Genomic DNA, 57,671 nt, shown 5'->3' on the forward strand with positions numbered 1-57,671 from the left:
ATACCTGCTTGGCGAAGAACATCCGCGGTTAGACGCACCTGTTTCCGCCGCGTATGCCCGAAAATTAAAGCACGCCTATTATGCGTCGGTGAGTTACGTAGACGCGATGATCGGAAAGGTACTCAACGCCCTCCGTGAAGAGGGGTTGGACCAAAACACGATCATTGTCGTTTGGGGCGACCACGGTTGGCAGTTGGGCGACCATGGTATCTGGGGTAAGCACACCTTATTCGACCAGTCGCTGAAGAGCACCTATATCATGAAATTGCCCGGCCACCAGCAACAAGGCCAGGTGGTCGATGAGGTCGTCAGCGCCGTGGATGTGTATCCGACCCTAATGGAGCTCTGCGGATTGGCCATGCCGCCCACCACCCCTGATGGCACATCATATGCCAAGCTACTGCTGGAAAAAGGTAGCGGCAAACCATGGCGGAACACGGCGTATAGCTATTTCAAAAAAGGGATATCGATGAAGACACCCCGTTATCGAATAACGAAGTACGCGCGAGATACGGAATTTGCCATCGAACTTTATGACCATCAAACCGACCCCCATGAGAATGAAAATATCGCACCCCAAAAACCGGATTTGGTGAATAGCCTATTAAAGGAACTGGAGAAAGGTAACACCGGGCTTTACGATAAACCCGAATAGTTAGCGACAACGCCCTGACAAAATCAGAAAGAAGCCAAGCCTTTCTCGGCTGATTGAAAATTATTTTCGCATCGAAGTACCCGAGATAAAAGCGCATAAGGTAGGGGGTGGTAAATATCACCATATCGTTTCAAACGCCCACACGTTCGAAATCTTTAGGCAACACGCCGAATTGCTTGTGGAAGCACTTGGAAAAGTATGACGCAGAATTAAAACCCACCAAATAGGCTATTTCACTGATTCTGTAATCCTTTGCCCGGAGCAGTTCCGCTGCCTTTTTCAACCGTACCAACCTAATGAAATCGTTGGGTGTCAGTTCGGATATCTGCTTCACCTTACGGTAGAAAGTCGCGCGGCTCATATTCAGCGCATCCGCGAGTTTATCCACGTCGAGATCTACTTCATCCAAACGGGCATGGATCGTTTTTATCAGTTCGTTAAGGAAACATTCATCGGCCTTTGAATGGGCCATCGTTTCATAGGCTGTTTCGGGTAGTGTTTGGTAGGCTTCGCGTATCTTTCTCCTTCCCTCAAGGAGGTTTTCCAGCCGCGCACGGAGATAATCAATGGAATAGGGCTTTTCAATATACTCATCTGCACCGGTTTTCAGTCCGGCTATCTTGGATTGGAGGCTCGTCTTGGCGGTCAACAAGATGACGGGGATATGACTGAATTTCAGGTTTTCCTTGACATGCCTGCAAAACGTGATGCCATCCATCACGGGCATCATGATGTCACAGATAATGATATCAACGTGCGCTGCCGCAAGCCGTTCCATGGCTTCCTGGCCATGGTCGGCCAGGATTACATGGTAATCGCCCTGGAGCTGGCTCGCTACGAAGTGCCGGAACTCGACATTGTCTTCTACGAGGAGGATGGTTTTCCTCACATCAAGCTGTAGCAACTCGTCCACTTCGGCGATTTGCTGCTGGGGGCAATCGGTGGCGGCCGTATCCGTATGATCTTCATACCGCTCATGGCATGCCTGGCGGATGGGGAGCTCGAAGTAAAAGCTGGTCTCGGCCGCGGATTGCGCCAAATACAGGTTGCTGTTATGCAATTCGGCCAGCGACTTGGCAAACGCAAGGCCCAATCCCGATCCCTGGGCTTTCTCATCGAGCTTGAAAAATGGGAGGAAAATCTTGTCTGCGTCCTCCGGGGCGATGGGTTTGCCGTCGTTCGCCACGGTCACCCTCACATAGCCGTCAAGGTCGGCCAACGAAACATGGACACGCCGCTTAGCGTGCTTCAGCGCATTGTGCAACAGGTTGCTGACCACCTTATTGAAAATCTCGCTATCCAGATCGACGTAAACGGCCCCGGCCGGCAACGTCGTATCGATTTGGATCTCATGGAGCTTCGCCGCCGAAATGAACCGGCCGACGGTGTCCCTGATAACGAAAACAAGGTCCGTTTGGACGAAATGGACAGATACGCCCTTCGCCTCTGCCTTACGGAAATCAAGCAATTCGTTTACCAGTTTAAGCAACCGGTTGGTGTTGCGTTCCATGATCGATAGGTTTTCCCAGCGGTCATCGGCCGGCTCGGTGTGCTTCATTATTTCTTCCAGTGGCGCCTTGATGAGGCTCAGTGGCGTGCGTATTTCATGGGTAATGTTGGTAAAAAAATCGATTTTCGTATCGTAAAGCTCCTTTTCCTTCCGTCGGGCGATTGCCTGCAAGATTCTTTTGTTGCGTGCACGGGCCCGATCGGCAAAATAGCGTACCATCCAATAGGCCAATAGAGCGAAGAGCAGGAAATAAAGGAAGTAGGCCCATCCGGTGCGGTAAAAGGGCGGAAGTACGCGGATGGTGACGCTATCGCCATCATCGTTCCATACCCCATCGCTGTTGGAGGCTTTCACGCGGAAAACATAGTTGCCCGGAGGGAGGTTCGAGTAGGTAACCCGCGGCTGGTAATCGGTGTATATCCAGGCTTCATCTTTTCCTTCCAACTTATATGCATATTGGTTGCGCTGCGGCGACACGTAACTGAGTGCGGCAAAACTGATGCTGAAAACAGACGCGTTGTGGGGAACTTCAAGCTCTTCCACCCCCACGAGCTCCCTATTATGGAGTTGGATGCCGTTGATGACCACGGGGGGCGGAACTTCGTTCTGCCAAATGGCATATGGAGCGAATGCGACAAAACCTTTGATGCCACCGAAATAGAGCCTACCATCCTTGCTTAGGAAACCGGATTTGTAGTTGAACTGATCGCCAAGCAGGCCGTTTGCATGGGTGTATACGGTTGTGCTATGATCTTTATCGTCTATTCGGAACAGGCCCTTATTCGTACTGCCCCAAATATGGCCCGATAGGTCCGCGACGAGCCGGTAAACTACGTTATTTGGCAGGCCGTTGTCCTCCGAGTAAAAATCGGTAAACGTATCCCGATCGCGATCGTAGCGAAACAATCCGGCACCTTCGGTACCCACCCATAACTGATTGTGCGCGTCGCGCAACAGGCAGGTGACTTTGCTACTGGTGGCGTCGGACGGGATGGGCATGGGGTAATGTCTCCAGGTATCGGTGGTACGATGGTAGGCATAAAGGCCCCCTCCGATGGTAGCAAACCACAACACACCGCGATGGTCTTCCACTATATCGTTTACCTGGCTGGTAATCAACGAATCCTGTACCGGTATGAACGTATCGGTTTGCCCATCGTACCGGCATAATCCCATCATGGTGCCTATCCAAATACCCTCCGCGTAATCTTTGTAGATGGAATAGATATTGTTATTGGGCAGCGAACCGGGATCGGACGAACTTTTATATTGTTTGTAGTGCCCGGTCTCCAGGTCCAAAACAAACAACCCCTCGGTAAACGAACCTACCCACAAACGGCCTTCATCTTGCATGAGCGCATGTATGTTGGTGGCCGGCAGGTAGCTATTGGTAAATTGCTTGGTCCGCGGGTCAAAGCAGTGGAGACCGGCGTCTTCCGTACCGATCCATATATCGCCATCGGCCACTTCACAGAATTCGCTGATGCTTTTGCCCTTGATGGAGTTGCTCCCCGTAACGGGGTAATACTTCTCAAACAGGCTATAGGGTTCGATATAGTAGTTGACGCCGCCGAAAAAGGTGCCTACCCACATGCCGCCCTCACGGTCCTGGTAAACGGAGTGGATCGCGTTGTCGGCAATGGAGAAGCTGTCGCCATTGACGTGGCGCAGGTTTTCATACTGGCGGGTCTGCGGGTGATAAATGTAAAGGCCGCTTTCCGTGCCAATCCACAGGTCTCCGTTGTCTGCGCGCGAAATATGCCGTACGTAGAGTGGTTTGTCGCGGCTGTCGCGTTCGAGCAGCGGCGAAAAAGAACGTGTCCGCAGGTTGAAGACCTGCACGCCGCCCGTGGTTGTCCCTACGAGTAGGTTTTCGGCATCCAGCAAGGAGATATCATTGACATCGTTGTCCTGCTGGGCAACGGAGTTCGGTCGAATAAGGAACTGGTTGATGGTGCCTTGTTCCGGATCCAGGCAGTACATGCCCTGGTGGTATGTTCCCGCCCACACGCGGCCTTCCGTATCGAAAGCGATGCAGCGTATCCATACCGGAGCGGGACTGTTGCCATCGGTCAAATCGAAGTATGCAAGCGCTCCAGATGGGGTAACACGGAATAGCCCCTTATTGAAAACAGCCATCCAGACATTCCCATCCCGGTCAATTTGGATGTCGCGCACCAATCCCGATACGTCGGCACCATCGGCGGTTCCGCCGTCATATCGCCGGAATTGCTCGGTGCGTGGATTGTACAGGTACGCTCCGTCTCCGGTACCTATCCAAAGTATTCCCGCCGGGTCCTGGGCGATGGCCGTGACCGTATTGCTGCCCAAGCTGCAACTGTCGCGGCTATTTTTTTTGAACACCTTGAAAGTTTGGCCATCGTATCTATTCAACCCATCCTGGGTGCCGAACCACATGTAGCCTTGGCGGTCCTGGAATATGGCATATACGGAACTCTGCGATAAACCGTCTTCTACCTGAAGGGTCCTGAAATAATAATTGGCCTGGCTACTCCGGGGTTGCTGCGCCCAGCTTAAGGCACACCCCCACAGGATAACCAGTCCCGCTAACCCCAGCCTGTATACCTGCCATTCGATTTTGGTGTCTTTCATGCGCCATCGCCCTTTCCTGTTATCGATAACCTGGATGTTACCAATCAAATCTAACGATTTATATGCATGTAACCACCCTAGTTCATTGTTTATCCTTCACGCATCGGAAACCTACCGTGGCATTGCGTTCAAAACCCTGCGATACGCGCAAGAGGTACTGTCGATAATGCAGTTCGCGGGGACCGCCCTGTACGTACCACCAACTGGATGTCGGGTTGAAATAGGAACCGCCCTTCATCATGACGTAGGTGTACGATCCGCTTTTATACACATCGTTGGTGAGTTGCCATACCGACCCCACCAGGTCTTCGAGGCCGTACGGGTTGGCGCCACGCCTGTAGCGGCCCACAGGATACGGCTTGCCATCGCCCAGGTTGGCCAGTTTCGGATCGATACCCTTTATCTTATAGACGGTGAGGCTGTTGGTTACCGGTTCCAGTTCGCGCGCAATGTGCTCGGTGTCCTTTGACCAGGGCCATTCGCGCCCATCGGGCGTCTGTGATGCATACTGCCACTCGAGTTCGGTGGGCAGCCGTTTGCCTGCCCAGCGGGCATAGGCCCGGGCATCTTCATAACTCACATAGACCACGGGATACCGTTCCTCGCCCCGGGCGGGCCGCCCGTTGCGCCAGTGCTTCAGGAAGTTGGCCGTATCACTCGGCTGGTAGCCGCTGGCCTCCATAAACCGGAGGAAATCGGCATTGGTAACCGGATATTTATCCATCCAAAAACCGGGGAAGGTGAACGACTGTCCTTCGTTGTGTTTGGGATAAGAAATGAACTCGTCGCCGTTGGTCGCATGGAATACGAAGGCCCCTGCCGGGATTTCCACCATGCCCTCGGTACTGCCGGTTCCGGGCGACGGTGACACCCGGCTGGCAAGCCGCGGCGTGCCGGCCTTGATGGATACCACCCGCTCATCGAGCAGGATACCATCATCGAACAATTGCACCACCAGCTTGCCCTCATGGCGGCCGAAATGTTCGAAGATGTCCAATTCATGGCGATCGACGGTTAACTCCACCGGCTTTTTCTCATAATCGGGTATGCCGGCCCACACCTTGATAGCGTTACCGCGCGAAGCGGCTATGTGCAAGGTATTGGTATGCATGGACACGTCGAGTTCGATGGGCAACTGGGCGATGCACCCCACCTCGCCCTCGTTATTGGTGCCAAGGTCGAACCGGTCAAAAGCGTGCACCTTGGCAACGGCATAGTGGCGTCCATCGCGCTCAACGGGTGTTACCTCCTCATGGTTCCATAGGTCTACAAAATGGGTCGCTGCGGTGGGATCCACCTCGAATAGGGGTTCATGCAGCCCTTCCGGCTTGATACTATATATGGTATAGAGCGTCTTTTCGGCCAGGGACCATCGGTTTACGTACACGCTGTCCACCAGCGTGGGGATGAGCGGCGTATAGTCATTGGATAGGAAATTGTGGGTATTCTGGCGGAGTATCCGGCTGGTGCGGCCCAAGTAACGGTATTGTTCATCCACCCAATCGGGCTGCCCGGGGGCGAAAATGTTCAGCTCGGTGCCGTAGCCGTTGAAGAATGCGGTGGCAAACTCGCGCTTAATGGGCTCTTTGGCCAACTCGGCCACCCGGTAAATGGTAAATTCGGGCTTGATGAATTTATTGAGGTTGAGCATGGGTGGGTAATACAGGGCGTTGTGCACGCGTCCGGAAACGATCCCCTGCATATCTTTCGGCACGGCGAAACCTTCACTATACATGATGACGCCCGGCTTGGCGCGGTCCGCCGCTTCCTGCAACTCTACGCTCGATCCGCCACGGGTATCCAGCACTACGCCATCTGCCCCGGTCTGCACGATGAGGTCGTACAGGCCGTCCATGTGCCCTTCATCGCGGGTACTTTCGTCCCACGGGTTGTAGCACAGGAAAAACGCCGTACCCTGGTTCCGGCAATAGGCGGCGTCGCGCCGGATGCCCGCCATGCCGCCCGGCAGGTCGCGGAACAGGTCGAACTGATTCCGCTGGTCGATGCCCAGTGTGGGCCATGTGGGCCACAGGCCGATCACGTCATCACCGCCATAGAGCCGCTTTCCGCGCTCGATGAAAGCCGGCAGCCCGGATTGCCCGGTCCCGCTGTCATAATAAAATTTGTCCCACGCCATGATGAGGTGCATCACGTAGGTATGCCGTATCCACTTGAGGTCTTCGCGTTCGAAGAGGCTGTTATCGAACGTATCCACATCGTAGAGGTACCGTTCCTGGAAAATCTTCTTGATGCCCTGCTGCCAATCACCGGTGTAGGTATCGGCAAAAAGGTGGTAGTCGATGGAGCCTCCGGGGGCGATGGTCGTTTCGAAGCGGCCGAGCGTGGCTTTTTGGGCGCTGGACCGGTCCCGGCGAACGAGTGCACAGACCGACAGGCCCTCGCCAAGCGGCGTGCCGCTATAGCCGAGCTCCCAGGCGTTGTCGGGCAGGATGCAATTGACCGGCACCCGGTCGGGCAAGAACAGGTGCGAGCGCGACAGGCCGTGCTTTCCCTTGCCTGTAATATATACGGATTTACCCGCGCGGCCCAGGGGAACCACGTTGGCCAGCACCACCGTATCCGGCGAAACGTTGGTAAATCGCAGCACACCCTTAATCCCGGGCGTGAAACCCGGTTGGGGTGCAAAGGTAATGTCCATCACACTGCCGGCCGTTGCGGACGTCAGCTGGCGGCCGTCGACTTCGAGTGCGACCAACGGCAAGGATCCCACGCTGGCCAGCGCAGTACCATCGGCACCGACGAATGCGGATACTTCGTGTTGGTCGGCCGTGAGCGAAAGCTGCTTGAGCGCTTGGGCGCGCAGCGTGGCAGGCACGCACCACGATGTACAAAGGATGAACAGGAAGCCGACGAATTTTCCAAACGTATGGGGAGGTGTTTTAATCATGTTATATCGTGTTTAGTAGGGAATAATAACGGGAAAAGCCGAAATCCGCAATGTGGTAGCCCCATACGGGATGAGGGTGATTTCCTCTTCGGGCATTTCGTTGGTCGAGTCGAGCCCGTAAATGATACCGCTGTGCGGAAGCGGGCCGGCCATGCCGTTGTACAGCTTCCAGGAGGGCATCCGCTTGCCGATGGCCTTGATTTCAATCGGTGCATTTTCGGGGTTCCACGGATAGGAAAAATCAACGTCTTTCCGTTTGACCACGCGGAAAGCGTCGTCCATGTCCTTGCCTGAAAAATCCATGATGCCATAATTCCACGGCGACTCGGGGTACACCTCGAAAAACGTCGTGCCATATCGCTGCGGATCATCGGTGATGGTTTTTTTCTCCCATCGCTCCGCGATCTTGAGTGCATAGACAACCGGGCCGCGTTCTACGGCAATGGCATTTTCGTGCCACCTGCTGGTGGTGACCGACATGGGCAAGGCAAGTTCTACGAGGTCTCCAGACCGCCATGCCCGTTTGATGATGGCAATGCTGCCTGCAGGGGTGTCTCCGTCCCAGCGCTTGCCGTTTATCCGGATTTCCGCATCGGCACACCAGGTAGGGATGCGCAGGTGGAACGGGAAGTCAACATCCTTGTCGCCGTTGGGGAATCGGAAGTTGAACCGCATCGCTTCGTCAAATGGATAGTGCGTCTCTTCTTCCACAACCACCGTGATACCGTTGGCCACGTTGGCGGTAACGGCACTGGGCGAATAGACCAGCGCTGCCAGGCCACCGTCGTCCGTGGCGTACCAAAGGTGCTGTGTGAATTTAGGCCACCCCTGGTGCATGTTTGATGTACAGCAGGGATAGCCGGTAAGCAGCCCGAACACCAGATCTGTCTCGCCGTGGTTGATGTTGAAGTTGTAGGCCCGACGCTGGATCTGCACCTGGTTGGCTTGCTGGAAATACTGCCGGTTCATGAAATCATCGGTAATCTGTGTGGGCAACGCATTGAATGCGACCTTTTCAAGGTGTTCGGCAAATTCCACATCGCCCGTGATTTCAAGCATCTTTTCAAGCGAGAACATCAACTCCACGGCCGAGCACAGTTCGGACCCCTGCGTGGGATTGTTGCCATGCAGGGCCTCATCGCCGCCATACATGCCCTGCGGCTGGCCATTGAATTTGCGGATATCGTTGAATCCTTGCTTCACTGCGTCGACAAACCGCCGATCCGGGTTCTGCTGGTAATAGATGATGGGCTCCTTGATCCCTTGGGCAAGATTGACGCAGTGGATGCTACCGATGGTGGTCAGCATCTCCCGCTGCTCAAATTTGGAGGTAAAGTCCTTCCCCTGGCCGTGGATCAGCTGCGCGAGGTCCAGCAGGAATTTGTCGCCGGTGATGTTGTAAAGCCAGTATACGGCCTGCAGGTTATCGCCCGAGCGGAACTCCGCCCAAAATGTCCAGTGGCCGAGGGGTTTCTCCTTCAGTGTCTTCAGCTGGTAGTCAAAGTAACGGGTCATCAGCCGGACTACCCGCTCGTCGCCGGTGGCCGAATGGTACTGCTGGAGGATTTTCAGCACCACCATCTTGGGCCACCAATCGTGCGCGTTGTTTCGCTGCAATCCCGGCTCCGGCCCGTAATCGGTAGCGGGTCCGAAGTAGCCATTGGGTTGCTGGCTATTGATTGCCCACTCCACCCAGGGTTGCACCTTGGCCTTCAACGTGTCGTCATCCAGTATATAGGCGAGCGGCAACAGGCCGTCTATCCAGTAAGGGCCGCGCTCCCACTGGTCGCCATCTCCGCCAAGCCAGCCGTTGCGTGGGCCCATTACCGTAGGGTACAGCGCGTCCAACTGGCCCGTGGCGCCCCGTTTCTGCCTTACCAGCATCTCGCGCAGCCAACCCCGGGGTTGGACATCGCCCAATGGCAGCTCGATATAAGGCTTCTTGATGAGCGGGGCCCGGTTATTAAGGTAGTTCTGTGCCCTGGTTTCCATGCAGCATACACATGCCATGAAAAAAATGCATATCGGATACATCTGCTGTACAAAAGTCATATGGTCTATCTTGTGTGTCTATCGTCCTTCCTGGGTATCCATCATCATCCGATTGATGATCCCCGCCCAGATATACGTTTTATGGTAGCCGCCCCATGGTTCGTCGGGGCTATAAAATTCCCAGAGGTTGTGGTTATCTTTCAATACCGATACCATGCCTGCGACTACCCGGTCCACGAGCGCACGTGCCTCTTCGTGGTAGCCGTAGTCTTGCAGGCCCAGCATAATCAAGTAATTCCACTGTACCCATACCGGGCCGTTCCAATAGCCTTTATCGTTGTAGTAGCTATCTTGCGCAGATAGTGTGGGAACACCGTATTCGCGCCAAAACTGCGCCGTATCGGTGAGCTTTCCCACCAGCCTCGTTGCCCGTTGTTCGTCTGCCACACCGGCCCACAGTGGCAGGAAGCCGATGATTTCGTCGCGCTTGAGGTCATCCGTCTCCTTGTGGGTGAACGTATGGGTATTTTTATCTACTTGGTAATAGAAACCGTTGGTCTCGTCCCAAAAAGTATCGTTGATCAGCTGCGTGCGCCGCTCGTGGTCGGTCCTCCATACGGCCGCCTCGTCCACCAACCCCAGTGCCCGAGCCATCTGCTCCAGCGATTTGGCTTCCTTCACGAGCATGCAGTTGAGGTCGAGGCTCTCGAAATTGGTCGGGAAGCCCACTTCATCCCATACCGCCACCTGCGCATCGCGCACGGATTCGAGCACCGCATGGCCGCCCCATTCACAGAGTCCGTCGTCATCGCTATCCCGGTTATCGACGATGAAGCGGAACAGTTTTTTTGATGAGCCGTACATTTCGCGCAGGAAAGTGGTATCCCGCGTAATCCGATACACCTCCCAGTTGAGCCACGCGTACCAGGGTGCCGACGTGGTAAGCTGGCCGTTATGTTCGATGATCTCGTCGAGGTAGCCACCGGTGCGGTAGTTGATATAGCCGTTGGGATACTGCCGCTCGCGGTACACGCGCTGGGAGTTCATGGCCCCTTGCGGGTCGATGTCTGCATACGCCAGCATGGCAATGCTCTCGTGGAATACCTGCCCGCCATGGCCCCATCCCCATGTGGGCTCGCGCGAGAAGACATAGTAGTTGTAGCTGGAGTTACCTTCCGCCGGGTAGAAAACCTGGCGCATCATGCTCGCCGCACTCCAATAGAGCGCGTCCTTATCCGGGTCGCCGAAATCCGGCTTGGGTGTATGGGCAAAAAACGCCTCATTCTGCTGCTGGTAGGGTTCGAGTGGCTGGTCGAGCAGCTCGCTTGCCGCCCCCACCAGCGAATCTACCGGTGCGGCGGTGGGGGCCACGCCACGGACGAACCGCAGATTTTCCGTACCCCCACCGGCCAATTGAATCGTGTGCTCGAACGCTACCACCTTGGCGTGGGGTACACCGCCGGCCAGCGTCTCCCGGGCCGCGCCCCGCGTAAAGTCAAGGAACGTGGCACGCTCCACCGGATGGGATGCCGCGGGCAGGTCACCGATTTCGCTGGTGAACGCCCCGGCAGCGGTTGGTGTTTCCGATGCCAGCCAAATATTACGGATACTATCGGTGTAGGGAACGTCGTGATTCAGGGTCCAAGCATCCGGGTATTCCTGGTGTTCGAACAGGAGGTATCGACCATGCGATTCAACTTGCTGGAAGGTGCGGCTGGCATGGCGCATGTAAGGGAAAACCTCCAGCGCCACGGCCGTATCGGCCTGGTTGGCTATCTGTAGGTCGAGCAAGGCCATCGTGGAGCTGTGCACCACGAACCAGGCTTCTACTTCGATGCCCGCGAACGGTTGGTAGTTGTACCGCACCATATCGGGGTAACTAGCCGTGATGGTCGGTGGCCGATGCATATCGGCTACGCGGTACACGTAACGGTCGCCAAGCCTAAAGCCCAACGCGATGTCGCCGCCGGTATCCGTGGTGAAATCCGCGCCCAGGCTGTCCGCGTCGTACTGGAAGGTATAGCCTTGGTCAAGCACGAAATGAGATCGTTCGGGCGCTGCCGCATAGGTAGTATACAGCGGAAAGCCTTTGCCGGCGTCCAACGATGAAAGGTAAGGGGCATGCTGCCGCTGGCAGGCACCCAATAGCACGGTCCCGAAAACGACCATGGGTATCCATAGCTGTTTATTTCGATTCATTGCGCAGTTGGTCCTCCAGCTTCAAGGCATCGTTATAGTCTACCACGTAGTGCCACCAGCTGTTCAGATGGCCATCCGCTTCATTGATCCCCTCGAAATTCGGGATGTGCCGATACCACCAGCACATGTAGCCCAGGTGGCTGCATTCCCACTCCTGACAGTCGACCTGGCGGGGATTTTCCTCCACCAGGTTCGGATAGTAGGCCCACGAATCGGCAAAGGTAGTGACTGTGGTGGTATTACGCCAATCATAATCGGCCGTGCCATTGGGTGGGAAATGGATATTGCCGATATGGGCGTGGCCTTTCGAAATGCTATCGATCGTGGTAAACAGCTCCCAGTTGTTCTTGTCGTCCGCATGGTTGTCCCACCGGCCGTACACCTTCCGCATCACCGATTCGAACCGGTGGCCGTAGCTTTCCATCGCCAACGACATCTCACGCTCGTAATTCAGCCCCATCACGGTAAGCAAATCCACGCACGGCGTGCCCTCGACGGGGTTGGAATTAAGCCAGAATGCGCCCTTGCCCGCATAGGTAGATTCCCACATGCCGGCATAGGGGAATGTCCACACCCATACCTCGTGGATCTCGCCGCGGTCGCGCATGTCACAGAAACCGTAATGATCTATCAGCGCCGCGTAATCGAAGGTGGTCCCCTTTTCCCGGAAAGTCTCCCAATTGGGGTCGGCGAGGTAGGTAAACACGTCTTCCTTGGTCATCAACGTATCGGCATCCTTGAACCGGGTGAAGAACAGGCCATCGTCTATCACCTTCACTATTTCGTATTGAACGGCACCGCCGCTCACCGAGTTGAGGGTATCCCGGTAGGCTTCCATCAACTGTTGCGGGTCATGCCACGTAAAGGTGTAGCCCGGTGTCTTGAACACCTCGTGCAGCCGCCTGTTCCCCGCCGACGGGACGCGCGGATCCTGGATCACCACCGCCACCTTCACGGTGATGGGGTCGGCAACCGGGAGTGGCTTTTTCGGGCCATCGGGCGGCGCACCCGCATTGGACGCGCCAACGCCCCCCGAGCAAGCCATGGCGACGAGCACGAAACAGCCGAAGAACAGCCCAATGGCTAGGGGCACGAGTTGGCTTTTCAACCGCACATGCCGAAATAACGGTTTCTGATGGATAGGGATCATATTGCAAAGTTATTTTTACGGATTAATCAAACGTTTTATCTAAATGGGTGTAAGGGAATGTGCAGGAAATGACATAGCTTCCGCTTTCCCTGAACAGGATACGTGAGCGCAAGCGGATATACCATTGGGAGGCGCCCCATTCAGGTTCAGGCCAAGGGTTCAGAAACGGGTATTTTTCTTCCTGGTAAACCTCGCGGTGCAGGGTGGCGGTGTCCAGCACGGTGTAGTCCATGGTACCCCCCTTCAGGTAGGAAAGCAGGTCCTGGCGTGTGGGCCACGGGGTAATGGGAAACTCCAGCCAAGCGCCCTCTTCGGTGTTTTGCCGGTTCACGGCATAATCGAGGTAGCTTTCGGTCCCTTCGGAGTAGGTTTGGTATTCTTCGGAATCAAAAATACGCCCCTCGGCATCCTTGTATTGGATCAACACCTTGATGCCCACCGATGGCTCATCATCCACCTTATAGACTTCCAGAAATTCCTTTCCGTTGCCGTCGATGATGTTCTGCCGCCGCTCGAGGTCGTTCTCGGTGATATCATCGTACAGCGTGAAGATACTCTCCCCCCCGTCGTTGACCAACAAAATGGAAGTGGTGACCCAATAAACCTCAAACGGCCTGCTTTTCTCCGAAAGTTTCAGCACGGCGTAATCGGGATAGATGCGTTCGCCAGCTGTGTTTTTTGCACGTACATCGACATGGTACACATCGCCCGGGTTCTGCAGGTTATTCGTAATCTCCAAATATTGCAACATGCCATTGACGGGGTTGATGAATAGCGGAGTCGTCGGTATTTCGGCCAGTTTGGCATTGACCAGCTCCAATGTGGTGTCCAACTTGTTGTTATACGGCTGGATCCACGTGCGGTACGGGTAAGTCACGAAAAACTGGTCCGAGCGCTGACCGTTGGCGTCGCGCACATTCTCGATACTGAACTCCACGGGCATGGTGGAGCCATCCAGCCACGCCACGTCGGTGGAACCTTTACTACCCAGGGGGAGATACAGCGTATCCATCCCTTTCAGGTAGAGGTCGGGGCTTAAAAACCCTTTTTCTGACGGTATTTTGGTGCATGCCGACTGCAAAAGCAGCAGCACAACTGTTATGTGGAATAGTGTCCGTTTCATATACTCTATTTTTTAATTTAGTTGTCAGTACCTGTCCCGCATCAACGGTTCATCTCATTTAGCATATATGGTTTACAATAAGTCATCTGCCCGCGTACCGAAGAAAAACAGGGAATGGTAATAGTAATGTTCGGTGTACGAATAATTGCCCGAATAAATGACGTGTACCGCCCCGTTGGTGGTCAATACATCCGACAGATACATCTGGTACACCTGGTCGCACTCCGGGTTATCATACCCCAACGAAAGGCGGGCGGTGAGCGTATTCTCCCAGAAATCACCGCGCTTGAAATGGGCCTCGATGAGCTGGGGTGTGGTTTGCATGAAGTTGGGGTATTGGTAGCCGGCTCCGGGTGCACTGCCGCCGTCCCATGCGGCGCCGGGGTCGGCGGTCACTTCAACCAGCCTGATCCGTATCGAGTCGCCCTCGCTGAGGGTAGACACCTCAAGCCCCTCTTCGGGGATGGTTTCGCGCCAGATGTTGCCCGGCACGAGGTACATTTTGAGCTGTTGGAGCTCTCCCTCGCCGATGTCGTCGGCCGTCATCAGCGGGCTATCGGGGTTCAACCGCAGCCGCCGGTTGTTCTGGCGCCGTAGATACCGGTTTATGGCATAGACACTGGGGGCAAAAACGGTGACATCACCGTTCACCTCCGCCGACAGCCCGGCCCGCTCAAACAGCCTGGCTGTTTCCTGGGTAAGCTCGTTGGAGGCCAGATACTCCATCGTCGTCATATCGACCCGATTGGTCGGATTGTTCTCCCCGCCGATGATGTAATCGGTCTTTTCGCACGATAGGAAGGCAAGCGGGGCAGCCAATAGCATTAGAATCTTTTTCATCTTCTCTCATAGTTTGATTTTACCACGTGGTTTTTCCGTTCCAGTAAGGGGTTTGCTGTACCATCTTGTTGTTGGTGAGGATAAGGCCGCTTACCGGCCAGTAATAACCCTGTTGCGCATAACGTTCGGCCGTCATGGCAGACGACGGGTCGGCGAAATAATTGTTCCTGACATAGTCGAAGAAAATTTTTCCCTCACCGATGAGTTCGGCCGTGCGTTGCCGCATGATTTCCTGTATATGGTCGCTACCGGTATAGGGCAGCAGGCCGGCGCGCTCCCTGATCTCGTTGATAATGGGCACTGCCAGCGCCGCTTGGCCATTCTTTACGTAAGCCTCGGCCAACAGCAGCTTGACATCGGTGAACCGGAAAACCGGCATGTTGGCATCGGCAAAATAGGCTACATACTCATTCCACTCGCGCGATGGGTCGACCATGAACGAGGCAAACTTGGTCATCCACGTTACCTTGGTACGGTCCGTCGCCACCTGGCTCACGTCTGAAAAAGGCTCGTTGTAGGGCGAATCCCATGCATCGAAGAATAGGTCGGCCCGTTTGTCTTGGGGGTACTCGGGGAAGACGAATTGCTTCTTGGATGCCGGCACGAAGTTGATGTTGCTGGCGCGGTCTTTATTCACATCGCCATCCAAGGGCACCAGCTTCGTGGTCAATGCCTGGATACCGCCGTAGTCCGCCCGGTACGTCTCGCCCTGCTCGTAGGATATGTTGAGCTCAAACACGGCCTCGCTGGATTGCCCTTGGAAAATGGCCTTCACGGCCGTTTCACTGGCGTAGGGTGCTAGCGCATACCGGCCGTTCTGCACCACATCCGTAAGCTGCTGCAAGGCTGCCGAGCGGTACGCCTCATTGGGCTGGCCGTCGCGCTCCATGAGGAACGCCATCCACAGGTTGGCATACCCGCCCAACGCGAGTGCACTCCCTTTGTTTGCGCGGACGCCCCATGCCGCGGCACCGGGGGTGCCATAGTCAAGCCGGCCGATGGCTTCGGTGACATCGTTCAGTACCGATTCGACCACCTCGATATCGGTAGACCGCCCTTGATAGATAGGCACGCTCTCGCCATCGATCACCTGGTTGGAATTTTCAATGGCATCGAGCACCAGCGGCGCGTTGCCCCAAATGGTGGCTATGTGGTAATAGACCAGCGCCCGCAAGAAATATGCCTCGCCCAACAATTTGCTTTTGGCCCCCGAGGCGAACACATTGTCGGCCATTTTGGGGATGTAGCTGATGCATTGGTTCAGCTGGGCGATGACCTTATAGTAGCCTCCCCAATTGGCGAAAGACTCCAAGGCACCCCACGACTTTTGGGTACCGCTCACGTTGGTGAAATCGGGGATGTGGTAGAATGCATTGCTTGATCCACCGTTCCACCCCCGGTTGAAATAGCCCGTTGTCACATCGCCGCGTTCGTAAAGCTGTGCATTGACCATGAGGCCACGGTACAACGCATAAGCGCCCAGCACCGCTTTTTCCGCATCCTGCTCACTCGACCAGTACACGTCGTTGTAGACTAGGTTGACTTGCTCGGGCGACAAAAAATCTTTGCCGCATGATGCCGCCAGCAGGCTACACGCCATGATGCCCGCCATCAGTTTCTTTATCGTTTTTTCCATGTTGTTGCAACTTAAATATTGATGTTCAGACCGATGACCATATTCCGGGAAATGGGGTAACCCTGCCCGTTGTAGTAGCCCATTTTGGTAACGACGCGCGGGTCGGGCACCAACGATTGCTTCCACATGTAAACGTTGCGCATGGTCCCGTACACGTTGACACCGCGCACCCGTAGCCGCTGGATAAACTTCTGCGGGAGGTTGTACGACAGGGTGACGTTGTCGATGCTCCAGTAGTCGCCCCGTTCAATGAACATGGACGATTCCCTGAACGAACGGGCACTCCCGCCATCGCTGTATGTAATGTACCGCATGGGGTAATAGGCATCGTCTCCCGGCTTTTCCCAGAATTGGACATCGTCTGTGAGGTCATACAATGCCCGGGTAAAGAAGAGCGTCTGGTCATCGTAACTCCAGAGCATCTGCTGGAGGTTGGTATTGAAGATATAGTGGCCAAAGGCAAAGGACGACTGCACGCGCAACGAGAAGTTCCGGTACCTGAAATTGGTCTGGAAACCACCCATGATCTTCGGTTCGGGCGATTTCCCCTGGATGATCTTGCGGTCGTTGCCGTAATTGTGTCCATCGATCTGATAGTCGCCGTTTACATCGGTAAACAACGGCATGCCCGGGAAAATCTTCCCCTGCTGGTTGAGTGCCAAACCGGCGTCGGCACCGTAGTACTTCATCGGTTCGCCCGTCATGGGGTTCACCGGCAAATCATTGACATCCTGCAAGGGGCCCAGGTACTCATAGGTGTAGTACTGGAATGCCGGCTGCCCCACCACGAAGGCATAGTTCGCTCCGAAATAGTCGCGCCCGCCATTACCCAGCTTCGAAATCACCGTTTGGTTGCGCGCCAGGTTCAAGGTGAAGTCCCATTGCGTAGATGAGGTGCGCGGGAACAGGTACGTCGTAAACGAAGCTTCCCAACCGTTGCTGATCATATCCACCAAATTGGAACGGATGGAGTTGTAGCCGACGAACTGCGGCAATACCGAGGTGTATACCGCGCCGGTGGTACGCCGTGAATAGACATCTGCGATTACGTAGAGCCGGCGGTTGAACAATTCGAGATCGATCCCAAGGTCAGACTCGGTAGACTTGCTCCACGACAGCGATCGGTTGGCGATCTTGTTGAAGTCGGATACCAACGCACCGATGCCACCGTAGGTCTTTACGTCAAACCGGTTGGCGTAGATGTTGTTGATGCCGGCCCCGATATTGGAGGTCGCAATGAATGAATTGTATTGCAACAGCGGATCGGGGTCGATGCTGCCGGACGATCCGTAAGACAACCGCAATTTCCCGAAGTTCAGCACCGATTTGGCCGATTCCAGCCACGGTTCGTCCGAGAATATCCAATAGGTCTTCACGGAAGGGAAAGTAGCCCATTTGTTGTTGGCACCGAACCTCGAAGACCCATCCCTACGCAGTACCCCCTCGATCTTGTAGCGATTCTTGTATCCGTACGAAACGTTGGCAAAATAGGAAAGCAGGTTGCTCTTCACGATGTCGCTCATCCCCGAGAGTTCCTCCACCTTGTAGTTCTGGATTACCTTGACGTAGTCGCTTGGGCCGTCCTGGCCGTACAGGTTGGTGGCGTACTGCCGCTCCATGTTCACCTCCGTGCCCAGCAGCGCCGTAAACTCGTGGTCCGCGAGGGTTTTGTAATAGCTCAACAGGGAAAGGCCGTTGATAACGAAGTTCTGGCTGTTGAACGACTGCCCCTGCGAAAGGCCGTTGTTGGATGCGGTACTTGGCACGAAATAATCCCGACGGCCGAAATTAGCCGATAAACCACCGCGGTTATCCCACGTAAGACCATCCATCAAGTTGATCCGGAGGCTTTCATTTAGGTTGAGCATATAGCCGTTGTTGGATTGGTAGGTGTCGCCCAATTTGCCGGAAAGTAGGTTCAGCTCGTCCGGCGTCCGGTAAAACAGCGATGACGGCAACTGCGTGGGATCGCTGGGGAATGACCGTAGCTTATCGGTTTGACCACCTTGCCTACCCGAGCTAGTCAGCATGATCGACAGGTCGTTGTGCAGAAATTCGTTGATATCGTTGGTAAGGCTCGCGTTCATGGTGATCCGCTTGAAATCAAAACCCACCAGGATGCCTTTTTCATCGTAATACCCCAACCCTACCCGGAATGCGCTTTTCTCGGTACCGCCATCCATGCTCAGGTTGAACTGCTGGTTGAACCCGGTCTGGTAGAACAGGTCCTGGTAATCATAAGCACCGTTAAACGCCGGATTGTACTTATCGGTGAATACGGCGGGATACATGTAGCCTTCTATTTCCAGGCCGTTCCGTACGTCGACGGCGGCTTTGTCGCCAAACAAGGCCTGTAGGGTTTGGTCGTAAAGGCGCATTTTCTCTTGGCGCTCCGCCTCGCCGATGAATACCCGCAACCGGCTGGGCTCGAAATTCCATCCGGAGGCGCTGCTGAAATTAAAGCGCGTGGCGCCTTTGACGCCGCGCTTGGTTTTGATGACGATTACGCCGTTTGCCCCCCTCGAACCGTAAATTGCGGTGGCGGCGGCATCTTTCAGTACCGTAATGGACTCGAAATCATTCGGGTTCATCGTGGCGAAGAAATCGTTTTGCGTAACGTCGAATCCGGCAAGGTCCGAAAGTGACATCGGCACCCCGTCTACGATATACAGCGGGTTGCTCAATCCCATCACGTCGCTGGATTCGGAGAGATTCGTGTTGCCGCGGATCACCAAACCACCGCTGGCGCCTCCGGGCAATCCGGTGCGCAGGACCGACTGCATCCCGGGCACCTGCCCTGCCAGCACTTCCAGCATCGACGCCGCCGGGATGTCCTGCAGGTTGTCCATCTTTACCGTGGCCACCGACCCGGTGAGGTCGCGGCGCGCCACGGTTTGGTAGCCAAGTACCGCCACCTCGTCGAGTACGTTCTCGTCGGTTTCAAGGGCGATGTTGAGCGTGGTCTGCCCGGCCGTGACTTCCCGCGTGGTATAGCCCACCCGGGATACGATGAGCACGGTGCCCACCGGCACCTCGATCGTGAAGTTGCCCGCCGCGTTGGTAGCTGCGGCCCGGTCAAGGCCCCTAGCCTTGATGGATGTCCCCTCCAGGGGTTCCCCCGTTTGCGCATCCGTTACCTTCCCATGCACTTGCGTCGGCTGGTAAAAACCCGTCCGCGTTGCCACCGTAGCGCCTACCGACTGGAGGGTCGCAACGATTACCACCAAGAGGGTGGTTAGCCGGAAGGCAGACAATTTACCACCAACACGGTTAACATACATACGGGTATTCCATGCGCGTTTAGTTGTTTTCATAACGTTCATATAGTTAGTTAGCTAATACGGTTCAATGATCACCGCCCGATAATACCCCACCAGCTGCCCCCAGTCTCTTTCCATAATTTTTGAAGTTTAATGCCAATAATCGTTGATGGCTGGTTCCTAGCCTTCATAATTGTACCACAAAGAACCGATTTAAACAGGCGCCTGGGTACTACAATCGTATCAAAAAAGGAGAATATCGTATCATTAGCGCGGTAATGACCAAAAAAGAGAGGCCCGCCACCGATTGGAGGCACTATTTCTTCAGAATAGACTTGGAATAAACGGACAATAGTTTAATTTTGGGCTACGATTAAAAGGATCAACACCAAGTTATGAATAAACGCGAATTTTTAAAAAACAGCACATTAGGCGCACTGGGAGTCATGCTGGCCCCTTCTTTGTTGAAGTCTTTCCCTAGGAGGAGCCGTTTGCGCACGGCCCACATCGGCGTGGGGAACATGGGAGCCGAAGATTTGAAAGCCATCTCATCGCATGCGAGTGTCGACGTGGTGGCCCTTTGCGACGTGGATGCACTGAATTTATCCGCCGCGCACAAACTCCATCCGGGAGCCCGTGTGTTTTTTGATTACCGCGTCATGCTGGAGGAACTGGGCGACGAGATCGATGCGGTCATCGTATCCACACCGGACCATACCCATGCCCCGGCTTCCATGCTGGCCATGCAGCTCGGCAAACCCGTCTATTGCCAGAAACCGCTCACCCACTACGTCTCTGAATCGCGGGCCATGAAAGCACTGGCCGCCGAGAAAGGGCTGGTTACCCAGATGGGCATCCAGGTGCACTCTTTTTATGACTACAAGCTGGCCACGCTCTTGATCCAGTCGGGCATCATCGGGAAAGTACATACCGTGCACGCGTGGTCGCCGAAGAACCACGGGTACGACGGTCCCCGCCCCGTGGGCGAAGATCCGGTACCGCAGCAACTGCACTGGAACCTGTGGGCGGGTACTTCACCCAAACCGCCCTACAAAGAAGGGGTATACCACCCCGGGGTGTGGCGTAAACTGATGGACTATGGCTGCGGCACCCTGGGCGATATGGGGGTGCACATCTTTGATACGCCCTACAATGCGCTGCAATTGGATGTACCGCGCACCATCACCAACGAGTGCCGGCCCGACAATGGGTTTGGTTTTCCCGAACACAATACGGTAACCTACGAGTTTCCGGGCACGGAATACACCGCCAAATCGTTAAAATGGATCTGGTATGATGGCCCCGGCGCCCCGGCGAAACACAAAGATTTAGTGCTGCCGGGCATGGATACCCGAGCCGACAAGAAAAAATCGGCCGCGGAGGCCGATACCGCAGGGAAAGTCTCCCTGGACCCCAAGATAGCGGGCGAGTATGAACTGCCGGACCAAGGGGCTATGTTCGTGGGCAAAAAAGGCCGCTTGCTGCTGCCCCATTTCATGCAGTTGCCGCGGAAAATCGTCAAGGGCAAGTATGTCGATATTTCCGACGAAATAGCCGAACTGGCGGAGAAGCATGGCCTCGGCGAGCCCATCCGCAACTACGATACCGAAGGACCCAAGCATTACCACCAGTTCGTGGATGCCTGCCTGGGGAAAGGGGAATGTTCGGCACCGTTCGACTACGCCTCGCGGCTGACGGAGACCATCCTTTTGGGTACCATTGCCGGGCGTTTCCCCGGGGAAACGTTGCATTGGGATGCCCAAACAGCTAAATTCAAGGAAGAAAAAGCGAATAGATTCCTGACGGGCGAATACCGGAAGTTCTGAGTGCTTCCGAATAAATAAAACGTGCTGCGATATCGGCGCGAAAACGTATGCGAAGCCTGGGGATCTCGCGAAAAGGCGGTTTCCCCAAGCCTTACGCTCTATCCAGCCCTACGCTGTCAAGCCTGACGTGGGGCATTCTCCACACCGTACAAAGCCACTTCCGGCCATCTCCCGAACAAGAATCGTTAAGAAACTACCAATCAACACCTTATCCGTCAAAATATCACTATCGTGCCAAAATTTCCATTGGCCCGATTTCAGATTGGCACGATACTGCTAACACGCAGCGCCGTTATTCCCCATTTTTGTTATATGCCCCTTTCCCCAAGACGCGGATAACGGGTATCGTTCTTTGACGTATTTACCCTCCTTTTCGACGATCTTGACGGGTTTGTTATATAGCGGAACTTCCTTGTTAATCAACAAAGCTCCGTTGTTGTAAAACAGAGCTTCCTTGTTAATCAACAAAGCCCCGTTGCTGTATAACAGAGCTTCCTTGTTGATCAACAAAGCCCCGTTGCTGTATAACAGAGCTTCCTTGTTGATCAACAAAACCCCGTCGCTGTATAACAGAACTTTCTTGTTGATCAACAAAAACACGTTGCTGTATAACAAAGCTTCCTTGTTCATCAACAAAACTTCGTTGTTGTATAACAAAGCTTCCATGCTGATCAACAAAACCCCGTTGCTCTATAGCAAAGCTTCCTTGTTCATCAACAAAACTCCGTTGCTCTATAGCAAAGCTTCCATGTTCATCAACAAAACCACGTTGCTGTATAGCAAAGCTTCCATGTTCATCAACAAAGATAGCAACGTTCGCGAAAGGGAGTCTTTCCCTCCGGAACCACGTGTTCCGATAACAGCCATAAACCGCTGGGCGCCCAGCAAACCGGACCAGCTGCCCATCTACGGACAGCAACTGCCTAATCCTATCAATCAATTAATTAATAACGTTAACATTTAAACTTTACAAGATGTATTACAAAGCAAAAGTAGATTTCGGAAGAATGAGTGTGGAGCTGCTCGACCAGGTGGCCGAGAATGTGCTCCTTAAGATGACCGGCAATGCACTCTTCCCCAATCCCGTACCGGATTTGACGGTAATGGAAACAAACCTGGCCGCTTACCGTGCTGCCGTGGCCGATGCCGTACGTGGGGGCAAGCATGCCACCACCGTGCGCAACCAGGTACGCGGCCAACTGGAAAACACCCTGCGATCGCTCGCCCTGTCGGTGGAACAGGTGGCCATGGGCGATCCGGCCACGATCCTCGCTGCCGGGTTCGACCACACCAAAGCGCGCGAACCGCGGGGAAGGTGCCCGCAGCCCATCGATTTCGTGGCCAAAAACGGCCCCTTGGGTTCTTGCAGCATCACGCTGAAAATGAAACGCCACCCCTGGGCACGGTCTTACCGCTATGGCTACCGCCTGGCCGGGAGCAACGACGCATGGACGGAAGTCACCGCCCACGCATCAAAGCATACGATTTCCGAGTTACAGCAGTTCGCCGAATACGAGTTCCGGGGTGCCTACATCGACAACGAACCCAATTCGGTCAATTACGGCGACAAAGTAACCGCTACGGTTATCTGACAGCGGGCGTGGTATAGGCGGTCTTCTCGTCGTTGAAAATATACGGTACTTCTAAACTTAAACGGCACTCCGGGAACGGGGTGCCGTCTTTTTTTGTTGCTTTTGCTGCAATGGATAAGCCCATGGAAAAAACAACCAGCCACCATCCGCCGCACCATCGAATTGGCGTATCGGTCCAACACGTATGCGCAAACGCATGCATACGCCATTACCGTAATCTTAGCCCTTTCTCTCGCCCCCCTCCAATCAAAACTACCCGAACAAAATGAACATGAACAAAGTGAATAAAACTTTCGCCTGCTCCGCTCATTATATTTGAGACACGGATACATACACATGAAAAACAACACTTAAACTTCAGCTGATTTTATCGGGGAGCCTATAACGCACCCTATTTTCTAACGATTGCCTATGATTTGATATGTACCATCGCGCTACATCTTCCTCCCTTTCGCCCCTACGTTTTCTCGTGGTCTGCGCCGTGTTGTTACTCGGTGCGGTGAAGGTGGGGTATGGGCAGAGGGTGTATGCGGATAGTTATGGGGCTTCGGAATCTGGAGACGGACTTGTTGTTCTCGGTATCCCTGTACTTTCTCCCGGCCATGTCAAAACTCCAAACAATGTGATTCAACCAAACTCTCTAAATGGAAATTATTCAGAATTAACAGTTGGTGGATTAGCGGGCGATGCTTACGCTAGACTACAATTGAAATTCATCAATGGTACAGGTAATTTACCAGCCGGCACATCTGTATATATACGCATTGACGGAAGCACCAACAACGGGCTTTTAGGGCTCTTATTAGCGAGCGCGGGATTTGTAACTGCGCAACAAAATGCTGAGCCCGGCAATTTATTTGAAATTGGCAACTCCACTTCAATAACAGGTCAATCGGTTGCGATTGGCAATCGCCAAGACGATATCATCGATGGCAGCCTTTATCTTAAAATAACCCCTTCCGAATGTTTCAATGCCGTAACCATTTCAATTAATACCGCAGGGTTAATCGGTTTGCTCTCATCCGCAAAATTACAAGTCTACCACGCCTTTTACGAATGTCCGCCCTCAATCTCTGTTGTAGAAAACCCAACAATATGTACGAGTGAAACCGCAACACTCCAAGTTGAAAACCCAATCTCTGCGTCGGATTGCGATTATTTATGGTATAACAGTGCCACCGGGGGTACGTCAATAGGCAGCGGATCGTCATTTACTACCGATGAGTTAATGTCAACAACAACATTTTACGTAGGGTATTCCGGGGTCGATCCAGAAGAATGCGGCAGAACTCCGGTGGTGGTAACTGTCGTCCCCCAGCCCGGTAAGCCTCACCTCACCATCACCGATGTACATAATTAAAAACACCGAAACATATAAATCAACACAATAAAAACTAAGTAAAATGGATATGAAAACAACAAAAGCAATGTTAAAACTAGGTCTAGTGGGTCTATTTTTAACAACATTCATCACATTAGCACAAGCTCAGACTATCGACAAAGACCCGCAGGCCAAAGTGGTAGTAGGTCCAGAAACTCCGATAAGTGATGCGGGCCGTGTAACGGCCATCACACCGCTATTGACAGGCGGCAATAGCGACTATGAAACCCTACATGCGGTGCTTTTCTATAATCCGGCAACATCCGGCCCAGGATTAACGTTTGTAGCAAGTTTAGTGGAAGATCATGACACTCGTACCGGAGGCGACGCCCTTGAATTTACAATGTACAAATGGTCCTATATGGGAGCAGATGGCGTGACACCGACTACACTTTACGGCCTAGATGCTGGGGGCACCGAGAAAACAGTGGGCGTCGATGATCCTGCGAACAGACACACGGTAACCAGTCTAGCACCCGGATTCCATTATTTCAGAGTAGAGGGCTACATCATTCCTGAAGGTGCAGACGATTCAGAATTATGTACCGTAGAAGACGAAACATTCGTAGTATACGTATTGCCACCACTTGCCGTTACCACTACACACACAGGAGAGAATGGATTACTCCAGTATTGCGAAATTGATGCAACAACCCAGCAAAATGTACAAATGACTGCCACCGTTGCTTATGATGGCTATACTGGTGACCCCGCCATCGCAGACGGTTTCGAACTCAAATACACGTGGTATGCGGTTAAATCAGAAAATGCAACTGATATTTTTGCTGATGATATAGATGACTTCCCCACAATAGACCCTACCAAAGTGGATATCGGTGATGCTGTTGCGCAGCCTGAAGCGATCGTCGTATCAAGCTCAAATGAGTTCACGCCGACCATAGCTGAAATTGGTTCTTATAAATTCTTTGTGGAGGTAGAATATACAGTCAAAGCTCGCGATTATGACGGGGCCGAAACGGATGATGCACGTAAACGTGTCTATGCAATCTACCGCCAGTGGTTTGGGGGAGCAGACCAAGACTTAGCGAGTGTGGTCTTCGTTACTCCGCAACCAGGCAAGCCGCACATCACCGTCGAAGGCGTAACGGATTAAATATCGCACAAAAAGGGAAGCAACCACAACAGGGGCTACATCGTCATTTCGGCGGCAAAGGGAAAATCACTCCAATGCTTCGCTGAAATGACGCCCCTTTCAATTACTTTCCTTAAGGAGAGCTTACCAATGGTTCAGTGGCTTAGGTGTTTGTGGGTCATATCGATGCTGTGCACGGCAGGTTATGTTTCGGCACAGACCGGGCAATCCGTGCATATCGTGCAGGGTAGCTCCGTGACGCTGCGTGCCGATGCCACCCACGCCCTCTCCTACCTGTGGTTCCACGACGATGAGCCCATCAACGGCTTCCACGACCAGCGGCTTGTGGTGTCCGAAGCAGGCACCTACACGGTGATGGCGCTGGGCAATGAATGCAACTCCGACCTCTCCGACCCTGTCGAAGTCATCGTAGACCCCGGCGGCGAACCCGTGGTCGTAGACATGCAGATACACAATGCGCCCGATCGACACCTGGCCATGATCAACGAGCTCATCAGCTACCAGCTGCTAGCCATCAACAAGGGGAGCCACACCGCCACCGGTGTGGTGGTAACCGCGAAGCTGCCAGCAAACGTGCGCTATGAAACCGTGGTGGGTGCGTACGTGGGGCAGGTTACCTACAACGCCGCCACGCACGAACTGATGTGGCTGCCGGGCGACATGGCCCCGGGGCAATCCGAACCGCTCACCATCAGCGTAAGGGCCAGCAACGAGGGCATGGCGATGCAGCTCGCTATCGTCACCAGCACGGAACCGGACAGTAATCCGGACGATAACGAAGCGGCGGCCACCGTAGAGGTCGTGGCCCTGAAAATACCGAACGGCTTTACCCCCAACGGCGACGGCCTGAACGACCTCTTCGAAATCCGCGGATTGGAATTTTATCCCGAAAACCGGCTGCTGATCTTCAACCGCTGGGGTAACGAGGTGTATAGCGTGAAAACGTATAAAAACGATTGGGACGGCGCCGACTTAAACGAGGGTACCTACTACTATATCTTTGAACTGCGCCTGCACAGCGGCCACTGGCAAACGTTTAAAGGTTTCGTGACCATTGTGAGGAACGTGAATAAATAAATACTTATTTTCCCTTCGCCGTAGAGACCTCAATGGCTCCTTTTGAACCTTTATCGCCGTATTTGTCGGTTGCTGAAGGCCCTTTGAGCACGTTGATGGCCTTGATGTCATCGGCCGACAGCTTACGAAGCGCTGCGGCTGTGGATTCCTTGCCGTCGATGACCACAAGTGCTCCATTAAAATCATTATCGGCTGACGGTTCCTCCTTCTTAGGCACATCCTTCTTCCCATAGCCGATTACCCGGATTTCCTGTAAAGCAGTGGTATCCGTTATGGCGGCATCGCGTCGCGCCTTCGCTTTGGTCGTGATAAGGACGACCCCTTTGTCACCCCGGCTTCCGTAAAGGGAAGTGGCCGAGGCGTCTTTCAATACGGTGATACTTTCGATGGTGTTGGGATTAATCGTATTGATGTCAAACCCTTCCTCCAGCGCCTTGCCATCCAATACCATCAACGGGCTTCCCTTGTCGTCCGGGTGTACGCGGACGATCCTGATAATCGACGTATCACGGGTTGATTTGACGGTATCCTGCCTCAACTTGATGGTATCACGACGGGTAGGTTCCTCCTCCCGATCAACCAACCGAACCCCCATTACCTTTCCTTTCAGTTCATCTGGGCGTTGCATCGTATCCGGAGGCAGCGGATTGCCTCGCTGCTCACCTGCATCCGGGATGAGTTCGATCCGCAAGGGATTTTCCAAGCTCTCGGGTATATTGCCGGCATCGCCGATAACCGGCGGATACGCCGCACGGCTCATCGTGAAAAACAGCACAAAAACGGCGATAACAGGTACCGCTAAGAGGTAACGCCCGAGTTGCAACCGGGAAGAACGCTTTTTGTTCATCATCATAATACGTGTTTTTAAGTTTTTGAAATTGAAGCCCTGGGCGATGGCCGGATAGGCTTCTAACTGCCCTCCCACGCCCAACAGGCTGTATTGGTACGTTTGCTTGTCTACCCCGCTCCGCAGCACATTCCGGTCGGTAATGAACTCGAGGTTTTCGCGGACGGCGTGCCGAAGCAGCCACACGCCCGGATTGAACCAGCACAACACGCTGCCCAGCTCCGCCAGCAGCACATCCACCGTGTGCAACCCCGACACATGCACCTGTTCATGCCTGAAGATTTCCTTCAGTTCACCGTCGGCATGGCGTTCCACGTTCACATAGATATTGCGCCAGAACGAGAACGGCCGGATGGGCGCAAACACCTGCCGGTAGCTGAACCAATGCCACGTGGCCGCGCGCGACTGCCGGTGGATGCGGCGCAAGCTCAGTAGACGGATGAGCAGCCGGATGGCAAACCACACTGCCCCCAACCCTACCAGGGCGACGAGCAACGGCCACCCGTTGAAGGCCGTAGCCGGTACCTGCTCCCAATCGGGAAGGATGTACACCACCTCGCCGGGTAGTTCGCGCACGGGCGTTTCGACCAGCCACGACAGGTCGGCCAGCGGGTAGGTGAACGAAAAGAGCAATGCGAACAGCAGGTAGAACCGGTTGAGCGTGTAAAACGTGAGCCTGCGAAGCAATAAACGGTACCCCAGGTAAAACAGGACGATGGCCAGGTTGGCTTTCAGTAAATAAAGGATGCTTTCGGGCATGGCTATTGATTTCGTTCGTTCCTAATCATATCGAGGATCTCGTCCAGTTCAGCGGCACTGATTTTTTCTTCCCTCGCGAAGAAACTTACCAATTCCTTGTAGGAATTGCGGAAGTAGTTGTTGACAAACCCGTTCATGAAGGCTTTCTTGTAATCTTCCTCCACAATCAGTGGCTCATACCGATACGCATTGGCATACCGCACCGTTTTGACGTAACCCTTGGTCTTCAATTTGGCCAAGGTGGATGCCAAGGTGGTATAGGGCACTTTCTCACCGTCCATGCTGTCCAACAGCTCCTTGACGAACCCGCCCCCGTTGCGCCACACCAACTGCATCGCTTCTTCTTCTTGTATCGTTAACTTCTCCATACTTATTACGACTTTGGCGTAAAGTTACGAATAATTCGTAATAAACAAAATATTGTTCATTCTGCTCCCGTATACTCTTATCTGCGATTGCGGTTTGCAGATTAGGATAAGTTTGGTTAAATTTGTTTGACAAACGAAAACATGATGACTCAATTGACGATTGACAATAAGAAATATGTGATTATTCCAGAGGCTAGTTATCAGGAATTACAACGGCAAGCTGCTTTAAAGTGGAAGCCGGAAAAAACCTTTTCAATAGAAGAAGCGCGTGCTTACAGCAAAAAGCTCATCCGTCAATGGGCGTCAGACAAATAAACATTCGTGAATCTGCCGCTAAAAGCATCGCTGAAATTTCTTGGTATTTGGAATCAGAGGGGCTTCTGGCGACAGCGGAAAAATTCACCGATGAAGCTTATGATTTTATTTTAAAATTGGGCGACCAAAGGAAGGGATATAGAACATGCCGTGATCCTGAACGGTCAAAATTGGGATACAAATGTATTCCTTATAAGAAAAAGTACACAATCGTCTTTATCGAACTCGACAACGAGATCATCATATGCGAGTTCATTCTTTCTAAATTAATCTATTGGTAATCCAACCGCCGCGTTTAGCGTAGTATGTTTGTACCGATGCAGGACTACAGCGCACAGCTCAGTAAATACATGCCCGCTTCGGCCGCGCCGGTCATCTCCCGGTGGATCAATGATAGCGGATGCCTGTTCCGGATAAGCCGGGGCCGAACGTCGAAGTTGGGCGACTACCGGCCGCCGCATGACGGGAAAGGACACCGCATCTCGGTAAACCACAACCTCAACCCCTACGCATTCCTCATTACCACCGTACACGAATTTGCGCACCTGAAAACATGGAACACCTACAAGGGCAAGGTGAAACCGCACGGGCGGGAGTGGAAATCCGATTTCCGCGAGCTTATGCGCCCGTTCATCCAATCGGGCTTATTCCCGCACGATATCCAGCAGGCGATCGTCCGTTACCTGGATAATCCAGCGGCTTCCAGCTGTACGGACCTGCAGCTGTTCCGTGTACTGAAACGGTACGATACACCCGGCGAACCGACGCAAACGGTGGAACAATTGCCCGACAATACGCTATTTACACTCAAGAACGGCCGCATATTCCAGAAAAAGGAAAAAATAAGGAAACGGTACCGGTGCATTGAAGTGAAGACCCAACGGGTGTACCTTTTCAGCCCGGTAGCCGAAGTGATGGCGATTAAATAATTATTCCGTACTTTAGCAACGCTTAATTAGACAGCAAACAGCAAACAGCAAATAGCAAATAGCAAATAGCAAACAGCAACTAAAGACTAACGACTAAAAACTAAAAAACATGTATACCGGATTCAAACACCTTCACTCAACGTTGGCTTATGTGTTGCTGGCGGGATTACTGATTTCCATTGTCTATGTGCTTTTTGCGTACCTGCAAAACAAAGCGTATAACCGCAAAATGGCCTTATTGGGGTTGATATGCGCACACCTGCAACTCGTGGTGGGCCTGGCCATCTACTTCGTGTCGCCACTGGGCATCAAAGGCGCTTCCGGCGAAGCGATGAAAATCAGTACGGCCCGCCTCTACTTCCTCGAGCACCCGCTGATGATGCTTATTGCCATCGTACTGATCACCGTTGGTTATTCGAAGGCGAAGAAGCTCACCGTTGCCAAAAAACAGAACGGCACGGTACTGGCATTTTACCTCATCGCGCTGATACTCATCCTCTCGCGCATCCCCTGGCACGTGTGGCCCGCGGGGTTGGCGGGATAATTAGGTTTTTTTGTGGATTAATGGTATCTTTATCGTGTGTTTGCGAAAACACCGATGTAACCGTTATTTGCCGTTTGCGTAATTCATGCAGCGATCTCGCTGATTAATAGAGCTATCCGACTATATAAAGCAATCATCATGAAACCGAGATGTAATTAACATTGACCCCCACGGGACAATAATTAGTTACATCAAGTTCTCATCAGCAATTGAAAATTAACAGATAGATGAAAACCGTTAAACACATTCTCCACAACAAACCGGCTGGCGTGCATTCCGTTAGCCCGGATGCTTCCGTATTGGAAGCGCTGAAACTCATGATGGAAAAAAACATCAGCGCCCTGCTGGTCGTCGACGGTGGTCAGTTGAAAGGGATTTTCACGGAACGGGATTATGCCCGCAAGATCATTCTGCAGGGAAAGTCATCGAAGGATACGGCGATATGGGAGGTGATGACCCGGGATCCGCACACCATCACACCGGATGAAGCGGTTGACCAATGCATGCAGCTGATGACAAACAACCACTTCAGGCACCTGCCTGTACTGAATGAAGGCACGGTGGTCGGCATCATCTCCATCGGCGATCTGGTCAAATCGATCATCGAGGACCAACAACAGACCATCTCCCAATTGCAGAACTACATTACGAGTTAAAGGGGAAATTTATTCAGCGGAAGCTGTCGCTATTTCATGATCCGGAAGACCACCCGGAACGCAATGAGCCAAGCGATGGCCAGCAAAATCCATGATATTGCGGAAAGCAGCGTAGAGTCCTGGACGAACCGCAAAAACGTACCAACCAAACCAATCGCCACGGCGATGGCCAGCGTGACGTAGTAGTGGGTTTCGTTTGCGTTGTTTATGGTTTTCCGTGCCGGCCGTTTTTCTACTGTCGTTGACATAATAACTAACAATTTGCTGCCAAACTTAGATAAAGTTGGCTTAATTTGCAACTAAATTATTTGAAATAAAAAGTATGGAAGGTACATCTGGAATTATCGCCAAAATCCTCATCGCCCTGGTGGCGATGGAGCATTTGTATATTTTGTGGCTGGAAATGTTTGCTTGGGAAACCGCGGGTAAAAGAACTTTCAAATCCCTCCCCGGCCACCTGTTTAAGGAAACGAAAGGACTGGCTGCCAACCAAGGACTTTACAACGGTTTCCTTGCAGCCGGGCTTACCTGGTCCCTGCTTATAAACGATGTGCTGTGGCAACGCAACATCTCGTTGTTTTTCCTCGGTTGTGTCCTGGTCGCCGGAATATTCGGTGCCCTCACAGCAGACAAACGCATATTCGTCAAGCAGGGGTTGCCTGCATTAGTGGCCATGATCATGGTCTTATTGAGCTGAAACCCTACCGGCCATCGAATTACCAGCCGGAATCATTACCTTTGACACTCCAAAAAATCACGAAATGGCTTTACAAGATAATATAGACCAATCAATCAAAGCGGCTATGCTGGCCAAAGACAATGCGCGCCTCCGCGGCCTCCGTGCCATCAAGGCGGCCATCTTACTGGCCAAGACCGAAAAAGGGCCTGCCGAAGCACTTACGGAAGCTACCGAGATCAGCGTATTGCAGAAGCTGGCCAAACAGCGGCGGGAGTCGGCCGACATCTACCAACAGCAAAACCGCGATGACCTCTATGCCATCGAGATGGAAGAACTGGCCGTGATTGAGGAATTCCTGCCCAAGCAGCTCAGCCAAGCCGAGGTGGAAGACGTAGTGAAGCAGGTCATCGCCGAAACCGGTGCCGCAAGCCCCAAAGACATGGGCAAAGTAATGGGGCTGGCCAACCAGCGGCTGGCCGGACAGGCTGATGGCAAAACCATATCGGCCATCGCCAAGACGTTGCTAGCCGGAGGTTAGGTGGCGACTGCCGAAGTCCTTATCCCGCTCGTACGTGGAGATGTGGCGGTCTTTCTTACTTTCGAAAATATCATCGATGGTAATCATGATACCGGTTTCCTCGACGGTTCCGAACTCGTCGTTGATGGCCGTTCCGAACGTCATCATGGTTGATGACAGGTTCATGTACGTATTGATCAGCGGTGGGATATTCTCGCCCAAGGCACGCACGCGGCTATTCAGCAGCTTATACCCCTCCTTATAATCCAACCCGTCGAACGCGTGGTTGAACGTGGCCTCATCGCTGAAATAATGCAACGGCTTGATGGGCCACACCAACTGCTCGCGATCGGGAAAGTAGTGGTGCATGAAATAGATCAGCAGGTCGCGGGCTTCCCGGTTATAGTGTGGGTACATGGTGACCTTCCCGAACAGGTATTTCACATCGGGATTGAGTTTCACAACGGCCCCCAGGCCATCCCACAGGTTATCCAGTGAGAACAGGCCTTTGCGGTTATCTTTACCGGGCTGGTAGTTGGGTTGTACGAAAGACCGACCCAATTCGATGGTATACGGTAGGTAGTCGGCAATGAATTTGGGTGAAAAATGGAAATAATGGGCGGTCGACAGATTGATCTCTCCATGGCTGTTTACCCCCACGTCTTTGCACCTGATCAAGCGGTAACCGGCAATGATTTCCTCATCTTCCGGGTTCCATGCGATCAACTGGTCGTAGGCATCGGCACCTGTATCGTTGTCATCGAGATCCAGCGCCAAACCCGTACCTCCCCCGGCTGCCCGGAAGGTAACCTCGCGCAACCGCCCGATTTCACGCACCGTGTGCGGTGCATGGCGGTGGTTTATCAGGTAAATTTCGTTGTTGCCGTTATTGGTATACCGGATAAATGCCTCTTGCGTAAGCTCCTCTTTGATTAAATCGCTGTCAACAGGTGCTATAATCTCTTGCATATAGTTAGTTTTCAGGAGCTAAATTGTATACTGTACGTTTAACCTCATCAGCCCACTCCTTTTCACTTTTAGAGCTGTCAAAATAAGTATAAGATATTGGTTTTCCTACACGGATGGTCACTTTTTTGTTTTTCTGCTTAAACATTTCATCCGCGAGGTAAAACATTTCGATATTGGTTTTCACACCGATCGATTCCCGCAAGCGAGCGAAATTATAAAAAAAGCTGGAATTTTTCCCATCGATATAAACCGGTACGATGTCGCGATGGTATTTTTTTGCTTTGCCGATAAAGCTCTTCTTCCACTCGAGGTCCTCGATTTTCCCGTTCCGCTTGCGCGATACCAATCCGGCCGGGAAAACCAGCAGCGCCTGGTCTTGCGCATAGGCTTCTTCGATATCCCGAATGCCCTGCCGCCCTTGGGCGCCGTGTTTGTTTACCCCTACAAAAAGGGGTTGCAGGTTCTTGATGTTGAGCAAGATATCATTGACCAGAAACTTGATGTCTTGCCGGTATTTGCCCAGCGCATGCATGAAAGCTACGCCATCCAAGCCACCCAGCGGGTGATTGGAAGCGAAAATGACCCCTCCGCTCCGTGGGATGTGCTCTTCGCCGGTCAGTTCCACGATAACGCCCAGCTCACCGATCAGCGCATCCACGAAGGCTAGCCCGTGCAAATGGCCGATGTTGTCCATTACGCGGTTGATGTCATCCTCGTGCACCACCCGCTCGACGTAACGCAGCACGAAGCGCGGCATCCACCGCAGCAACCCCGGGTTCTTCTTCCGGATCACGTCACGAATGACGATGTATTTATCGTTGTTTTCCAAAACAATCTTCTCCCTACACGGCTTTCCGGGAGGCACCGCCGCCCGAAATCGATATAGCAGCCAAAAGTAGCAAAAGTTCCGATATTGTTGGGCGCTCAATAAAAAAACCGATATTAGTCGTTGAAATCGGCAAAAGCCATTATTTTTGGCAAGTGGATGGATTCATATTAAACGATTGGCTTTTTCTATCGTTTAATAAAGTAAAGAGGTGGAACAACGATCATGAATATAGGCCAAGTCATAACCGACCGCAACTATGCGGTAACGCCCACAGACAGCAAACGCTACGTCTTGGACAAGATGGCTGATTTACGGTTAGCGCAGTTGCCCGTGGTGAAAGATGATCTTTTCCTGGGGCTTATCTCGTACGAGTCGCTATCGGGCCGGGGAAATATGGATGGGCGTTTGGAGCAATTGAACGTTGCTTACCAACAGGTGCACCTCTTCGATACCCAGCATATCTATGACGCGGCACTTTTTTTCCAGGTGCACCCCCTCGACCTGCTGCCCGTGCTCGACGAAGAGCACCTGTACCTGGGGGCACTGACCCCGCTCGACGTGGTCGACGCATTGGGGCAAACCATGTCGGTAAACCACCCCGGGGGGATCATCATCCTGGAAATGGGCAACCGCGACAATGCGCTATCGCACATTGCCCATATCGTGGAAGCGGAAAACACGCAGATACTCAGTTCGTATGTACGGATGTTTGCCGACTCATCCCGCTTGGAGGTCACCATCAAAGTCAACAAGGCGGATATCTCTTCCATCGTCGCCGCTTTCCTACGGCATGACTATACGGTTAAATCGACCTATAACGACGAAAATAACCGCGACAATTCGCGCGACCGCTATGAGCAGCTGATGAATTATATCAATATGTAGCACCATGAAGATAGCGGTTTACGGAAGGGAGTTCCATCCGTCGGTGATTCCTTATGTACAGCATTTATTCGATTCGCTGACCGCCAAAGGTGCGGAGCTGTGGATATATGGCGAGTTCCAAGATTTCCTGGGGCAGCAACAGGTGGTTTGCCCACAGCAGCTGAACACCTATGCGGCGAAAGACGGATTGCCGGACGACGTGGGTTTCATGCTCAGCCTCGGGGGCGACGGCACCATGCTGGCGGCGGTTGCCATCGTGGGCGACTCGGGCATTCCGGTGGCGGGCATCAACTTCGGCAGGCTCGGTTTCCTGGCCGACATCAGCAAAGACGACATCGATGCCGCCATGGAAGCGATCCTCCGCGGGGAATACGAAATCCAGAAACGGACGCTGGTATCGGTGGAGTCTACGCAGACCACGCTGTTTGACGGAAGCCACTTTGCCCTCAACGACGTGACGCTCTTCAAATCCGACAGCTCGGCGATGATCACCGTCAACGCGCATGTAAACGGTGAGCTGCTGAATGCCTATTGGGCCGATGGGATCATTGTGGCCACCCCTACCGGATCGACGGCTTATTCATTGAGCTGCGGGGGGCCTATCCTCATGCCCGGCAGTGGCAACTTTGTGATTACGCCGATTTCGCCGCACAACCTCAATGTAAGGCCCGTGGTGATTTCGGATGAAGTGGAGCTGGACCTCGAAATCGAAAGCCGCAGCGGGAAGTTCCTGCTGTCTTGCGATTCGAAAACCACGGCTGTATCGTCGGATATCCGGCTTACCATACGCAAGGCCCACTACCAAGCCAAGTTGATACGGTTGAAAAACTACCGCTACTTCTCTACCCTCCGCAACAAATTGCTGTGGGGATTGGATGCGAGGAATTATTGATTGGGAGATGTGAGATATGAGACATTAGACGACAGACTTACGACTTACGACAAAAAAATACTTACGACTAAAAACTAATGACCCGCATCGCTACTCTGCTGCTTATTTTCCAACTACCGTTGATGGTTGCCGCCCAGGAATGGGAATTTGGCTTGCAGGGCGGTGCATCGGGCTACATGGGCGACATCAACCCCGAAAATCCGTTGGCATTCAACGATTGGGCGGCGGGTGCTTTTGCGAAGTATAACCTCAACCACACATGGGGCATCCGGGGTAATTTCGCGTACGCGAATACCTATGCCCACGATATGTATGCGCGGTCGGAACAACGCCGCGAACGGAACCTGGGTTTCTTCGGGCCTATCATGGATGCTTCGCTTTTGGTCGATTTCAATTTTTTCAAGTGGCTGCCCCAACGGGGGCGGATTGTATATACGCCCTATATCTTTGCAGGCATCGGGGTGGTTTCCTTCGACCCGAGGGTATACCTGTCTTCCCCCAGTGGATCGCCCGAGAAGGTGCACCTCCGCGAAATGCGTACCGAATACAACGTGACAGATAACCCCGATATGTATGCGCAATTTGCCTATTCCATCCCCTTTGGTGCGGGTTTCAAATACAATCTCCGCGGACCGTGGTCGGTCGGCATCGAACTGGGGTATCGCCTTGCACTCACGGATTACCTCGACGACGTGAGTGGGAATTATTCAACGGTTTCACCCACATCGCCCATCCTTCCTTTTTTGCCGCCGGGCCGAACCGTAAGTGAATGGCAGTCCCTTGCCTATGGAAATTCGCCCACCGCAGCACCGGGCACACAGCGCGGCGATGGCCGCCCATACGATTCGTTTATGACCGTAGGCATTACCCTCTCCTATACCATCTTCAGGGGCGGATGTCCGGAGTGGCAGTAAGTCACCCAAAAAATCTTAACTTTGCGCCAAATTAAGGATGGATATTAAGGACACGATTGATAGAGCAAGGCTGCCGGAACATGTGGCCATCATCATGGATGGCAACGGCCGATGGGCCAAGGAACGCGGCCAGCTACGCGTATTTGGCCACAAAAACGGTGTAAAGGCCGTGCGGGATACCGTGGAGGGGGCGGTCGAAATCGGCGTCAAATACCTGACGCTCTATGCGTTCTCTACGGAAAACTGGAACCGCCCGAAACTGGAAGTATCCGCATTGATGGAGCTGCTGGTCAACACGATCAACAAAGAGACGAAAACACTGATGGACAATGGCGTGAAACTCAATGCCATCGGCAACCTAGACCAACTGCCAAAGAAATGCTACACCCGCCTGCAGGAGGCGATGCAGACAACAGCCGGCAACACGAACTGCACCCTCACCCTCGCACTGAGTTACAGTGCCCGCTGGGAGATTACCGAGGCTGCGCGCCGCCTGGCCCGGCAGGTGCAAGCGGGCGAAATCCATCCGGACGACATCGACGAAAGCGTTGTGGCCCAGCAGTTGGCCACACGCGGCATGCCCGACCCGGAGCTCATGATACGTACCAGCGGCGAACAGCGCATCAGCAATTACCTACTCTGGCAACTGGCATATGCGGAGCTGTATTTCACCGATAAGATGTGGCCCGAGTTCCGGCGCAATGACCTTTTCGAGGCACTTGCCACCTACCAAAACCGGGAGCGGCGTTTTGGATTAACGAGTGAACAATTGGCACAGAAATAACGAATGGCTGGTGTCTCATATCTCATATCTAGTGTCTCACATCTGACAAAAAAACTCCTTTTAACAAAAATTAACAACTGTTTACCGTACTTTAGCGGCGATAAATTAGATAGATGAAGCGAATACCCCTTTTTATACTTACTACCCTATTGGCAGCCGGGAGCGCTATAGCCCAGCAACGCGGCATATCCATCGGCAATTCCGATGAATTCAGCTACCTCAACCCACAGAATTACATCATAGGTGGGGTAACGGTAAGCGGCACGGAATACCTAGATAACGATGTACTCATCACCATTTCCAAACTGGTGGTCGGCTCGCGCATCGAGGTGCCCAGCGACGCCACGTCAAACGTGGTGAAGAACCTGATGGACCAGGGCCTGTTTGACGACGTGCAGCTCTACGCGGATGCGATAAAGGGTGACTCCATTTTCTTCAATATCCACGTGGTGGAGCGCCCGCGCCTCACACGGATAGATATAGAAGGGCTCAGCAAGACACAGACGGAGGAAGTACGTAAACAGCTCAACGAAAATACCGGCAAGATCGTCAACCAGAACCTGATGAATACCACCCGGAACACGATTACCCGCTATTTGAGCGAAAAAGGGTACCTATACCCCGAAATCACCATGGCGCCGGTAAAGGACTCGGCACAGGTAAACAACCAGATACTGGTGGTGAATGTGGACCGCAACCGCAAAGTGCGGGCCCATCGCATCCATTTCACCGGCAACGAGGAATTTTCGCAGCACCAGCTCCGCAAGTTCTTCAAGGGCGTAAGGCAGCGCACGTGGTGGCGCATTACCGGACCGGGTAAATTCAAAGCCGAAAAATACAAGGAAGCCAAAGAAAAACTGATCGCCAAGATGCACGAGCATGGCTACCGCGATGCGGAAATACTGCGCGACACCTTCTATAAGCACAACAACCGGAATGTCATCGTGGACATCGACCTCTATGAGGGGCCCAAATATTATTTCGGCAACATTGCCTGGCAGGGCAACGCGAAGTATTCGGATTCCATCCTGAACATCATCCTTGGCATCAAAAAGGGCGAGGTATTCAGCGAGGAAAAACTCAACACCAAGTTGATGGGCCCGACCCGCAACAGCGACGACATCTCTTCGTTGTACCTCAACGATGGCTACCTCACCTTCACCGTGGATCCGGTACAGACCAAGATATACAACGATACCATTGATTTGGACCTGCGCATCTATGAAGGCGCACAATTCACCATCAACGACATCATCCTGAAAGGCAACGACGTGACCAACGACCGGGTGCTGCTGCGCGAAATCCATACGAAGCCGGGGCAGAAATTCTCTAAAGAGCTGTTGATGCGCAGTACGCGGCAGATCGCCCAGTTGGGGAACTTCGACGAACAAAAAACAAACCCGGTACCTACCAACCTTAATCACGCCGACGGGACCGTGGATATTGAATACAATGTAGTGGAAAAACCGGCCGACCAGGTGGAGCTATCCGGTGGTTTCGGTGCCGGCCAGGTAATCGGTACGTTGGGGCTTTCGTTCAACAATTTCTCTACGCGCAACCTGTTCGATAAAACGGCTTGGAAGCCGCTGCCGAGAGGCGACGGACAGAAACTGAGCATCCGCGGGCAAACCAGCGGCAAGCGTTACCAGTCGTACAGCTTCTCTTTCTCGGAGCCTTGGCTGGGTGGGAAAAAACCGATTTACTTTGGCGTAAGTGCCTTCACTTCTTCTTCTTCCTACGGCGGCTTCGATTACTATACCGGGCGCCAGATTGTGGGCGACTCCGAGCTGAACAGGATATGGATGAATGGGGTAACCGTGAGCTTGGGTAAGCGCCTGCAATGGCCCGACAACTATTTCCAGTTGAACTATTCGCTCGGCTTCCAGCAATACAAACTCCAGAACTATCCGGGCTTCCTATTCGAAAACGGCAAATCGTACAACATCAACCTGACGCAGGAAATCAGCCGGAACTCGGTAGACCAGCCGATTTACCCGACCTCCGGTTCGCACTTGAAGTTGACCATACAGGTAACCCCGCCCTACTCTACGTTCAATAACATCAACTACCCTACGGCACCCGATGATGAACGCTATAAATGGACGGAATACCACAAGTGGAAGTTCGATTCGCAGTGGTACACCCGCATCACCGGCAAGCTGGTGCTGAAGGCACAGGCGCAATTCGGTTTCCTGGGTTCGTATACCAGTGCCACGGGGCAATCGGCCTTCGAGCGGTTCAAACTGGGCGGCGACGGGATGATGGGCTTCGACTTCCTCCAAGGGTCTGAAATCATCGCCATGCGCGGCTATGCCAACGGCATGGTGGTTCCCGATGGGTCGGACGTAGGCATCGCCCGTAACTCGGGCAGCCCCATTTACAATAAATACCAATTGGAGCTGCGCCATCCGGTGATGCTGAATGACCAGGCCACCGTATTCGTGCTGGCCTTTGCCGAGGGTGGCAATACATGGAATAACTTCCGCGATTTCAACCCCTTTAAAGTACGCCGGTCGGTGGGCGTGGGTGCCCGTATATTCCTCCCCATCTTCGGGTTGCTGGGAATCGATTACGGCCATGCCTTCGACCCCATACCGGGCGTGCCTTCCAGCACGTGGCGGCAGAACTTCACGTTCAGCATCATGCAGCAAATGGGCGGATTCAACTAAATATATGTGATATATAAAAAAATGGAATTACTTTTGCAGTCGTTATATTCCATCACCAATACGTAGTACGATGAGCATGAAAAAATTAGCAAGTATATTGGTACTGTCTGTAGTTGCCTCTACCGCAGCAATGGCCCAACGGTTTGCTTATGTGGATACCGAGTACATCCTGAAACACATACCGGAGTACCTCGCGGCACAAAAGCAGCTGGATGCCCTCTCGGTGCAATGGCAGGAAGAAGTGGATAACCGCTTTGCCGATATCGAAGGTTTATACAAAAAATACCAGGAAGACCAGGTGCTCCTCAGCGAGGAAATGCGCCGCAAGCGGGAGGATGAGATCGTACTGAAAGAGCGGGAAGCACGGGAATTTCAACGCCAGAAATTCGGCTTTGAAGGCGACCTGTTCCAGGAGCGTGTTAAGCTGGTGCAACCGATACAAGACCGGGTAGCACAGGCCATACAGGCAATCGCCACAGACCAGGGCCTGGACATCGTGCTGGACAAAGGAAGCGAGGTAACGTTCCTCTATGCCAACCCCCGGTTGGATAAAAGCGATGACATCATCACCCGCCTAGGATATAAACCGGATCCTTCCCTTGCGGATAAGTAATCCATTTTGTATCATTGCCCAACTTTTTAAAAAATTAAAGGACAACAAACGTATAATCAAAACAGGGGAAGCAAACAATCCCTAAACAACTAGTAAAAATCAAAATGGATAGCATGAAAAATTTGTTTAAAGGTGCAGTGGTGGTTGCAGTGCTGTTTTTATCAACCGGACTCGTAAGCGCACAACAGAAAATCGGCCATATCAATTCGAATGAGATCATCCAGGAGATGGCCGAATTCAAAGCGGCCCAGACCGAATTTGAGACACTCCAAAAAGCCAAGGAAGGTGAATTGCAACAGATGGGAGCAGCATACCAACAGAAAATAACAGCTGCGCAAGAGCTGCAACGCAACCGCAGCGAGGCCAACAAAGACTCGGTCGACAGCCAGTTGCAAGGCATTACCGTAGAACTGGGCGAACTTGAACGCCGCATCAATGAAGTGCAGCAGATAGCCCAAGAAGAACTACAAAAAAAGAATGAGGAGTTGTTTGCTCCCATCGTACAGAAAGCCAATACGGCGATACAAAGCGTGGCAAAGGAAAAAGGGTATGCGTATGTATTTGACATCGCCAATCCCGGCATCTCTTATTTTGCCGGTGGCGATGACCTGACCGCCGACGTAAAAACAAAACTAGGCATAACGGCAACGCCGTAACTGCCGATTGAACGATAACGACTAAGTAAGCGGGACGTGTCTGCAACACGTCCCGCTTTTTTGTATAATCCATCTAAATAATTTATTATGCTTGCATAGTATTGCGAATTGCTTACCTTCGTAGTAAGCGCCACTGCACGCATGTAAACTTGTTTATGATGATAAGCCAAGTTATTTTCGCAACCGTATTATTAGCTGCCATCGCGTTAGCCACCTCCAATGCGCGGAAAATCATCGGCAACATCCGGATGGGTCGGGCCGAGCGCCGTGGTGGCCAACCTGCACAGCGGTTCAAGACGATGTTGCTGGTAGCATTCGGGCAGAAGAAAATGTTCAAGCGGCCGTTCGCTGCACTGCTGCACTTATTTGTATACCTGGGCTTCTGCATCATCAACATCGAGATGCTCGAAATCGTCATCGATGGACTGTTCGGCACGCACCGTGCGTTTGCGGGCATGGGTATATTTTATGCCTTTCTCATTGCGGCTTTCGAATGGCTCGCCCTCGCAGTGTTGGTGGGCTGCGTGGTTTTCCTCGCCCGCCGCAACATCGCCCGCGTGAAGCGCTTTTCAGGCACGGAGATGACCCCGTGGCCGCGCACCGATGCCAACCTCATCCTCGTTGCAGAAATACTGCTGATGGCGGCCTTTCTCACCATGAATGCGGCCGACCACAAACTGCAACTGCTTGGCGTAGCCCATTACACGGAGGCCGGTGCTTTTCCGGTAAGTGGATGGCTGCTGCCGCTGCTGCCGGATAACACGGCAACGCTCATGGCCATTGAACGGGGCTGCTGGTGGTTCCACATCGTTGGCGTACTGCTCTTCCTCAACTACCTCCCCTACTCCAAACACTTGCATATCCTGCTGGCATTCCCGAACACGTATTTTTCGAACCTATATCCCAAAGGGCGTTTTACGAGTATGGACAGCGTGACCAACGAGGTGAAGGCCATGCTCGATCCGGCTTATACACCGACTGAAACGGCGGTACCCGCACGGTTTGGGGCCAAGGACGTGCAGGACCTGACGTGGAAAAACCTGCTGGAGGCCTATACCTGTACGGAGTGCGGACGCTGTACAGCGGTATGCCCGGCAAACATGACCGGCAAGCTGCTGTCGCCCCGGAAGATCATGATGGATACGCGCGACCGGATGGTGGAGGTGGGTTCAACCATACGTAAGAACAAAGGCTTCCAGGAAGATGGGAAGTCCTTGCTTGACGATTACGTAAGCCGCGAGGAAATCTGGGCTTGCACCACGTGCAACGCGTGTGTAGAGGCGTGCCCTGTCAACATCAACCCGCTGGAGATTATCGTTGAGTTGCGGCGCTATGCCGTGATGGAGGAATCGCAAGCGCCTGCCAACTTGAATGCGATGTTTGGCAACGTGGAAAACAACGGAGCACCCTGGAAATACGCCCAGGCGGACCGGGCCAACTGGGTTGATAATGGTTAATGGTTAATGGTTAATGGTCAATTATGACTAACGACGACTTATGACTAACGACTAACGACTAACGATAAAAGCAAAGAGCAAAAAGCAAAGAGCTATGAAAATACCAACAATGGCCGAGCTGGTGGCCAAGGGGGAGACCGCAGATATTCTCTTCTGGGTGGGCTGCGCGGGTAGCTTTGATGAGCGTGCGCAGCGCATTACAAGGGATATATGCAGGATTTTGCAACATGTGGGCGTCCGGTATGCTATAATGGGTACGGAGGAGAGCTGCACGGGCGATCCGGCAAAACGGGCAGGCAATGAATTTCTCTTCCAGATGCAGGCGATGGCCAATATCCAGGTACTCGATGGTTATGAAGTGAAAAAAATCGTCACCGCCTGCCCGCATTGCTTCAATACCATCAAAAACGAATACCCGGACCTCGGTGGGCATTACGAAGTAATCCACCATACCGAATTGATACAGCAACTGATCGAGGAGGGGAAGCTGATAGCGGCCGGTGGGGAATCCTTCAAGGGACGTCGCATTACGTACCACGACCCCTGCTACCTCGGGCGAGGCAATGATGTATATGAAGCACCCCGGAAAGCATTGGAAAGCCTGGATGCGCAACTGGTGGAGATGAAACGTTGCCGCAGCAACGGCCTCTGCTGCGGAGCCGGGGGGGCACAACTATTTAAAGAGCCCGAAAAGGGCAACAAAGACATCAACGTAGAGCGTGTGGAAGAAGCCCTCGAAACACAACCCGAAATCATCGCCGCGGCCTGTCCGTTCTGCATGACCATGCTACGTGACGGCGTAAAAGCAAAAGATAAAGAGCAGGAAGTGGAAGTACTCGATATTGCCGAAATAACGGCACGGGCGAATGGATTTCGTTGACAATCCCCTTCTCGGAGATTGACCCTTATCAATGCAACAACCAAAACATCACATACACCGTGGCCATGGCAGTCGTACCGATGATCAATGTACCGGTAGTATGCAGCTTGTAACCGATTTTCACCTCCATCTTGGTCATCTGGGTAAACACCCAGAAGAAGCTGTCGTTGACATGCGACACCACTAACGACCCCGCTCCTATTGCTATAACCACCAAGGCCTTATCCAGCTCGCTTATGAAACCCAGTGCATCCATCAATGGCGCTGTTACGGATGCGGCGGTAATCAATGCGACCGTGGAAGAACCTTGGGCACTTTTCAACGCCGCTGCCAGCAGGAAAGGGAGTAAAATACCGAGATTGGACGAGGTGAGCAGGTCGCCCAACGTGTTCACCACCCCCGAATTTTGTAATATGGCACCAAAGATACCCCCCGCACCCGTCACCATGATGATCGTTGCCGAATCGGTGAGCGCTTCGTTGACCCAGCCGTCGGTAGACAGCATCTGCTTGTCTAATTTTTTCGGAAGCAATAGACAAAATGCAAAACCGACCAGCAGTGCGATCACCGGTTCACCGAAGAAGTCCAGAAATTGCCCCAGATATACCTGCCAACCCTCGGCCGTGAGATATGTGGAAAGCGACTTTCCGATAATCAATAAAATAGGAACGATGATGGGTAACGACGAACCAAATAAACTTGGCCGGTAAGCATCGGCAACTTCTTCCGGTTCTTCAATCTCGCCCGGATCGATATAAACCTTTGCAGCCACCTTATGGGCAAAGAGCAGACCTGCGGCTAGGGCCATACCAGCGGCAATCATGCCGAGCCCCATCACGATGCCCAGGTCGGCATTGAGTATGCCCGCAGCCGCAATCGGCCCCGGTGTAGGGGGCACCAATGCATGGGTGCAAGACAACCCCAGGCCCAATGCAACAGCCGTACCTGCCAACGAAAGGCCAGCTTTTTTGGTGAGGCTCTTATTAAGCGACGAAAGCAACACGAATGCACTATCAGAGAAAACCGGAATAGAGATAATGTAACCGATAACACCCATGGCGGTAATTACCCGTTTCTTCCCGACAAATGCCAGCATATTGGCGGCGAGTACCATGGCGCCACCGGATTTCTCTAAGAATGCGCCAATTAAAATACCCAAAATGATGACCAGCCCGATTTTACCGATGGTACCGCCAAAACCGTCCTGTATGGAGCGGATGACATCTACGGAATCCATGCCGCTTACCAACCCCAACACGATACTGACCAGCAAAAGGGACAGAAAGGGATGCAACTTCAATTTGGTGATCAGCAATACGATGGCGGCGATGCTGAGTAGAATGGTGATAATGGCCATAAAATGGTCTCTTAATACGTTATAAAAGGTTTTCCCCGCAAAATACGTAAAAGAAGCCTGGCTTTTTTACAAAACTTGCAAAAAAAGCACGCTACTGGTTTCCGGTGGTGGCAGGCGCGCCTATCGCGACTTCAAACGGCAATACAGAAAGTCGATAACAACCTTCATTGTCACCCGATGACGTTTAAATAATCTAAGAATCACGTTCTTATAAACAACGACGGCACGGTGGGGTAATTGGCTATCGCCTTAGTGAGGCTGGGCCTGAATATTTTCTCGAAAAATGATTTGTGGGGCCGGGCAAATACCAGCAGGTCCAGTCCGTCCGCTTTGATCTCCTGGGTTACGGCGTTGATATCCACTTTCTCTACCGGCATAGCCCGGCACGACACTGCCCAATCCGGAAATGCCGCCTCGACTTTCCGTTGCCACCGGGCAAGTTCTTTCTCGGGTGCGTTTTCGCCTTCTTTATAGAAATGGAGCATCGACAGGTGCGGCCGAAGATTGATTGATTGCTGTAGCGTCATCAACGCGTCCAGCTCATGGTCATCGTAGGCAGTAAAGAATCCTACCCGCTGAAACGAAAAATCGGGCGTATCTATCGGGACCACCAGCACCGGTATGGGCGACTTCTTGATGACTTCATAGGTGGTGCTGCCCAATATACTTTCCGTAATATTGGTAACACCCTTGGTCCCCATGACCACCAATGAATTTTCGTTCCTTTTGAGCTTGTGCGTTACCACATCAATCATGAAACCCTTTACACATTCACCTTCGATAGCTACACCGGGGAATTGGTTGTTGAGCGTCTCCACCAGGTGTTTCATCGCCGCCGCCGATTCGGTCTCCGCCAATTTGATCTGCTTCACACTATTGCCCTCCTCGCCGAAGCCGGCGTATAAGGCGATGTATACATGCAGCAATTGCACTTTTTGATTCGAGGCGCCGGCCAATGCACAGGCATATACGGCAGCTACAAATGCATTTTCCGAAAAGTCGGTGGGGACCAATATGGTTTTCATTCGAAAATAATTTTGTTCTTTACGGCCTCATGGAACCTGCATTTCCACCGCCTTTTTGTGTCAGGCACTGACAGGGCAGGTTTCATCTATTAACGATTTAATGATAAGCGGCTATATGGAGCCCTTAACGATCAAATGTAGTCAAACTTAGCTAAAGTTGTCTTCATATGCAAATAGTGCCGCCCGGCCGCCTTCGCTACCCCCAGGGGCTCTTGAACCCATGCGCTTCCAGCACATCCGCCGGCACACCGTCCCACACACCGGGTCGGTTGCCCACGTAACCGATATCTTTCACCCCGATTTCGCTGGTAAAAAAGCCCGATGCAGTGAGATTACGCATCAAGCTGAAAAATGACACGCCCTGCGCCATCTCCGGCTTTGCTTTTGCGGGATACGCGATCTCATCGACCAATTGCAACCGCTGGGTATTGTCACATTCCACGAAGGCGCTCCCGTACCTCCGCTGGCACTGCACATCCAACCATTTGAGTCCGCCGCGCATCGGCGTTTGGTAGGATGGGATATCTTTCACCATAAACTCGATAAAATCCGGCACACCTGCATCGGTGGCACTGCCCGATGTCCCGTCGGCAGGTATGATGATGTCTGCCAACACGCCGATGGTGGTCAATTCATGGGCCGAGAAAAACTGTTCCCCCGCCATCCGTGTGTTACGCGCATGCTCGATGTCCGTAACGCCGGGTAATTTCTCACCTACGGCGGTGGCTTCTTCTTTCGCTCCCTTCGGACCGCAGGAATCCAGTAGCAGCGCCCCGCCCGCCGCTGCGAGACCGAGTGCCTTTAAGGAATCTCTTCTGTTCATATCCGTCGTTGTTTGTTTATCCGATATTCAGTTTGTTCCGTTGTTCTAAGATGTACTCCGCCGTCCGCATCGACAACGCAAGGATGGTCCATGTGAGGTTTTTATCGCCCTGCTGCACGAATGGCCCGGCATCGACCACGAACACATTCTTACAGTCGTGGGCCTGCCCCCATTTATTGAGCACCGATTTCTTGGCGTCATCGCCCATCCGCGTGGTTCCACCTTCATGGATGATTTTGCCGGGGGCTTCCAATCCATACGACGTTTCCGGTCCGGGCATCGGCGATGTGACAATGGCCCCCATTTCATGGAGTATTTCGCGGAATGTCTCCTGCATGTGCTTAGCTTGTGCCACCTCCTCATGGGCCCACTTGTAGTGGAAGCGGAGCACGGGGATACCGTATTTGTCTACACGTGCGGGGTCTATCTCACAATAGTTATCGTACCGTGCCAGTGCTGTACCCCTGCCGGCCATGCCCACGCTAGCACCATAAAAGCGGCGGTAGTCGTCCTTGAGGGCCGCACCATACCCGCCTTGCTCACGCTGCCCGCCGTCTTTGGTGGGCACCAGGTGATTGACATGGGGCACCCAGTCCGTGAACCCGTAGGACGGCATGTGCAGTCCGCCGCCATATTCGATGTGATATCCCCGGGGGAAATCGAGCTTCCGGTTATCTTCCCACCACGGCGAATAGATATGCACGCTGCCCACACCGTCTTCATTGTACCGCTTCCGATCCAGCAACTGCGGCAGGAAACCGCCTGCGCTGGCGCCCGTGGAATCGTGCAGGTACCGCCCCACCAGTCCGCTGCTGTTGCCTAGTCCACCCGGATGCGCGGCCGATTTCGAGTTCAGCATGAGGCGTGCGCTTTCACAGGCGCTCGCCCCCAGCACCACCAGCTTACCGCGTACTGCATGTTCCTGAAGATCCCGGGTATCTACATAAGATACACCCGTAGCCCGCCCTTCGTCGTCGGTGAGTACTTCGCGCACCATCGCGTTATCGATAACCGTTAGGTTACCCGTTTTCATTGCCGGCATGACCAGGCAGGAAGAGGACGAAAAATCACCGTATACGCGGCACGACCTGCCGCATTGGCCACAGTAGAAACAGGTGCCGCGACCTTCCACGCCCGGTAACGCTTCGGTGAGCACCGAGCCACGACCGGCTATAACCGGTACGCCAGCGCGCTCGGCGCCGCGTCTGATATACAGTTCATTGAGCCGGGGTTTTGGTGGTTTCAAGAAGATGCCATCCGGCTCGTTATGTATGCCTTCTACCGTACCGTATATGCCGATCATCCGGTCGATACGGTCATAATAAGGTTTTATCTCGTCGTACGTGATGGGCCATTCATCGGTGACGCCATCGGTCGGTTTAAAATCATCGGGCCCCATGCGCAAGGAAATACGGCCCCAGTGGTTGGTTCGGCCACCCAGCATCCTCGCCCTAAACCAGTCAAACGAAGTGCCTGCAGCATGTGTATAAGGCTCCCCATCGAGTTGCCAGCCGCCATAGGCAGCATCAAAATCACCGAAAGGACGGACCGTTCCCGCTCCGCGACGGGGCGACTCCCACGGCCACCGCATTTGCAACGCATCTTTTGCTGGATCAAAAAAAGGACCGGCCTCCAGCATCAGCACGTTCAGTCCGGCGTTGGCCAACACATAACCCGTCATGCCCCCTCCCGCACCGGAACCCACTACAATCGCGTCATAGACGGTCGGGTTCGTTTTGATCTGATAAGAAATCATCAATATGTCTATTTATAATTGTTTATGTTTAGTTCGCACATCTGTACCCTGCCTGCACCAACCCATTGGCGCCCAAATATAAAATTTATTGGCAATAATTGCCAAAGAAAAGCTAAAACGATTATCCTAACGGCGGACATAACGCACCACGGACAAACGCGGTGCACCTGGTAATTGATCAGTAATTGGCCTTGAGGAAATCAGCGAGTTTGGCTACGGCAATGGCCCGGTGGCTGATGGCATTTTTCTCGGCGGAGGTCATCTCGGCGAATGTCTTCTGATGGCCGGTTGGCGTAAACAAGGGATCGTAACCGAACCCGCCACTGCCTTGGCGCCCGTAGCCGATTTTCCCGGCTACGGTGCCTTCAAAGAAATGCTCCTCGTTCCCTATGCGGAGGGATATAACGGTACGGAAACGGGCATCCCGGCCGGGTCTATCGCCCAACCGCTGCAACAGTAGATCGATATTCCTTTCCATATCCCGCGTACCCGAGTAGCGGGCGGAATATACGCCAGGTTCATTACCCAACGCGGCCACTTCCAGACCGGAGTCATCGGCAAAACAATCGCATCCATACCGTGTGTATAGGTAGGTGCTTTTTTGCGAGGCATTCGCTTCGAATGTATCGCCCGTTTCGGGGATATCGTCCACGCAGCCGATATCGGCCAGTGTACGGATGTCAAATTTATCGCCAACAACGGCCTGTACTTCTTCCAGCTTATGGGCATTGTTGGTAGCAAAGACCAGTTGAATCATATCAACAAACGTTTAATGGTGGTCCAGAAAATCTGCTTCTTCTCAGTGTCGACCAATAGATCGTCAAAAGCGTGGGTATGAAAAACGGTAACGCCATCCTGTTGCGGCCATACGAACGATGTGCCAAGATTGACAACCACGCGGGGGTTAAAGAACACCGCAAGATCCGTAACCGACGGCGATGACGCTAGTTTAGCCAGGTTCACGACAGCCACATCATCCACAGCCAGTTTCAACGCGCCCAACGTTTTCACGAACGCATCCATCGCCGCTCCCGACATCCACTCGTGCTGCTTTTCGTCGGTGAGGAATAAATAATTCCTCCTATTCTGGCCACTATAGGGAAATTGGAGCCCGGGCGTAGGCTTATGGTCGACGGAGACATCCATGGGCTCCACAGCCGCTCCCTCGATCATACTGCCCATTCCATCTTCCACATCAAAAATCGTTTCCGTCATGAGGTAACGAAGCGCAATGGGGTCAACCGTATGTATGGTAGGCAACGACATTTTTTTTGTTTTTTGCAGTTTGCTTTGCGCTATTTGCTAATCCGAGTCATCTGCGTTCCGTCACCAAGCCAACTACTGCCCCAGTATCCACGCAAAGATCAGCGGTGCAACGATGGTGGCATCGGATTCAACAATATATTTGGGTGTATGGATGTCCAACTTACCCCACGTTATTTTCTCGTTGGGCACAGCCCCCGAGTATGACCCGTAAGACGTGGTGGAGTCCGATATCTGACAGAAATAACTCCAAAAAGGGATATTCTCCATCTCCATGTCTTGGTACAGCATGGGCACCACGCATATCGGGAAGTCGCCGGCTATGCCGCCCCCGATCTGGAAAAAGCCAACACCCTTGCCCCCGGAATTTTTGATATACCAGTCAGAAAGGTAGACCATATATTCAATGCCGCTTTTCATCGTGGTAGCTTTCAGCTCTCCCTTTATGACGTATGACGCAAAAATATTGCCCATGGTACTGTCTTCCCAACCCGGCACCACAATAGGCAGGTTTTTTTCGGCAGCTGCCAACATCCATGAGTTTTTCGGGTCTATCTCGTAGTACTGCTGCAACACGCCGCTATTGAGCAATTTGTACATGTACTCATGCGGGAAATACCGCTCCCCTGCCAACTCCGCATCCTTCCATATCTTGTGGATATGCTGCTGTATCCTGCGGAATGCTTCCTCTTCGGGAATACAGGTATCCGTAACCCGGTTATAGTGGTTTTCCAGCAGATCCCACTCGTCCTGCGGACTTAGGTCGCGGTAATGCGGCACGCGCTTATAATGTGAATGGGCAACGAGGTTCATGATATCTTCTTCGAGGTTTGCACCGGTACAGCTGATGATGGACACTTTATCCTCCCTGATCATTTCGGCGAGCGAAATGCCTAGTTCGGCCGTACTCATCGCACCTGCGAGGGTAATCATCATTTTACCGCCCGCATCGAGGTGTGCCTCGTAGCCTTTGGCGGCGTCGACCAATGCGGCCGCGTTGAAATGCAGGTAATTCTTTTCGATAAATTGGGAAATCGCCCCCTTTTCTTTGCTCATCGTTTATATTATGCTTGATTTACGGTTACAAATGTACGTATTTTGACAGGTTATTATCGGATAACGGGCATGAATTCGGGTTACTCCGAATATTTAGCGATAGTCTAGAATCTTCTTGAATTCCTGTATTGTTACCACATTGACCTGCGAGAAATCAATTTTTTTCAGGTCGTTGAAATGTTTGTCGTTGGTCACTAGGTAGTCTGCGTTTTCAGAAATGGCTAAATCCGCAAACTTATTGTCGTCTGGATCACTGACAACCAACTGCCATTTGAAGTAAGGCTCGGCAAACGTGGTGTTAGTGGCAGCTGTAAAAATACTTAACACCCACTCAGCAGTTCCTTTGGAATACATTGTGGTCAACTGCTCCTCGTATTCCGCTACAATTTCATTACTAGCTATCCATTCAAAACGCTTTGCCTTAAACGCTTCGTAAAGCCAATAAAACCCGCTTTTAGGTGGAATGGAAGCCAATAGGCAGTTGGTATCGATAACCACACGCATCAACTGTCTTTATGGAGCATTTTTTCAAAATCCTCTTGCGTATACCCTTTCGCTTCCACGACCCTGCCGAGTTCTTCTTTCAGTAATTTATCGTAATGTTCAACTAAAACGTCCCTTAACTCCACAATTTCTTTATCTGCCATTGGCCGATTAAACAACTTCAACAACGTAAGTTGCATTTGGTTCAATTCGGTATGTGGTTTTAATGCTGTTGCCATTTCTCTTCCCTTTCACACAAAAGTACGAATTCACACGAAAGTACGAAAATGCAAAGAAAATAGGATAAGTCACCGTTCACATTTTATTAAGAACGTGTCATCGATATCCGCCCCAATACCCGGCTGTTCGGGCAACGACAGGACGTAGCCATTGAACCGGACGCCACCAATGACGGGATCTTCGAGGTGGCCAAGCAAGCAGGTATCCAGATCGAAGAACTGCACATTGGGGGCGGCGCATGCGAAATGCACCTTAGCGGAAAGGGCCAGGCGGCTTTCCAGCATGCCGCCGATCATGCACGGAATCTGGTGGTCAGCGGCGGCCCGTTGTATCCGTAGCGCTTCGGCGATACCGCCGGATTTGGAGAATTTGATATTGATGTAGTCGCAGGCGCCCTGGGTAGCCAGCCGCACCGCGTCGCGGTGGTCGTAACAACTTTCATCGGCCATGATGGGGATAGTGGTTTCTTTACGCAGTTGCGGCAGCAGGTGGTCATTGTAGCTCCGCATGGGCTGCTCACAGAATTGGATGTTGAACGGCTGCAGTCCGCGGAGGGCAATAACCGCCCCATCGTAGCTCCACCCTTGGTTGGCATCGATGCGGATGGAGAGGGCATCTCCCACTTGCTCCCTGATTGCCCGGATACGCTCAATATCTTCTACCGGTTGCTTCCCCAGTTTAACCTTAAGGACGGCCGCCCCCTGGTCTTTGAAGGCCAGGGCCTTGCTTGCCATGGCTGCCGGATCGCCAATACCTACCGTGATGTCCGTAACGATATCGCGCACGCTACCCCCCAGGAAACGGTATAGCGGCACGCCCGCATGCTTGGCAGCGATGTCGTACAACGCCATATCAAAGGCACTCTTGATGGTCGTGTTGCGCGCCACGAAGACATCAAGTTCGGCTAGCCGTTCGCCGATAGCCAGTGGGTCTTTCCCCACCCACAATTGGGCGAAATCGCGTGCGAGCACCAGGCAGGTATCCTGCGTTTCGCCAACGATCATCGGGAAGGCCGAGCATTCGCCAACACCGTAAATGTCTTGGTCGGTATGGATACGGATAAATGTATTCTGTGCATAATCCATGGTACCGGTGGCGATAACGAAGGGCTCCATCGGAATGCTGAGCCGATAAATCTCGGTGTGGGTGATCTTCATTTTCTTATCCATTGCGAGCCTCGAAACCGAGATGTAAATAATATTGACACACAGGAGGATCATTATTTACATCGAGTTCTCATCAGCCAAATAAAGGAAAAATAAGTGGATGAAAATAATGTTTTGTCGTAAACATCCCCCCACAATGTCGCAACAACCACCTACGGATTATCACTTACTATCATTACTTTTGAAATGAACAAAACATAAGATTATGAACAAGCTATTGCTTTTGGGTGCCGCCTTCATGGCGTTTTCGTTTACGCACCCCACGATTATTCCCAACACGGCAAAACCACTGGAGCGTGGAGTTACCTCCGTGCAGAACGACAAGGCGTTTTTATTGGATTACTACCGGAAAACGGAAAATCGGTTAGCAGAACAATTGAAGGGGTTAAATAATGCACAGTTACAGTTCAAGCCTTCGGCCGACAGCTGGTCGATCAGCCAGTGCGTGGAGCATATCATCAAGACGGAGAAAATGCTCTTCGGCATGGCCAAAGAGGCGATGGCCAAACCGGCAAACCCCGAGCGGAAAGCGGAGGTAGCCGTAACCGACCAGCAGCTTATTGATGGGATTACCGACAGAAGCCACAAGGCAGAGGCACCGGCAGCGTTGCTTGGTGAAGGGGCTTATACGGATGTGGCCGCGGCGATGGCCGACTTCCGCGCGCAGCGGAAAGTGATCCTTTCGTATCTCAAGGATGTGGCGGTAGACGAGCTGCGCAACCACATCGCCGACTCTCCATTCGGACCGGTTGATACTTACCATTCCATGTTGTTCATCGCCGGACATACCGCGCGCCATACCCTACAAATCGAAGAGGTGAAAGCAAACGCCGCTTTCCCGAAATAAAGCGGTAGGACCGGTTTGGCAGATGTGGAAAACCTAATCCATATCACCTACAGGCATTTGGGTTACTAATGCCAGCCACGGCCGGCTGGCATTAGGCTTTTCCGTCAAAAAAACATAAGTTTGTTTGGGTATTTTTATCCAACCAGGTTTTTTTGAGGCAAGCGATGTATTTGATTTTTGATACCGAAACAACCGGTCTCCCCAAGCGCTGGGATGCTCCGATTACTGACACAGACAATTGGCCCCGTTGCATACAGCTGGCCTGGCAGCTCCACGACGCCATGGGCGAGCTCATCGAGCACCAAAGCTACCTGGTTAAACCGGATGGGTTCAATATTCCGTTTGACGCCGAACGGATACACGGCATCTGCACGGAGCTCGCGGACGAGCAGGGAGCACCCTTGGCCCACGTGCTCCATCAATTCAACGAGGCCCTTGCCAAGGCAAAATTCGTTGTTGGCCAAAACATCGGGTTCGACATCAACATCATGGGTTGTGAATTTCACCGGGCTGGCATCGACTCACCGATGGCCCAACTGCCGGTGCTCGACACCTGTACGGAGGTAACCGCGGAATTGCTCAGGATACCCGGCGGCCGCGGTGGCAAATTCAAACTGCCCAACCTCACCGAGCTGCATCAGTACCTTTTCGGGGCGCCCTTTGCCGAAGCGCATAACGCAACGGCCGACGTGGAAGCTACCACACGCTGTTTCCTCGAATTGGTCAAACGGGAGGTTTTCTCGCCCGCTGAGTTGCAAGTAGATTCCGGTTATTTCGTCGAATTTCGCCAACGCAACCCGCAGCCTATACCGCCCGCGGGCCTCTCGCACGTCAATCTCAAAGCAGCGTCAGACGAAGTCCGCAAGCGGCTGCAAAACAAGCAGCAAACGGCGATTCCGACACAGGACCTGGAAGCCAACAAACGCGACATGGCGGCGGTGGACTTTGTGCACCTACACAACCACACCCAATTTTCGGTATTGCAATCCACCATTTCCGTCGGGAGCCTGGTCAAGGCAGCAGCCGCCCACGGAATGCCGGCCGTAGCCATTACCGACCACGGCAACATGATGGGTGCCTTTCAGTTTGTAAGTGCCGTACTCAATCACAACAAGGCCGTGGCTGCCAGAAACAAAGTAGCCACAGAGGCGGGGGAAGCACCCACCGAAACTGAAATCAAACCGATTGTAGGCTGCGAGTTCTACGTGTGCGAGAACCATACCGACAAATCCCGGAAGGACAATGGATACCAGGTTGTCTTCCTAGCCAAGAACAAAACCGGCTACCACAACCTAGCGAAAATGGCCTCCATCGCCTATACCAAAGGGTTTTACTACGTACCACGTATTGACCGCGCGATCGTGGAACAATACAAGGAAGATGTCATCGTGCTATCGGGCAACCTGTATGGCGAGGTACCCAACAAACTGCTCAACATGGGTGAAAACCAAGCGGAGGAAGCGTTGGTATGGTGGAAAAATACCTTTGGCGCAGACTTCTACATCGAAATGATGCGGCATGGGCAGGAGGATGAAAACCGGGTAAATGAAAGCCTCGCCACCTTGGCTGCCAAACACGGAGTAAAAACGGTTGCGACCAATAACACATATTATATCGATAAAGCGGACGCCCACGCGCACGATATCCTGCTGTGTGTGAAAGATGGCGAAAAGCTCGCTACCCCGAAAGGCCGCGGACGGGGCTTCCGTTTCGGGCTACCCAATGACGAATACTATTTCAAATCGGGCGAGGAAATGAAAAAGACATTTGCGGACCTACCGGAAGCCATCCTCAACATCCAAGAGATTGTCGACAAAACGGAACCGTATTCCCTATACCGTGATGTATTGCTCCCCAAGTTTGAAATACCGGAGAAATTCCTGGTGACGGAAGATCGGGAAGACGGCGGCAAACGCGGAGAGAATAAGTATTTGCGCCACCTTACCTACGTAGGAGCCGAAAAGCGCTATCCCGACCTCACACCCGACATCCGCGAGCGGTTGGACTTTGAGCTGGCAACGATTGAGCGGACTGGCTATCCGGGATACTTCTTGATTGTGCAGGACTTCATTGCGGCGGCCCGCGATATGGGCGTATCGGTGGGGCCGGGCCGGGGGTCGGCCGCCGGATCGGCAGTAGCTTACTGTCTTGGCATCACCAATATCGACCCCATTGCTTACGACCTGCTTTTCGAACGGTTCCTCAACCCCGACCGTATTTCCATGCCCGATATCGACATCGATTTTGACGACGAAGGCCGCGGGCGCGTAATGGACTACGTGATCGGCAAGTATGGTGCCAACCAGGTAGCCCAGATCATCACTTACGGCACCATGGCGGCGAAGTCTTCCATCCGCGACACGGCACGGGTACTGGACCTCCCCCTGTTTGAAGCCGACAAAATCGCGAAACTCATCCCCAACCTGAAACTCAATAAAATCTTCAACATGGACGCCAAAGCACTCAAAAGTGCTTTGCGCGGCGATGAAATAGAAAATGTGCAGCAACTGGTGTCCATGGCCGAAGGGAATGGACTCGAAGCGGAGACCATCCGGCAAGCTAAAGTACTGGAAGGTTCGCTCCGCAACACGGGCATCCACGCCTGTGGGGTCATCATCACGCCCGACGACATCACCAACTTCGTACCGGTAGCCACGGCCAAGGATTCCGAACTGTACGTGACCCAATTTGACAACGCCGTAGTAGAAAGCGCCGGGTTGCTCAAAATGGACTTCTTGGGGCTTAAGACCCTCACGCTTATTAAAGATACCGTAAAGATCGTTAAACACCGGCACGGCGTGGAGCTTGATCCGGATGAATTTCCTATAGATGACCCGCAAACGTACGAGCTTTTCCAACGGGGCGAGACGGTCGGCATCTTCCAATACGAGTCGCCCGGCATGCAGAAATACATGAAGGAACTGAAACCGACGGTTTTCGGCGACTTGATTGCGATGAATGCACTTTACCGGCCGGGACCTATGGAATACATCCCCAGCTTCATCCGGCGCAAGCACGGCCATGAACCTATTACCTACGACCTTGACGCCTGCGAGGAATACCTCAAGGAGACGTACGGCATCACGGTCTACCAGGAGCAGGTGATGCTACTCTCGCAGAAGTTAGCCGGTTTCACGAAAGGCGAGGCCGACGTGCTGCGTAAGGCCATGGGAAAGAAACAGCGCGATGTACTAGACAAAATGAAACCAAAATTCGTTGAACAGGCGGCCGCCAACGGCCATTCGGCGAAGGTGCTCGAAAAGATATGGAAAGACTGGGAGGCCTTCGCCAGCTATGCATTCAACAAATCGCACTCTACCTGCTATGCGTGGGTGGCGTATCAAACAGCCTACCTAAAAGCCCACTACCCAGCGGAATACATGGCTGCAGTGCTTTCAAATAACATGAACGACATCAAACAGGTGACGTTTTTCATGGAAGAATGCAAACGGATGGAATTGCAGGTACTTGGTCCCGATGTAAACGAATCTTACTACAAGTTTACGGTAAACAATATAGGAGCCATCCGCTTCGGAATGGGTGCCGTGAAAGGGGTGGGTGCAGGTGCCGTAGATACCATCGTGGAAAGCCGGAAGAACAAGCCTTATTTATCCATT

Annotated in this window: 49 protein-coding genes (2 of these 49 cut by a window edge); 24 read left to right on the forward strand and 25 right to left on the reverse strand. The window is 52.8% G+C overall.

What is annotated here, in order from left to right:
* A protein-coding gene (locus ACEVG1_RS10840; RefSeq protein WP_374743686.1) for a sulfatase crosses the window boundary here: on the forward strand, nucleotides 1-655 show its final stretch. It extends 830 nt beyond the left edge of the window; the window shows 655 of its 1,485 coding nt (coding positions 831-1,485); its start codon lies off the left edge, out of view; it ends in the stop codon at nucleotides 653-655.
* A 130-nt stretch (nucleotides 656-785) separates the two neighbouring features.
* Here ACEVG1_RS10840 and ACEVG1_RS10845 read toward each other — a convergent pair whose 3' ends face one another.
* From ACEVG1_RS10845 to ACEVG1_RS10885, 9 genes are all read right to left on the reverse strand, one after another.
* The gene (locus ACEVG1_RS10845; protein WP_374743687.1) at nucleotides 786-4,826 is read right to left on the reverse strand and encodes a two-component regulator propeller domain-containing protein; all 4,041 of its coding nucleotides are present in this window, start codon (nucleotides 4,824-4,826) and stop codon (nucleotides 786-788) included.
* 34 nt (nucleotides 4,827-4,860) lie between these two features.
* Complete coding sequence (locus ACEVG1_RS10850) at nucleotides 4,861-7,686, reverse strand: formylglycine-generating enzyme family protein (RefSeq protein WP_374743688.1); 2,826 nt, start codon at nucleotides 7,684-7,686, stop codon at nucleotides 4,861-4,863.
* 12 nt (nucleotides 7,687-7,698) lie between these two features.
* A complete protein-coding gene (locus tag ACEVG1_RS10855) occupies nucleotides 7,699-9,678 on the reverse strand; it encodes a beta-L-arabinofuranosidase domain-containing protein (protein ID WP_374743689.1) in 1,980 nt (659 codons plus the stop codon).
* A gap of 78 nt (nucleotides 9,679-9,756) precedes the next feature.
* Nucleotides 9,757-11,877, reverse strand: coding sequence for a trehalase family glycosidase (locus tag ACEVG1_RS10860; protein WP_374743690.1), 2,121 nt, complete (start codon nucleotides 11,875-11,877; stop codon nucleotides 9,757-9,759).
* Nucleotides 11,864-13,027, reverse strand: a complete 1,164-nt coding sequence (locus tag ACEVG1_RS10865; protein WP_374743691.1) for a hypothetical protein — start codon at nucleotides 13,025-13,027, stop codon at nucleotides 11,864-11,866. Before ACEVG1_RS10865 ends, ACEVG1_RS10860 begins: the two co-directional genes overlap by 14 nt.
* A 22-nt stretch (nucleotides 13,028-13,049) precedes the next feature.
* The gene (locus tag ACEVG1_RS10870; protein WP_374743692.1) at nucleotides 13,050-14,150 is read right to left on the reverse strand and encodes a hypothetical protein; all 1,101 of its coding nucleotides are present in this window, start codon (nucleotides 14,148-14,150) and stop codon (nucleotides 13,050-13,052) included.
* Between the two features lie 72 nt (nucleotides 14,151-14,222).
* On the reverse strand, nucleotides 14,223-14,990 hold the full coding sequence (locus ACEVG1_RS10875; protein WP_374743693.1) for a hypothetical protein: 768 nt from the start codon (nucleotides 14,988-14,990) through the stop codon (nucleotides 14,223-14,225).
* A 19-nt stretch (nucleotides 14,991-15,009) separates the two neighbouring features.
* Entirely contained in the window at nucleotides 15,010-16,626 is a 1,617-nt protein-coding gene (locus tag ACEVG1_RS10880) for a RagB/SusD family nutrient uptake outer membrane protein (RefSeq protein WP_374743694.1), read from the reverse strand.
* Nucleotides 16,627-16,637: 11 nt separating this feature from the next.
* On the reverse strand, nucleotides 16,638-19,940 hold the full coding sequence (locus tag ACEVG1_RS10885) for a SusC/RagA family TonB-linked outer membrane protein (RefSeq protein WP_374743695.1): 3,303 nt from the start codon (nucleotides 19,938-19,940) through the stop codon (nucleotides 16,638-16,640).
* A 341-nt stretch (nucleotides 19,941-20,281) separates the two neighbouring features.
* Here ACEVG1_RS10885 and ACEVG1_RS10890 point away from each other — a divergent pair, with 341 nt between their 5' ends.
* Nucleotides 20,282-21,712 carry a Gfo/Idh/MocA family protein gene (locus ACEVG1_RS10890; protein WP_374743696.1) on the forward strand — a complete coding sequence of 477 codons (1,431 nt, stop codon included), beginning with the start codon at nucleotides 20,282-20,284 and terminating at the stop codon, nucleotides 21,710-21,712.
* Between the two features lie 457 nt (nucleotides 21,713-22,169).
* Here the strand turns inward: ACEVG1_RS10890 and ACEVG1_RS10895 are convergent, their stop codons facing one another.
* On the reverse strand, nucleotides 22,170-22,652 hold the full coding sequence (locus tag ACEVG1_RS10895; RefSeq protein WP_374743697.1) for a hypothetical protein: 483 nt from the start codon (nucleotides 22,650-22,652) through the stop codon (nucleotides 22,170-22,172).
* A 34-nt stretch (nucleotides 22,653-22,686) separates the two neighbouring features.
* Between ACEVG1_RS10895 and ACEVG1_RS10900 the strand changes: the two genes are divergently transcribed.
* The 4 genes from ACEVG1_RS10900 (at nucleotide 22,687) to ACEVG1_RS10915 (ending at nucleotide 26,876) form a co-directional block, all read left to right on the forward strand.
* The gene (locus tag ACEVG1_RS10900) at nucleotides 22,687-23,304 is read left to right on the forward strand and encodes a fibronectin type III domain-containing protein (RefSeq protein WP_374743698.1); all 618 of its coding nucleotides are present in this window, start codon (nucleotides 22,687-22,689) and stop codon (nucleotides 23,302-23,304) included.
* A gap of 481 nt (nucleotides 23,305-23,785) precedes the next feature.
* Entirely contained in the window at nucleotides 23,786-24,664 is an 879-nt protein-coding gene (locus tag ACEVG1_RS10905; protein WP_374743699.1) for a hypothetical protein, read from the forward strand.
* A gap of 43 nt (nucleotides 24,665-24,707) precedes the next feature.
* Nucleotides 24,708-25,799: a hypothetical protein gene (locus tag ACEVG1_RS10910; protein ID WP_374743700.1), complete on the forward strand. Its 1,092-nt coding sequence runs from the start codon at nucleotides 24,708-24,710 to the stop codon at nucleotides 25,797-25,799.
* Between the two features lie 129 nt (nucleotides 25,800-25,928).
* Nucleotides 25,929-26,876, forward strand: coding sequence for a gliding motility-associated C-terminal domain-containing protein (locus ACEVG1_RS10915; RefSeq protein ID WP_374743701.1), 948 nt, complete (start codon nucleotides 25,929-25,931; stop codon nucleotides 26,874-26,876).
* A gap of 4 nt (nucleotides 26,877-26,880) precedes the next feature.
* Here ACEVG1_RS10915 and ACEVG1_RS10920 read toward each other — a convergent pair whose 3' ends face one another.
* Nucleotides 26,881-28,482, reverse strand: a complete 1,602-nt coding sequence (locus ACEVG1_RS10920; protein WP_374743702.1) for a M56 family metallopeptidase — start codon at nucleotides 28,480-28,482, stop codon at nucleotides 26,881-26,883.
* A gap of 2 nt (nucleotides 28,483-28,484) precedes the next feature.
* Nucleotides 28,485-28,850: a BlaI/MecI/CopY family transcriptional regulator gene (locus ACEVG1_RS10925; protein WP_374743703.1), complete on the reverse strand. Its 366-nt coding sequence runs from the start codon at nucleotides 28,848-28,850 to the stop codon at nucleotides 28,485-28,487.
* A 141-nt stretch (nucleotides 28,851-28,991) separates the two neighbouring features.
* On the opposite strand from ACEVG1_RS10925, the gene ACEVG1_RS10930 reads away from it, so the two are divergent.
* From ACEVG1_RS10930 to ACEVG1_RS10950, 5 genes are all read left to right on the forward strand, one after another.
* Nucleotides 28,992-29,165, forward strand: coding sequence for a hypothetical protein (locus ACEVG1_RS10930; protein ID WP_374743704.1), 174 nt, complete (start codon nucleotides 28,992-28,994; stop codon nucleotides 29,163-29,165).
* On the forward strand, nucleotides 29,147-29,446 hold the full coding sequence (locus ACEVG1_RS10935) for a type II toxin-antitoxin system RelE/ParE family toxin (RefSeq protein WP_374743705.1): 300 nt from the start codon (nucleotides 29,147-29,149) through the stop codon (nucleotides 29,444-29,446). The genes ACEVG1_RS10930 and ACEVG1_RS10935 overlap by 19 nt, the downstream gene beginning before the upstream one ends.
* Before the next feature lie 24 nt (nucleotides 29,447-29,470).
* Nucleotides 29,471-30,094 carry a sprT domain-containing protein gene (locus tag ACEVG1_RS10940; RefSeq protein WP_374743706.1) on the forward strand — a complete coding sequence of 208 codons (624 nt, stop codon included), beginning with the start codon at nucleotides 29,471-29,473 and terminating at the stop codon, nucleotides 30,092-30,094.
* Nucleotides 30,095-30,203: 109 nt separating this feature from the next.
* Nucleotides 30,204-30,638, forward strand: coding sequence for a hypothetical protein (locus tag ACEVG1_RS10945; RefSeq protein WP_374743707.1), 435 nt, complete (start codon nucleotides 30,204-30,206; stop codon nucleotides 30,636-30,638).
* A gap of 227 nt (nucleotides 30,639-30,865) precedes the next feature.
* Complete coding sequence (locus ACEVG1_RS10950; RefSeq protein ID WP_374743708.1) at nucleotides 30,866-31,294, forward strand: CBS domain-containing protein; 429 nt, start codon at nucleotides 30,866-30,868, stop codon at nucleotides 31,292-31,294.
* Between the two features lie 29 nt (nucleotides 31,295-31,323).
* Here ACEVG1_RS10950 and ACEVG1_RS10955 read toward each other — a convergent pair whose 3' ends face one another.
* The gene (locus ACEVG1_RS10955) at nucleotides 31,324-31,542 is read right to left on the reverse strand and encodes a hypothetical protein (RefSeq protein ID WP_374743709.1); all 219 of its coding nucleotides are present in this window, start codon (nucleotides 31,540-31,542) and stop codon (nucleotides 31,324-31,326) included.
* A 74-nt stretch (nucleotides 31,543-31,616) separates the two neighbouring features.
* Between ACEVG1_RS10955 and ACEVG1_RS10960 the strand changes: the two genes are divergently transcribed.
* A complete protein-coding gene (locus ACEVG1_RS10960; RefSeq protein ID WP_374743710.1) occupies nucleotides 31,617-31,991 on the forward strand; it encodes a DUF1304 domain-containing protein in 375 nt (124 codons plus the stop codon).
* Between the two features lie 64 nt (nucleotides 31,992-32,055).
* Nucleotides 32,056-32,511 carry a GatB/YqeY domain-containing protein gene (locus tag ACEVG1_RS10965; RefSeq protein ID WP_374743711.1) on the forward strand — a complete coding sequence of 152 codons (456 nt, stop codon included), beginning with the start codon at nucleotides 32,056-32,058 and terminating at the stop codon, nucleotides 32,509-32,511.
* Here ACEVG1_RS10965 and ACEVG1_RS10970 read toward each other — a convergent pair.
* Together ACEVG1_RS10970 and ACEVG1_RS10975 are read right to left on the reverse strand one after the other, a co-directional pair.
* On the reverse strand, nucleotides 32,497-33,459 hold the full coding sequence (locus ACEVG1_RS10970; RefSeq protein WP_374743712.1) for a GNAT family N-acetyltransferase: 963 nt from the start codon (nucleotides 33,457-33,459) through the stop codon (nucleotides 32,497-32,499). The genes ACEVG1_RS10965 and ACEVG1_RS10970 overlap by 15 nt on opposite strands.
* Before the next feature lie 4 nt (nucleotides 33,460-33,463).
* The gene (locus ACEVG1_RS10975) at nucleotides 33,464-34,387 is read right to left on the reverse strand and encodes a 1-acyl-sn-glycerol-3-phosphate acyltransferase (protein WP_374743713.1); all 924 of its coding nucleotides are present in this window, start codon (nucleotides 34,385-34,387) and stop codon (nucleotides 33,464-33,466) included.
* Nucleotides 34,388-34,510: 123 nt separating this feature from the next.
* Between ACEVG1_RS10975 and ACEVG1_RS10980 the strand changes: the two genes are divergently transcribed.
* From ACEVG1_RS10980 to ACEVG1_RS11020, 9 genes are all read left to right on the forward strand, one after another.
* Nucleotides 34,511-35,173 carry a CBS domain-containing protein gene (locus ACEVG1_RS10980; protein ID WP_374743714.1) on the forward strand — a complete coding sequence of 221 codons (663 nt, stop codon included), beginning with the start codon at nucleotides 34,511-34,513 and terminating at the stop codon, nucleotides 35,171-35,173.
* Between the two features lie 4 nt (nucleotides 35,174-35,177).
* Nucleotides 35,178-36,065 carry an NAD kinase gene (locus ACEVG1_RS10985; RefSeq protein WP_374743715.1) on the forward strand — a complete coding sequence of 296 codons (888 nt, stop codon included), beginning with the start codon at nucleotides 35,178-35,180 and terminating at the stop codon, nucleotides 36,063-36,065.
* Between the two features lie 77 nt (nucleotides 36,066-36,142).
* On the forward strand, nucleotides 36,143-36,979 hold the full coding sequence (locus tag ACEVG1_RS10990; protein WP_374743716.1) for a DUF6089 family protein: 837 nt from the start codon (nucleotides 36,143-36,145) through the stop codon (nucleotides 36,977-36,979).
* Between the two features lie 37 nt (nucleotides 36,980-37,016).
* On the forward strand, nucleotides 37,017-37,763 hold the full coding sequence (locus ACEVG1_RS10995; RefSeq protein ID WP_374743717.1) for an isoprenyl transferase: 747 nt from the start codon (nucleotides 37,017-37,019) through the stop codon (nucleotides 37,761-37,763).
* A gap of 113 nt (nucleotides 37,764-37,876) precedes the next feature.
* Nucleotides 37,877-40,432, forward strand: a complete 2,556-nt coding sequence (bamA, locus tag ACEVG1_RS11000; RefSeq protein WP_374743718.1) for an outer membrane protein assembly factor BamA — start codon at nucleotides 37,877-37,879, stop codon at nucleotides 40,430-40,432.
* 76 nt (nucleotides 40,433-40,508) lie between these two features.
* Complete coding sequence (locus ACEVG1_RS11005; protein ID WP_374743719.1) at nucleotides 40,509-41,045, forward strand: OmpH family outer membrane protein; 537 nt, start codon at nucleotides 40,509-40,511, stop codon at nucleotides 41,043-41,045.
* A 113-nt stretch (nucleotides 41,046-41,158) separates the two neighbouring features.
* Nucleotides 41,159-41,701 (forward strand): OmpH family outer membrane protein, encoded by a 543-nt coding sequence (locus tag ACEVG1_RS11010; RefSeq protein WP_374743720.1) that lies wholly within the window; start codon nucleotides 41,159-41,161, stop codon nucleotides 41,699-41,701.
* A gap of 158 nt (nucleotides 41,702-41,859) precedes the next feature.
* Nucleotides 41,860-43,158, forward strand: a complete 1,299-nt coding sequence (locus ACEVG1_RS11015; RefSeq protein WP_374743774.1) for a 4Fe-4S dicluster domain-containing protein — start codon at nucleotides 41,860-41,862, stop codon at nucleotides 43,156-43,158.
* A 94-nt stretch (nucleotides 43,159-43,252) separates the two neighbouring features.
* Nucleotides 43,253-44,038, forward strand: coding sequence for a (Fe-S)-binding protein (locus ACEVG1_RS11020; RefSeq protein WP_374743721.1), 786 nt, complete (start codon nucleotides 43,253-43,255; stop codon nucleotides 44,036-44,038).
* A 28-nt stretch (nucleotides 44,039-44,066) separates the two neighbouring features.
* Here the strand turns inward: ACEVG1_RS11020 and ACEVG1_RS11025 are convergent, their stop codons facing one another.
* The 10 genes from ACEVG1_RS11025 to ACEVG1_RS11070 all read right to left on the reverse strand — a co-directional run bounded on the left by ACEVG1_RS11025 (nucleotide 44,067) and on the right by ACEVG1_RS11070 (nucleotide 53,198).
* On the reverse strand, nucleotides 44,067-45,395 hold the full coding sequence (locus ACEVG1_RS11025) for a GntP family permease (protein ID WP_374743722.1): 1,329 nt from the start codon (nucleotides 45,393-45,395) through the stop codon (nucleotides 44,067-44,069).
* A 200-nt stretch (nucleotides 45,396-45,595) separates the two neighbouring features.
* Complete coding sequence (locus ACEVG1_RS11030) at nucleotides 45,596-46,420, reverse strand: universal stress protein (RefSeq protein ID WP_374743723.1); 825 nt, start codon at nucleotides 46,418-46,420, stop codon at nucleotides 45,596-45,598.
* 196 nt (nucleotides 46,421-46,616) lie between these two features.
* A complete protein-coding gene (locus ACEVG1_RS11035) occupies nucleotides 46,617-47,243 on the reverse strand; it encodes a gluconate 2-dehydrogenase subunit 3 family protein (protein ID WP_374743724.1) in 627 nt (208 codons plus the stop codon).
* A gap of 16 nt (nucleotides 47,244-47,259) precedes the next feature.
* Nucleotides 47,260-48,999 carry a GMC family oxidoreductase gene (locus ACEVG1_RS11040; RefSeq protein ID WP_374743725.1) on the reverse strand — a complete coding sequence of 580 codons (1,740 nt, stop codon included), beginning with the start codon at nucleotides 48,997-48,999 and terminating at the stop codon, nucleotides 47,260-47,262.
* 178 nt (nucleotides 49,000-49,177) lie between these two features.
* Nucleotides 49,178-49,756: an RdgB/HAM1 family non-canonical purine NTP pyrophosphatase gene (gene rdgB / locus ACEVG1_RS11045; RefSeq protein WP_374743726.1), complete on the reverse strand. Its 579-nt coding sequence runs from the start codon at nucleotides 49,754-49,756 to the stop codon at nucleotides 49,178-49,180.
* Entirely contained in the window at nucleotides 49,753-50,265 is a 513-nt protein-coding gene (locus ACEVG1_RS11050; RefSeq protein WP_374743727.1) for a hypothetical protein, read from the reverse strand. The genes rdgB and ACEVG1_RS11050 overlap by 4 nt, the downstream gene beginning before the upstream one ends.
* Nucleotides 50,266-50,337: 72 nt before the next feature.
* Nucleotides 50,338-51,318, reverse strand: coding sequence for a deoxyhypusine synthase family protein (locus tag ACEVG1_RS11055; RefSeq protein ID WP_374743728.1), 981 nt, complete (start codon nucleotides 51,316-51,318; stop codon nucleotides 50,338-50,340).
* Between the two features lie 93 nt (nucleotides 51,319-51,411).
* Nucleotides 51,412-51,822, reverse strand: a complete 411-nt coding sequence (locus ACEVG1_RS11060; protein WP_374743729.1) for a putative toxin-antitoxin system toxin component, PIN family — start codon at nucleotides 51,820-51,822, stop codon at nucleotides 51,412-51,414.
* Complete coding sequence (locus tag ACEVG1_RS11065; protein ID WP_374743730.1) at nucleotides 51,822-52,040, reverse strand: hypothetical protein; 219 nt, start codon at nucleotides 52,038-52,040, stop codon at nucleotides 51,822-51,824. Before ACEVG1_RS11065 ends, ACEVG1_RS11060 begins: the two co-directional genes overlap by 1 nt.
* Before the next feature lie 69 nt (nucleotides 52,041-52,109).
* The gene (locus ACEVG1_RS11070; protein ID WP_374743731.1) at nucleotides 52,110-53,198 is read right to left on the reverse strand and encodes a mandelate racemase/muconate lactonizing enzyme family protein; all 1,089 of its coding nucleotides are present in this window, start codon (nucleotides 53,196-53,198) and stop codon (nucleotides 52,110-52,112) included.
* Between the two features lie 214 nt (nucleotides 53,199-53,412).
* On the opposite strand from ACEVG1_RS11070, the gene ACEVG1_RS11075 reads away from it, so the two are divergent.
* Nucleotides 53,413-54,054 (forward strand): DinB family protein, encoded by a 642-nt coding sequence (locus ACEVG1_RS11075; RefSeq protein WP_374743732.1) that lies wholly within the window; start codon nucleotides 53,413-53,415, stop codon nucleotides 54,052-54,054.
* A 164-nt stretch (nucleotides 54,055-54,218) separates the two neighbouring features.
* Nucleotides 54,219-57,671: the 5' portion of a DNA polymerase III subunit alpha gene (gene dnaE, locus ACEVG1_RS11080; protein ID WP_374743733.1), read on the forward strand. 978 nt of this gene lie beyond the right edge of the window; the window shows 3,453 of its 4,431 coding nt (coding positions 1-3,453); it begins with the start codon at nucleotides 54,219-54,221; its stop codon lies off the right edge, out of view.

The organism is Parapedobacter sp. 2B3, assembly GCF_041925275.1.
In the GTDB taxonomy this organism is placed as follows: domain Bacteria; phylum Bacteroidota; class Bacteroidia; order Sphingobacteriales; family Sphingobacteriaceae; genus Parapedobacter; species Parapedobacter pyrenivorans_A.

Excerpts from the sequence above, each read along its gene's own strand:
- ACEVG1_RS10945 (WP_374743707.1), top strand. The coding sequence starts at position 30,204 with ATGTATACCGGATTCAAACACCTTCACTCAACGTTGGCTTATGTGTTG.
- ACEVG1_RS11035 (WP_374743724.1), bottom strand. The coding sequence starts at position 47,243 with ATGAACAGAAGAGATTCCTTAAAGGCACTCGGTCTCGCAGCGGCGGGC.
- ACEVG1_RS10880 (WP_374743694.1), bottom strand. The coding sequence starts at position 16,626 with ATGGAAAAAACGATAAAGAAACTGATGGCGGGCATCATGGCGTGTAGC.
- ACEVG1_RS11070 (WP_374743731.1), bottom strand. The coding sequence starts at position 53,198 with ATGAAGATCACCCACACCGAGATTTATCGGCTCAGCATTCCGATGGAG.
- ACEVG1_RS10990 (WP_374743716.1), top strand. The coding sequence starts at position 36,143 with ATGACCCGCATCGCTACTCTGCTGCTTATTTTCCAACTACCGTTGATG.
- ACEVG1_RS10875 (WP_374743693.1), bottom strand. The coding sequence starts at position 14,990 with ATGAAAAAGATTCTAATGCTATTGGCTGCCCCGCTTGCCTTCCTATCG.
- ACEVG1_RS10870 (WP_374743692.1), bottom strand. The coding sequence starts at position 14,150 with ATGAAACGGACACTATTCCACATAACAGTTGTGCTGCTGCTTTTGCAG.
- ACEVG1_RS11015 (WP_374743774.1), top strand. The coding sequence starts at position 41,860 with ATGATAAGCCAAGTTATTTTCGCAACCGTATTATTAGCTGCCATCGCG.
- ACEVG1_RS11030 (WP_374743723.1), bottom strand. The coding sequence starts at position 46,420 with ATGAAAACCATATTGGTCCCCACCGACTTTTCGGAAAATGCATTTGTA.
- ACEVG1_RS11040 (WP_374743725.1), bottom strand. The coding sequence starts at position 48,999 with ATGATTTCTTATCAGATCAAAACGAACCCGACCGTCTATGACGCGATT.
- ACEVG1_RS11055 (WP_374743728.1), bottom strand. The coding sequence starts at position 51,318 with ATGAGCAAAGAAAAGGGGGCGATTTCCCAATTTATCGAAAAGAATTAC.
- ACEVG1_RS10980 (WP_374743714.1), top strand. The coding sequence starts at position 34,511 with ATGAATATAGGCCAAGTCATAACCGACCGCAACTATGCGGTAACGCCC.
- ACEVG1_RS10860 (WP_374743690.1), bottom strand. The coding sequence starts at position 11,877 with ATGAATCGAAATAAACAGCTATGGATACCCATGGTCGTTTTCGGGACC.
- ACEVG1_RS10955 (WP_374743709.1), bottom strand. The coding sequence starts at position 31,542 with ATGTCAACGACAGTAGAAAAACGGCCGGCACGGAAAACCATAAACAAC.
- ACEVG1_RS10995 (WP_374743717.1), top strand. The coding sequence starts at position 37,017 with ATGGATATTAAGGACACGATTGATAGAGCAAGGCTGCCGGAACATGTG.
- ACEVG1_RS10850 (WP_374743688.1), bottom strand. The coding sequence starts at position 7,686 with ATGATTAAAACACCTCCCCATACGTTTGGAAAATTCGTCGGCTTCCTG.
- ACEVG1_RS10925 (WP_374743703.1), bottom strand. The coding sequence starts at position 28,850 with ATGGAGAAGTTAACGATACAAGAAGAAGAAGCGATGCAGTTGGTGTGG.
- ACEVG1_RS10965 (WP_374743711.1), top strand. The coding sequence starts at position 32,056 with ATGGCTTTACAAGATAATATAGACCAATCAATCAAAGCGGCTATGCTG.
- ACEVG1_RS10890 (WP_374743696.1), top strand. The coding sequence starts at position 20,282 with ATGAATAAACGCGAATTTTTAAAAAACAGCACATTAGGCGCACTGGGA.
- ACEVG1_RS10935 (WP_374743705.1), top strand. The coding sequence starts at position 29,147 with ATGGGCGTCAGACAAATAAACATTCGTGAATCTGCCGCTAAAAGCATC.
- ACEVG1_RS11075 (WP_374743732.1), top strand. The coding sequence starts at position 53,413 with ATGAACAAGCTATTGCTTTTGGGTGCCGCCTTCATGGCGTTTTCGTTT.
- ACEVG1_RS10920 (WP_374743702.1), bottom strand. The coding sequence starts at position 28,482 with ATGCCCGAAAGCATCCTTTATTTACTGAAAGCCAACCTGGCCATCGTC.
- bamA (WP_374743718.1), top strand. The coding sequence starts at position 37,877 with ATGAAGCGAATACCCCTTTTTATACTTACTACCCTATTGGCAGCCGGG.
- rdgB (WP_374743726.1), bottom strand. The coding sequence starts at position 49,756 with ATGATTCAACTGGTCTTTGCTACCAACAATGCCCATAAGCTGGAAGAA.
- ACEVG1_RS11005 (WP_374743719.1), top strand. The coding sequence starts at position 40,509 with ATGAAAAAATTAGCAAGTATATTGGTACTGTCTGTAGTTGCCTCTACC.
- ACEVG1_RS11020 (WP_374743721.1), top strand. The coding sequence starts at position 43,253 with ATGAAAATACCAACAATGGCCGAGCTGGTGGCCAAGGGGGAGACCGCA.
- ACEVG1_RS10970 (WP_374743712.1), bottom strand. The coding sequence starts at position 33,459 with ATGCAAGAGATTATAGCACCTGTTGACAGCGATTTAATCAAAGAGGAG.
- ACEVG1_RS10865 (WP_374743691.1), bottom strand. The coding sequence starts at position 13,027 with ATGATCCCTATCCATCAGAAACCGTTATTTCGGCATGTGCGGTTGAAA.
- ACEVG1_RS10960 (WP_374743710.1), top strand. The coding sequence starts at position 31,617 with ATGGAAGGTACATCTGGAATTATCGCCAAAATCCTCATCGCCCTGGTG.
- ACEVG1_RS10985 (WP_374743715.1), top strand. The coding sequence starts at position 35,178 with ATGAAGATAGCGGTTTACGGAAGGGAGTTCCATCCGTCGGTGATTCCT.
- ACEVG1_RS10940 (WP_374743706.1), top strand. The coding sequence starts at position 29,471 with ATGTTTGTACCGATGCAGGACTACAGCGCACAGCTCAGTAAATACATG.
- ACEVG1_RS10855 (WP_374743689.1), bottom strand. The coding sequence starts at position 9,678 with ATGGAAACCAGGGCACAGAACTACCTTAATAACCGGGCCCCGCTCATC.
- ACEVG1_RS10930 (WP_374743704.1), top strand. The coding sequence starts at position 28,992 with ATGATGACTCAATTGACGATTGACAATAAGAAATATGTGATTATTCCA.
- ACEVG1_RS11025 (WP_374743722.1), bottom strand. The coding sequence starts at position 45,395 with ATGGCCATTATCACCATTCTACTCAGCATCGCCGCCATCGTATTGCTG.
- ACEVG1_RS10885 (WP_374743695.1), bottom strand. The coding sequence starts at position 19,940 with ATGAAAACAACTAAACGCGCATGGAATACCCGTATGTATGTTAACCGT.
- ACEVG1_RS10950 (WP_374743708.1), top strand. The coding sequence starts at position 30,866 with ATGAAAACCGTTAAACACATTCTCCACAACAAACCGGCTGGCGTGCAT.
- ACEVG1_RS11065 (WP_374743730.1), bottom strand. The coding sequence starts at position 52,040 with ATGGCAACAGCATTAAAACCACATACCGAATTGAACCAAATGCAACTT.
- ACEVG1_RS10915 (WP_374743701.1), top strand. The coding sequence starts at position 25,929 with ATGGTTCAGTGGCTTAGGTGTTTGTGGGTCATATCGATGCTGTGCACG.
- ACEVG1_RS11010 (WP_374743720.1), top strand. The coding sequence starts at position 41,159 with ATGAAAAATTTGTTTAAAGGTGCAGTGGTGGTTGCAGTGCTGTTTTTA.
- ACEVG1_RS11060 (WP_374743729.1), bottom strand. The coding sequence starts at position 51,822 with ATGCGTGTGGTTATCGATACCAACTGCCTATTGGCTTCCATTCCACCT.
- ACEVG1_RS10900 (WP_374743698.1), top strand. The coding sequence starts at position 22,687 with ATGTATTACAAAGCAAAAGTAGATTTCGGAAGAATGAGTGTGGAGCTG.
- ACEVG1_RS11050 (WP_374743727.1), bottom strand. The coding sequence starts at position 50,265 with ATGTCGTTGCCTACCATACATACGGTTGACCCCATTGCGCTTCGTTAC.
- ACEVG1_RS10910 (WP_374743700.1), top strand. The coding sequence starts at position 24,708 with ATGGATATGAAAACAACAAAAGCAATGTTAAAACTAGGTCTAGTGGGT.